This is a genomic window from Kocuria sp. (assembly GCF_030538595.1).
In the GTDB taxonomy this organism is placed as follows: Bacteria; Actinomycetota; Actinomycetes; order Actinomycetales; family Micrococcaceae; genus Kocuria.
In genome coordinates, this window is the sequence record NZ_JAUNTS010000008.1 from 1 (window position 1) to 57,671 (window position 57,671).

A 57,671-nucleotide genomic window follows, 5' to 3' on the forward strand; every position below is an offset into this window, starting at 1 on the left:
CCCCCGGTGCATCGACGAGGACAACACCAAGGGCGGGTAATCAACCAAACAACAACAAATTATTTGGTATCAACAAACATGAAACACTATTGAGTTCTCAAACAACAAACCAGTAGAACCAACCACCCACCAACACGGCAGACAACCAGAACCCCGGGGCTGTGTGCTGCGATTTTTCTCATCGCTGCGGCCCGCAACATTACTCATCCTTCACATCTTGTGCAACTCACCGTTGAGGCAAGTTCTGCACATGTCAGATCACACCCGATTGAGGTGACGTGGTTGCTGAGATGAACAGTGGTCTTGGACCGAAGCGCCGGGTGCTGGTGGGCCTCTTGGCCCTGCCAGCTCCTCGCGGCAACAGATGAAAACACTACACCTGCCGCAGCACCCCCGCAACCGCCAAGTACCCCGGGGCCGGGTGCCCTCTGTCACAATGGCCTGGCACCAGTACTGGTGCCAGGCCATTGCCTGCTGTGGGCCAAGCACCTGGTGAGGGTGCCCCAAGAATCAGTGCGCCATCATGGAGTGACGGTCACGATCGCCATGTTCTTCTTGCCGCGTTTGACCAGCGCGTACTTGCCGTGGAGTAGCTGATCTGGCAGCAAAACGGCATCGGCACCGGAGACCTTGACATTGTTGACGGAGACCCCGCCGTCGTTGAGAGTCCGCCGCGCCTCAGACTTGGAGGCGGACAGTCCGGTGGCCACCAGTACATCTACCAAGGACAATTGGTCCCTGGTCACTGCAGCGGAGGGCAATTCACGCACCAGATCAGCCAGCGTTGCCTCATCCAACTGCGCAAAGTCGCCCTTGCCGAACACGGCCTCGGATGCGGCAATGGCCTGACGGGTTGCGGACTCACCGTGGACCAGGGTGTTCACCTCAGTTGCCAAGAGCTTCTGGGCTTCGCGGCGGAACGGTTCCTCCGCCACCTTGCGCTCCAGCTCGGCGATCTCCTCCCGGGTGCGGAACGTGAAGACCTTGAGGCGGTCAATCACGTCAGCATCTGCGGTGTTCAACCAGAACTGGTAGAAGGCGTAGGGGGAAGTCATCTCCGGGTTCAGCCAAATGGCGTTGCCTTCTGACTTGCCAAACTTGGTGCCGTCCGAGTTGGTGATCAGCGGCGTGCCGATGGCGTGGACGTTCACACCTTCGGTTTTGCGGATCAGCTCGGTTCCTGCAGTGAGGTTGCCCCACTGGTCCGATCCACCCGTTTGCAGCACGCAGTTGTAGTCCCGGTACAGGTTCAGAAAGTCGTTGCCCTGCAACACTTGGTAGCTGAACTCTGCGTAGGAGATGCCTTCCTCCGAGCTCAGCCGCTTGGCCACAATCTCCTTCTTGATCATGGTGCCCACGCGGAAGTTCTTGCCCACCTCACGCAGCAGATCAATGGCGGAGAGCTGAGATGTCCAGTCCAGGTTGTTCACCATGCGCGCGGCATTGACGCCATCGAAAGACAAGAAACGTTCGATTTGTTCGCGCAGCTTGTCCACCCACTCGGCCACCACTTCACGGGAGTTCAACACCCGTTCCGTGGTTTGCCGGGGATCGCCGATCAGCCCGGTGGAGCCGCCCACCAACCCCAGGGGGATGTGCCCGGCCAGTTGCAAGCGCCGCAGCGTCAACAGCTGCACCAGATGGCCCAGGTGCAGGGAGGCTGCGGTGGGATCAAATCCGCAGTAATAGGTGACCGGATCGCCTGCGAGCACTTCCTCCAACGCAGCTTCATCGGTAGAGACGTAGACCAAGCCCCGCCACTTCAGTTCCTGCCAAACGTTGGGGAAGGAGGGATCGTTGTGCTGTTGCTCAAAGTTGATACGTTCCGTCACCCTCGCAAATTTACCAGCCGCCCCCAGACCAGTTCACCGGTGCCGTACCGCAGAAAGCAGCACCGAAGACTACGACGCCAGCAGTCCCGCCGGCAGGTCACCGGAACCGATGACCCGCAACCGCTGAGTGGGGCGAGTCATGGCCACGTACAGCGAGCCAACGCCGTCGTATTCCCGGATGATCTCCGTGGGCTCCACCAGAATCACGGAATCGAATTCCAAACCCTTGGCCTCCCAGGTGGAGAGCACCACCACGTGATGATCTATCCGCCGCATCCCCGCCCCCACCTGCCCGGGCATCCGGTCAGACAGCACGGCACCCAGCTGTTGCACACGATCTTCGGGAGCAATCACAGCCACCAGTCCCCCGGCCACAGCGGCAACCTCAGCCTCAGTCTGATCGGCCACCACTTGCGCCAGGCGCTCCGCATCCGTGTCCGCAGGCAACTGTGTGACCACGGGAGGTTCACCCTCCCTAACTGCCTGTGGGGTGGAGATCTCCAAGCCGGCTGCGCGGGCCACCGCCACTGCGGCTTCAGAAATGGCAGCCGGGGTGCGGTAGTTGACCGTGAGTTCATCCAGCACAAAGCGGTCCCCCACAAAAGGTTGCAAGGCTGCTTCCCAGGAGGTTGCTGCCGTTGCGGACCCACCCTGGGCAATGTCTCCCACCACGGTAAAAGACTTCATGGGACAGCGGCGCATGAGTACCCGCCACTGCATGGGCGTGAGCTCCTGCGCCTCATCCACCACCACGTGGCCGTAAGCCCAGGTCCGATCCGCATGAGCTGCTTCAGCAGCAGTCATCCGGTACTCAGATTCCGCATTGAAAGCAGTCAGGTCCGCCGCGGTGACCACACCGTCCACGCCAACATCCTCCAAGGACTGGTGCATGTTGTAGAGCGCCTTTTCAGCGTTCTCCGTGGCTTTGGCGCGTTCGGCCTCCGAAGTCCGGAAACGCACCCCGGCTTCCTCCAGATCACCCAGCAGCTCGGCCGCCTCATCCAGCAGAGGCACATCTGCCACGGTCAGATCAGCCTCTGCATCGCGGGCCAGGAGGTCGCGCTGACGCTGTGAATAGTGCCTGAAAGCCGAATCCAGGTAGTGCCGCTTGGCGAACAGCTGCCGCACCAAGGTCTCCGGGGACAGCGGCAGCCAGCACAGATTCAGCGCCTTGCGCACCTCCGGAGCCTGGCGCAGATCCTCCATCAAGTAGGAACGATCCATCACATTGCCCGAACGTTTGTTCAGATCCTGACCCAGCTTCTCCGCCAGTTCCCGCAGAACGATCTTCACGAATGTGGTGCGCGCCTGATTATGCGGTTTGCCGGTGGCACGGGCCTTGTCCCGTGCGCGACGCACCAGTTTGCGCGGAAGCACTACATCGTAAGAATCGGCGCGCAGCACCTGATCCTTGGCGGGAACCTTTTGCCGATCCCTGACCGCCTGCCGGATCACCTCCGTCATGTCCAGGCTGGCCTTGATCCGAGCCACCTCACGGTCGCGCTCGGGCGCACCGTGAATCCCCGGGTACAGGTCCGCCAAGGAGGACATGACCACACCCGTCTCCCCCAGGGACGGCAGCACCCGGTCGATGTACCACAGGAACGACGACGACGGACCGACAATCAGTACCCCCGACTTACGCAGCCGCTCACGGTGTTCATAAAGCAAATACGCCGCACGGTGCAGTGCCACGGCGGTCTTACCAGTCCCGGGGCCGCCCTGAACCACGTGCACGCCCGGCAGCGGTGCACGAATGATGCGGTCTTGTTCGGCCTGGATGGTGGAGACAATGTCCGTCATCCGTCCCGTGCGTTTGGAGTTCAGTGCCGCCAACAACGCCCCTTCACCCTGCAGCACGCCCTCTTCCCCCAGCATGGTGGGGTCCAGTACGTCATCCTCGATGGCGGTGACATCGCGGCCATCCAGGATCAGATGCCTGCGGCGTCGCACTCCCATGGGATGCCGCGCGGTGGCCTGGTAGAACGCGGCGGCTTCCCGAGCGCGCCAGTCCACCATCAATCGCTGATGGTCCTCCGTGGCCAACCCGATGCGTCCGATGTAACGGGGGTGATCGCCGTCGTCATCCGTGGCATCCAGGCGCCCGAAGACCAGCCGATGATCCACGGAGTTCAGCTGCGCCAAGCGGTCTTCATAATGCGTGGCAAAGGCGTCCCGCTCGGAACGGCTCTGGTGATTGCTGCCGGTCTCGGTGCGGCGCACCTTGGCCAGCTCCTCAGACTTTTCGGTCCGCAAAGCGTCCAGGCGGGCGTAGAGCACCCGCACATACTCGCGTTCCAACTCCAGTTGGCGTTCCACCGCCTGGGATGCCTGCGTGGTGGTGACCTCGGTCATGGGAATGTTCTCCTCCGCTGAATACCGGCCCACCATATTAGTCAGCTACCGGGCAACTCACACCCGGTAGAGCGCACGCACCCGGTGTCCACCCAGTTTGGCCCGCCCGCGCAGCTCAGTCAGTTCCATCACCAAACCAAAGCCCGCAATGTGAAGCCCAGCGCGATGCAACAGGTGACCGGTGGCCTCCAGCGTGCCACCCGTGGCCAGCAAGTCATCCACCACCAGGACTCGGGAACCCCGCGGGAGATCGTCCGTGTGCACCTCCAGGGTGGCCGAACCGTACTCCAGCTGGTAGCTCTGCTGGTAGGTCTCCCGGGGCAGCTTGCCCTCCTTGCGCACCGGCAGCACACCGCAACCAGCGGTGTTGGCAATGGCACCGGCCAGCAAAAATCCACGGGCCTCGACCCCGGCCACGCAGTCAAATTGACCGTCGAAAGCATCCGCGAGCGCATCCACCGTGCGCTTGAATCCAGCGCCGTCTGCAAACAACGGAGTGAGGTCTCGGAAAAGCACCCCCGGTTCCGGATAGTCGGGGATCTTGGCACACAAGCGGTCGATCATCTGCTCAACGGATTCGGAAGGCTGTGCGGTCTGCTGCTGATTCACACGCGCCATGGTAGCGGCTTGTGGGCCTGTCAGGCTCAGCTCAGGACTGTGCCGACCGCCGACGTACTGCCGCAGCCCGGTACGGGGACACGGTTTTGTCCCCGACGGCGGCAAAACGCCACGGAAACTGTTGCCCGTCACCGCCCGGACCGGACACCCCAGTGCGCGCTGTGACCACCGCGTCCACGGGTTTCTGCGCCAACTCCAGGTGCACGCCGGGAAGGTGAGGGTCGGAGGTGAGCGGAGCGCCGTCGTCGGCCAGGGTCAGGCCCAGCGCTTGGGCCACGTTGCCCGGACCGCGGGCCAGCGCCGCGTCCGGCACGGGGGTACGACGGCGAGCCGAACGACGACGTCGCGCCAACTCCACACCCTCCACCACCTCACCGGCGCGGATCAGGCAGCCGCCAGCCGTTCCCTCCGGGCGGCACACCAGGTTCACGGCGTGGTGCATCCCATACGTGAAGTACACGTAAATGTGCCCAGCCGCTCCAAACATGGAGGAGTTGCGGGCGGTACGGCCGCGGTAGGTGTGTGCGCCGGGATCTGGCAGGTCGGAGTCCTGTGGCCCACCGTAGGCTTCAACCTCGGTGAGGCGCAGCGCCACGGTGCCCTCAGCGGTGGTGTGACGCAGAATGGCGCCCAGGAGTTGGGGCGCCACCTGCGGTGCGGGTTCCTGCAGCAGGGCCAGCAGAGCGGGGTCCACGTCAGGAGGCAATGACCGGCTGACGATTCTCGAAGCTCTCCAGGGCTGCCACACGCTGTTTGAGCGCTGCCAGCTGGTGGGCCACGGCCTCCGGGCCCGTTCCCCCTTGGGATGAGCGGCTGTTCAGGGAGCCCTCCAGGGTCAAGACTTCCCGCACGTCCGGGGTGAGGCGCGGATCAATGGCGGCAAAATCTTCATCGCTGAGATCCCACAGTTCAATCTCGCGCTGTTCGCACACGCGCACGGCGTCACCGGAAATTTCGTGGGCGTCCCGGAAGGGCACCCCCTGGCGCACCAACCATTCGGCAATATCTGTGGCCAGCGCAAAGCCCTGCGGCGCCAGATCAGCCATCCGCTCGGTGTTGAAGGTCAGGGTGGCCACCATGCCGGAGACAGCCGGGAGCAGGACTTCCAGCTGGTCAATGGCATCAAAGACCGGTTCTTTGTCCTCCTGCAGATCCCTGTTGTACGCCAGTGGTAGGGCTTTGAGGGTGGCCAGCAACCCCGTCAAGTCGCCGATCAGCCGCCCGGCCTTACCGCGGGCCAGCTCTGCCACATCAGGGTTTTTCTTCTGCGGCATGATCGAGGATCCCGTGGAGAAGGAGTCATGCAGCGTGGCAAAGGAGAACTCCTTGGTGGCCCAGGTGGTGATCTCCTCCGAAATCCGGGAGACATCCACGGAGAGCATGGCGCAGACCCACGCGAACTCGGCGTACACGTCACGGGAGGCCGTGCCGTCAATGGAGTTGAACACCGCGGAGTCAAAGCCCAGTTCATCGGCCACGGCGTTGGGGTCCAGTCCCAGCGTGGAACCCGCCAACGCCCCGGAGCCATAGGGAGACACCGCAGCGCGGGCATCCCAGTCCACAAAACGTTCGACGTCGCGCACCATGGCCCAGGCGTGCGCCAGCAGGTGGTGGGAGAGCAGAATCGGCTGGGCGTGCTGCATGTGGGTACGCCCCGGCATGGGCGCATACGGGTGAGCTTCCGACTGGGCGATCAACGCACGAACAACGTCCAGGAGGTTCTTGGCAATGATGGAGGCGTGATCGCGCAGATACATCCGCCCCAGGGTGGCGATCTGGTCATTGCGTGAGCGTCCCGCCCGCAGCTTCCCACCCAGTTCCGGTCCCGCACGCTCGATCAAACCGCGCTCCAAACAACCGTGCACGTCCTCATCAGATTCCGCTGGGGCATAGGCACCAGAACGAACATCCGTTTCCAAGCGGTCCAGGGCGTCGATCATGCCTGCCAGTTCAGAATCATCCAGCAGCCCCGCCCGGTGCAGCACCCGAGCGTGCGCACGAGAGCCTGCGATGTCGTACGGAGCCAACCGCCAATCGAACTGCGTGGACTTGGACAGTGCCGCGAGCGCCTGATCCGGCCCACCGGCAAAACGCCCACCCCACAGCGCACCCTCATTGGTCCCGTGCTTGACGTGCTCGGTCATGCTTCCCCTCGTGTTGCGTCCAGAAATACTGGAACCAGAATACGTGCCTTCACCCGCGTGCTAACGCTCACCCTCCTTAGCCTGCTTCCCGAAAGCTCTCACCGCTGCGGCGGGCGAATTGGTGGGGGCTTCCTTGACCTGCTTCGCTTGACGGTCTACGGAAGCCCCCACCAACCCGCCCTCGGAGGTAGTCCAGGATTTCCTATGGGCAGAAGACGACGACGGGCGCCCTCCGTAGGCCGTCAAGCGAAGCAGGCCAAGGAGGGCGCCCGTCGTCGTCAGTGTGAAACGGGAGGTGGCAGAGGTCCCGCGGACCGTCAAGCGAAGCAGGTCAAGGGGCCTGTGCCACAGCCGGTGTACGAACGATCAGAGACCGTCGGCGGCCAGGCGCTGGTCGCGGGCGGAGGCCACCTTGGAGGACATGCCGAAAAGTTCGATGAACCCGCGGGCCTGGGACTGATCGAACGAGTCGCCTTCGTCGTAGGTGGCCAGGTTGAAGTCGTACAGGGAGGTGTCCGAACGGCGCCCGGTCACAGTGGCTTTGCCTGCGTGCAGGGTCATGCGGATGTCGCCGTTGACGTAGCGCTGGGTGTCGTCCAGGAACACGTCCAGGGACTTCTTCAGCGGGGAGAACCACTGGCCGTCGTAGACCAGTTCGGTCCAGCGCTGACCCACGGTCTTCTTGAAGCGGGCCTGTTCGCGTTCGATGGTGACGTTTTCCAGCTCCTGGTGAGCGGCGATCAGGGCCATGGCACCGGGGGCTTCGTAGATTTCACGGGATTTGATGCCCACCAGACGGTCTTCAACAATGTCGATCCGGCCAACACCCTGTGCACCGGCGCGGCGGTTCATCTCCTGGATGGCTTCCAGGGGGGTCACGGGGCGGCCGTCGATGGCTACGGGGATGCCCTGGGAGAAGGTCAGCACCACTTCATCGGGTGCCGGGGCAAAGGCGGGGTCATCCGTGTAGTCGTAGACGTCCTTGGTGGGGGCGTTCCAGATGTCCTCCAGGAAGCCGGTTTCAATGGCGCGGCCCCACACGTTCTGGTCAATGGAGAACGGGTTTTTCTTGGTGGTGGCAATCGGTAAATCGTTGCGCTCGGCGTAGTCGATGGCCTTTTCGCGGGTCAGAGCCAGGTCACGAACGGGTGCAATGCACTTGAGGTCCGGGCCCAAGGTCTGAATGCCCACCTCAAAACGGACCTGATCATTGCCCTTGCCGGTGCAGCCGTGGGCCACGGTGGTGGCACCGAACTTCTTGGCGGCATCCACCAGGTGCTTGACGATCACCGGTCGGGACACTGCGGAGACCAACGGGTAGGAATCCATGTAGAGGCCGTTGGCTTTCAACGCCGGCATGCAGTATTCGTTGGCGAACTCGTCACGGGCATCTGCCACCACGGCCTCCACGGCACCACAGTCCAGGGCTCGCTGGCGGATGGACTCCAGATCCTCGCCGCCCTGTCCAACGTCCACGGCACAGGCAATGACCTCCGCTCCGGTGGCTTCACCGATCCAGCCGATGGCCACGGAAGTGTCCAGACCGCCTGAGTAGGCGAGTACAACGCGCTCGGTCACGAAAATTCTCCTTGATGTCAGTTCGCTCGACGTTTGTGCATGACTATACACACCACAGTGTATTTATGCACTGCTGCCGGTTCGCACGGCTCCGCGGTCCACTTCAATACTGCGTTTGAGGATTTTGCCGGTGGGTCCCTTGGGCAGGGATTCCACAATCTGCCACACCCGCGGCACTTTGTAGTTGGCCAATTGCGCCCGCACGTGCTCATCCAATGCTGCCACCACAGCTTCCACGTCCTCCGGCTGCTCCACAAAGGCGACGACGGCGGCCACCTCCTGCCCCAGTCGCTCGTCCTCCACGCCGATCACGGCGCATTCGGAGACACCGTCAAACTCAAAGATGACTTCTTCAACTTCACGCGGATACACGTTGTAGCCACCGCGGATGATCATGTCCTTCATACGATCCACAATGTAGAACAGGCCGTCCTGGTCCTTACGGCCCAGATCTCCGGAGTGGAACCACCCGTCCCGGATGGCCTCCGCCGTGGCTTCTTCTTTTCGCCAGTATCCGGCCATGACGTACTGGCCAGAAATGGCGATCTCTCCCACCTCCCCCACGGGTACTTCATCCCCCAGTGCGTCCACCACACGCAGTTCGGCACCGCGCACCGGAGTTCCTATGGAACCGGCTGCGCGGGGTCCGTCGAACTGGTTGAAGCACACCACGGGTGAGGTTTCGGAGAGCCCGTAGCCCTCCAACACGGGAGCGCCAAACATCTTTTCCGCCCGGCGCAACACCTCCACCGGCAGCGGCGAGCCCCCGGAAATCAGCCCGCGGATGTGCGGGAACTCCTCAACCTTGCGCTTCACAGCCTCCTGGACCATGGCGATGTGCATGGAGGGCACCGCAGCCACCAATGTCACGGCGTCGCGTTCCAGAACGTCCACGGCTTTGACGGGTTCAAATCTGGGGAGCAAGGTCACGGAGGCCCCAGCTGCAGCCACGGCATTCATGGCCACGGTCTGACCAAACACATGGAAGAACGGCAGCCCGCCAAACATCACATCCCCGGGTGTGATGTTGAACAGCTCCACCACCAGCTCCGCATTGGTGCGCATGTTGCGGTGGGTCAGCATGGCTCCCTTGGGGCGTCCCGTGGTCCCGGAGGTGTAGAGCAGCACAGCGACGTCGTCCTCGTCTTTCGGTGCAATCTCACCGTGAGGTTGCTCTGCGGCAATCTCAGCCAAGCTGCCCGGCAGCACGGTGATCACGGTGCGATCCCCGGCGGCCTCCGCGGCGGTCTGCGCCATGGTTTCCCAGACCACCACCGCCACCGCTTGCGAATCTTCCAGGTGATAGGCAACTTCACGCTGAGTCAGCAGCGGGTTCAGGGGAACCACAATCGCCCCGAGTTTGAGGATGGCGTTGTAGATCACCGGCACATGGGGAACGTTGGGCAGGATGATGGCCACGCGGTCGCCTTCGTTCACGCCTGCGCGCGCCAACTGGCCGGCAAAGCAGGCGCTGAGCTGATTCACCTGAGCAAAGGTCAGCTGGGAGTCGTCAAGTTTGACCATGACCCGGTCTGGATGTTCAGCAGCGGTGATGGTCAACAAGGTGGCCAAATTGGTCATGGAATCCTCCCGAAAACTGATCGTGACGTGCGCCACAGTCTAAGGGTGTCGGCGGGACGGAACACAATGGAGGCATGAGCCACCACAATTCCCACACCGCCTCACAGGACGCAGGAGGCACCCCGGAGCTGACCCCCGCTGAGTTGGAACTGCTGCAGTCCATGTTCGATGCCGCACGCGAAGGCAGAACGGAGTACCTGGCTTCCGCCGTGGAGCAGGGGGTGCCCGTGAATCTGACCAACGGCAAGGGTGACACTTTGCTGAACCTGGCGGCCTACCACGAGCACCCGCAGACAGTGGCCATGCTCCTGGAACACGGTGCGGACACGGAACGCGTGTCAGACATGGGCTTCACGGCCTTGATCTGCGCGGTGTTTCGCGGCAACCAGTCCATCACCCGGATGTTGCTGGAGGCTGGTGCCCGCCAGGACACCGGGTACCAGCACGCGCAGGACGTGGCCCGTGAATTCGGGCGCGCCGAGGTGTTGGAGTTGTTGATCCAGTATGGGTGACATGCGCCAAGGTCACTCATTCAGGGGGCAAAGACGAGCATCACCGCAAACAAAACAGCTATTACAGCTATGGAAATAGCCATGGCAACGTAGCGATGCGACAGTCCCGCCGTAATGGCACCGCCGAGCGCCACAGGGGTGGACAGCATCCACCATGTGCTTTGGAAGTACAGACCGATGACCAGGACAAGCACCGCGATCACCGTCAGGGGCCACGCCAGAACTCCACACGTTTCACGCATAAGTCCTAGTCTTTCATGCTTTTTGCCTATTCCACTGTGATCTCACGCTTGAGGATTTTGCCCGTGGGGCCCTTGGGCAGGGCCTCCATCACCCGGTAGTGCTTGGGGCGCTTGTAGACGGCAAGACCCTCCCGGGCCGCGTGGCGCAGTTCGGTCACCACGGTGTCAGCATCGGCGTCGTCGGTGAGGACAATGCAGGCCACCACGTCCTGCCCCACGGTGATGTCTCCCTGGCCCACCACCGCAGCCTCATGGACCGCGGGGTGTTCGTAGAGGATTTCCTCGATTTCGCGGGGATACACGTTGTAGCCGTTGTGCAGGATCATGTCTTTCTTGCGGTCCACAATGAAGAACCGGTCGGTTTCATCCTGCCTGCCCACGTCCCCGGTACGGAAGAACTCACCGGTGAAGGACTTTGCGGTGATCTCCGGCTGTTTCCAATACCCGGCCATCACAAACTGTCCGCGGACCGCCAGTTCACCGATCTCACCGCGCGGGACCTCCCGGCCGGAATCGTCAAGGATCCGCACCTCCGCGCCTTCACACGCTGTGCCGATGGACCCGGGCACACGCTCATTCACGGGATGGTTGAAGCACACCACGGGTGAAGTTTCGGACAGCCCGTAGCCTTCGTACAGGGTCACTCCGAACAGAGTTTCAAACTCTTTGAGCACCTCCACCGGAATGGAGGCCCCGCCGGAGATGGCATTGACCAACGCTGGGTACTGCTCACGATCAGCGCGCTGGAGGCTGTTGACGGCCACGAACATGGACGGCACACCCACAAATCGTGTGATCCCGTGCGCCTTGACCTGTTTGAGAACCGACCGCGGTTGGAAGGCGGCCACGGCACTCACGCTGGCTCCCACCGCAATGACGGCATTGAGGACCACGGTCTGACCGAACACGTGGAAAAACGGCAGCGCTCCCAGGAACACGTCCTCCGGACGGTAGTCGAACATCCGGGTGGTCATCCACGCGTTTGAGCTCAAATTGTGGTGCGTCAGCATGGCGCCCTTGGGAGTACCTGTGGTCCCGGAGGTGTAGAGCAGCACTGCCAGGTCATCGTCACCGCGCTGCACCATTTTCGGGCCAGCACCGGTGGAGGATTCGGCGGGAAGGTGGCCATCGGCGTCGCGGGTAGTTCCTGCGGCCGCATCCAGGGTGAGCACTGCAATCTCTTCCCGCATTCCATCCACCACAGCGCGCACCTGCTCCGCCATCACCTGGAAGACCAGGACGGCGCTGACCTCAGCGTCCCGGAACAGCCCCTCCAGTTCGCGTCCGGTCAGCAGCGGGTTCAGTGGGACCACCACGGCTCCGGCTTTGAGGATGCCGTAATAGGCAATGGGCATGGCCGCCACATTGGGGGCGATCACCGCCACCCGGTCCCCCGGTTGCACACCCAGGTCTTGCAACTGCCGGTGCATGGCGTCCGTGAGCTGATCCAACTGCCGGTAACTGATGGACTGCGTCTCACTGCGAAAAGCAGTGTTGTGCGGATGACGCTGAGCTGAATTGGTCAGGAGTGTGGCCAGGTTAGTCACAGAAAATCCTCGGGTTGCGGATCAGTACGGGGTCAATCACGAGTGGTCAGCGCTAGGAAGTGCGCGGCCAGTTCTTGCCCGCCATCCGGGTCGCGGGTGACCACCATGATGGTGTCATCTCCGGCAATGGTGCCCAACACGGGATGCAGAGTTGATTGATCAATCACGGAGGCAAAATACTGGGCCGCCCCCGGCGGGGTGCGCAGCATGACCAGGTTGGCAGATGCCTCCGCGGTCACCAGGAGTTCCTTGCACAAACTGGCCAACCGTGCGTCCAGGGCTTCAGAAATCTTCTCCCCACCCACAACGACGTCGCCGGAGCCCGGTTGCGGGACCGCGTACACCAGAGTGCCGGAGGTGTCCCGAACCCGTACCGCTCCCAGTTCCACCAGGTCGCGGGAAAGCGTGGCTTGGGTGACCTGCAACCCGTCCTTGCCCAACAGTTCCGCCAGCTCGGCCTGGGAATGCACGGACCCAGCTGTCACGAGCGCCACGATGCGAGCCTGGCGAGCCGTTTTGGTGGCTGGAATGCTCACGACTGCACCGCTGCATTGCCCAGGTTGTAACGCCCTGACTGGGCCAGCAACCAAATCATCAGAGCCTTCTGCGCGTGCAACCGGTTCTCAGCTTCATCAAAAACCACCGACTGCGGGCCGTCGATCACCTCAGCCGTCACCTCCGAACCCCGGTAGGCCGGAAGGCAGTGGAGGAAAATGGCCCCTGCCGCCGCCTGATCCATGGCGGCCTGATCCACGGTGTAGGGCCGGAACACCTCAGCCCGGTCGGCCGTCTCCGACTCCTGCCCCATGGAAATCCAGGTGTCCGTACAGACCACATCCGCCCCGGCCAGAGCCTCGGCCGGATCAGTGGTGACCAACACCTCCGCTCCCGTCTCCTGCGCCCGTTCCCGTGCCGCCTCAACAACGGCGGGATCAGGCAAATACCCTTCCGGACCGGCAATGCGAACGTTCATTCCAGCGGTGGCCATCCCCAACGCATAGGAATTGGCCATGTTGTTGGCAGCGTCCCCCACGTAAGCAAAGTTGAGCCCCTGAGTTGCCCCCTTGTGCTCCCGGATGGTCTGCAAATCCGCCAAGATCTGGCAGGGGTGGTACTCATCCGACAGTGCATTGATCACGGGCACCGTGGCGTGCTCAGCCATCTGGTCAACACCGGCCTGAGAAAAGGTCCGCCACACGATCAGCGAAACCATGCGCGAAAGCACCCGGGCGGTGTCAGAGATGGACTCCTTCACCCCCAGCTGAGCCTCGCCCGGGTTCACGATCAACGGTTGTCCGCCCAGGTCTGCAATGCCCGCAGCAAAGGAGAAACGGGTCCGGGTGGAGGTCTTGTCAAAAATCACGGTGGCGGTCTGCGGACCGGCCAGGGGTTGATGCCGCCAGCGCTCAGCCTTGACCTGGTCTGCCAGATCAAGAACCTCCGCTTGTTCGGCTGGAGTCAGGTCGGTGTCCCGCAGGAAATGCCGCAGCATGGTGATGCTCCTGGTGTTGTGATGTTCGTAAGGGTCGGTTTGGTGATGATCCGGGCCAGGCCTCAAGCCTGTTCGGCTGCCTGCCGGGCCTGCGTGATGATCCCGGGCAACGCGTTGACAAAGGCCTCGGCCTGATCCTGGCTCAGGTTCAGGGCCGGGGCCAACCGGAGGGTGGCAGCCCCCGTGCTGTTGATGATGAAGCCCTGCGAGCGCGCAGCGGCCACCACGGCTGCACCCAGCGGTGATCTGGCTTGCTCACTTTCAGGGCGTTGATCGCTGAGGTCCGCGCCGATGAGGAACCCGTGGTCACGGACCTCCTGGACGTCCTCCAGACCGTTCAAGCCGTCAGCCAGCACCTTGGAAACAGAACGAACGTTTGTCATCAGATCTTCATCCTGGATGACGTTGAGTGTGGCAAGACCAGCTGCTGTGGCCAGCGGGTTGCCACCGAACGTGGTGCCGTGCTGTCCGGGGGTGAGCAAGTCGGAGACCTCTTGGCCCACGGTGATCATGGCACCGATGGGGAAGCCGCCACCGAGTCCCTTGGCCAAGGTGATCGCATCCGGCAGTTCACCGGGGTTCAGTTGCGCAGGTGCGGCCAACCACTCGCCAGTCCGCCCGATTCCGGTTTGCACCTCATCCACGATCAACAACGCTGCGTGTTCGCGGGTCAGCTCCCGGGCCCGCTGCAACCATCCTTCCGGAAGGACGTGCACGCCTTGCTCCCCGCGAATGGGCTCCACAATGACTGCGGAAACCGTTGCGTCCATGACCGCTTCCAGGGCTTCAAGAGTGGGATCAATGTGGATCACGCCTCCGGGCAGGGGTTCAAAAGGTTCGCGGTAGGCCTTCTTGGCGGTCAGTGCCAAAGCTCCCATGGTCCGCCCGTGGAATGACCCGTTGACGGCCACCACCTTGGTGCGCGGGCCATCCGGTCCCGGGTTGTGCCGGCCGTTGCGGCGGGCCAGTTTGAAAGCCGCCTCATTGGCCTCCGCCCCGGAGTTGGCAAAGAACACATGTGAACCATGAGGCGCGCCGGCGATTCCCAGAAGACGATCTGCCAGTTCGATCTGCTGCGGGGACGTGAAGAAATTGGAGACATGGCTCAAGGTCTGAGCCTGCTCGCTGACTGCCCGCGACCACGCAGGATGAGCGTGCCCCAGGACGTTGACGGCAATCCCGCCCAGGAGATCCAGTAGTTCTTCACCATCTGCATCCCAGACTCGGGAGCCTTCACCACGAACCAGAACAGCTTGCGGGGTACCAAAAACGTTGAGCAGGTGGGACTTGTACCGATCCAGAAGTTGCTCTTGCGTGAGCGCAGGTGCGGTGTTGGCTGGGACGGCACTCATGATGTCTTTCCTTGCGAGTCTGGGACAATGACCTGAAGTGCGGCCGTGTCCGCCACGGGTGTTTCCAAGGTGGGGGCAAGCACGGATGGGGGCACGGCCGGGGCGGTGCCGTCCGCGCGAACTTCAGTGCCAATGCCTCGGTCGGTGAAGATCTCCAGGAGAACCGAATGGGCCTCCCGCCCATCCACAATGGTGGCTCGCCCCACGCCACCGTCCACGGCTGCCAGAGCAGCTTCCATCTTGGGGATCATTCCCGATTGCAGGGACGGCAAGAGCTCACGCAGTTCACCTGCGGTGAGGGAGGCAATCAAAGAGTCGCGGTCTGGCCAGTGGGCGTAGAGCCCTTCCACATCGGTCAGGGCCACAAACTTCTCAGCCTGCAGTGCCACCGCCACGGCAGCCGCTGCCGTGTCCGCGTTGATGTTGAGCACTTCCCCGGTCACATTGCCGTGTGCATCCACCTCCGGGGCAATGGAGGAGATCACCGGGATGTTGCCGTTGGCAATGAGGCGGCGCAGAGGTTCCGGATTCACAGAGACCACTTCACCCACATGGCCCAGGTCCACTTCCTCCCCGTCCACCACGGTTCCCCGCCGCACCGCGTTGAACAGGGAGGCATCCTCCCCGGAGAGTCCGACGGCGTACGGCCCGGTTGAATTGATCAGGTACACCAATTCACGCTGCACCTGTCCCGTGAGCACCATGCGGATGGCATCAATGGCTTCCCGTGAGGTCACCCGCAATCCACCACGGAACTCGGATTCAATGCCCAACCGATCCAGCATGGCGTTGATCTGCGGTCCGCCGCCGTGAACGACCACGGGCTGGATGCCCACCGAGCGCAAAAACACCATGTCTGCGGCAAAGGCTCGGCGCAGTTGGTCGGAGACCATGGCATTGCCACCGTATTTGAACACCATGGTGCTGCCGGAGAAACGTGTGATCCACGGCAGGGCCTCCATCAGCACACCGGCCTTGAGCTTGGCGGAGGCGAATCGGTCCATGGGGGTTGTCATGGGAATCTCCAGGGTTTGTGGCGGGAGAGGTGGGTGCACGGCTGAGCATGCAGCTCAGGTGGAGTAGGCGCTGTTTTCTTCCACGTAATCGTGGGTGAGGTCGTTGGTCCAGATGGTGGCCTCATGGGCGCCGACTTTGAGGTCAATGAGAACTTCCACCTGGCGCTGTGCCGCCAGGTCAACGCCATCACGTGAGTCACCGATCATGCCGTCACGGCACACGGTGACGCCGTTGATGGTCACGTCCAACTCATCGGGGTCAAAAACGGCCGCCGTGGTACCCACCGCTGAGAGCACCCGTCCCCAGTTGGGATCATTGCCGTAGATCGCGGTCTTGAACAGGTTGGAGCGCGCCACAGCTCGGGAGACTTCCTCCGCATCAGCTTCTGTCACCGCGTTGTACGTGGTGATCAGGATGTCGTGGCTGGCACCTTCGGCATCCCGGATCAGCTGTGAAGCCAGGCTGTGACACACAGCGGTCAACGCCTGTAAGAACTCGGACTCATCCACAGCCGCACGGCTGGCCCCCGAACCCATGAGCACCACCGTGTCATTGGTGGACATGCACCCGTCTGAATCCGTCCGGTCAAAGGTCTGAGCGCAGGCTTCTTCCAGGCACCGTTGCAACACAGATGACTCCAAGGCTACGTCCGTTGTGATCACCACCAACATGGTGGCCAACCCCGGAGCCAGCATGCCCGCACCCTTGGCCATTCCGCCCACGCTCCAGCCTTCACTGCTGTGACAGGCCGCCTGCTTGGGCACGGTGTCCGTGGTCATGATGGCTGTGGCGGCGGCCAGTCCGGCGTCGTCGTCCTGCGCCAATGCTGCCACCACCGGAGGCACACCGCCCCGAATGGTCTCCAGGTCAAGTTGCTCGCCGATCAGGCCCGTGGAGCAGACCACCACATCCCCTGCACCGACCTCCAGGGCTTCCCCCACCAACTCGGCGGTGGTGTGGGACGTTTGGAAGCCTTGCGGTCCGGTGCACGCATTGGCACCCCCGGAGTTGAGCACCACGGCGCGGGCAGCACCGTCCGCCACCACTTGACGGGACCAGTGAACGGGAGCCGCCGCCACCCTGTTGCTGGTGAACACCGCGCCCACGCTGGCCCGGGGGCCGTCGTTGACCACCAGGGTAAAATCCGGCTTGCCGGAGGTCTTGAAGCCGGCTGTCACCCCGGCGGCCCGGAAGCCTGTGGCTGCGGTCACCCCGCGGTCCGTGGCAACGGGCATTCCAGCGCCCGGGTTCTGAGACGGGTGTTGGTGGGTGTTCACGGCGCCACTCCCTGCTGTGTCAAACCGGTCTGCTCAGGCAGACCCAAGGCAATGTTCATGGATTGAATGGCACCACCGGCGGTGCCCTTGGTCAGGTTGTCCAGAGCTGCCACCACGATCACACGCCCGGCGCGTTGATCCGTGACCACCTGGAGCTGTACGTGGTTGGAACCCAGGACAGCTTGTGTGGTGGGCATCTGTCCCTCCGGCAGAACGTGCACAAAGGGCTCCTCCCGGTAGGTGTCCAGATAGAACTGGCGTAACTGCTCACCGGAAAAGACATCGGTGAGGCGGGCGGTCGCCGTCGTGAGAATGCCACGCGGCATGGGCGCCAAGGTGGGGGTGAAGGAGATGGTGACCTCCCGGCCACCGGCCGCCCAGCTGAGCCCCTGCTCGATTTCCGGTGTGTGCCGGTGCACTCCGCCCACGCCGTAGGCGGTCATGTTTCCCATGACCTCCGCCCCCAGCAAATGTGGTTTGAGGGCTTTCCCCGCCCCGGAGGTTCCGGAGGCCGCCACAATCACGATGTCCGTGGTCTCCACCGCCCCAGCTGCCACCGCGGGAGCCAGCGCCAGCTGTGAGCCGGTGGGATAACAGCCCGGGACGGCAATGCGCGACTGCCCCTCCAGCCGCTCCCGCTGCCGCGTTCCGTGGGGGTCCACAATCATCTCCGGAAGCCCGTACGGCCAGGTGCCGGCATGCTCCGAGCCGTAGAACTCCTGCCAAGCGGCAGCAGATTCCAAGCGATGGTCCGCAGCCGCATCAATCACAACAGTGCCCTCCGGCAACTGTGCAGCAATCTCCCCCGAACGGCCGTGCGGAAGGGCCAGAAAAACGACGTCGTGCCCCGCCAACGTCTGCACCGTGGACTCCACAAGAATCCGGTCTGCAAAAGCCTGCAAATGGGGTTGCAGATCGCCCAGGCGTTGCCCGGCGTTGGAGTGCGCGGCAACGGCACCCACCTGCACGTCAGGGTGGTTGGCCAGCAGGCGCAGAACTTCCCCGCCTGCATAGCCGGTGGCTCCGGAAACAGCTACCGAAATGGTCATGCCCACCACCATACGCAAAGTTATGCAGTCGTGTCGATATTTATACAAGTGCGGTGCGGTGGTGACAGCGATAGGCTCGGAGTTCAGGCCACGCGACCGTTGCGGTCACGCGGCGCAGCCACATGAACGGTGAGGAGCGGCAATCCCATGCGAGCAGTCCGAATTCACGAACACGGCGGCCCCGGTGTCCTAACGCTCGACGAAATCCAAGACCCCACACCGCAACCCGGCCAAGTCCTGGTGAACACCGTGCGCACCGGCGTCAACTTCATTGAGACCTATCAGCGTGAGGGTGTCTACGACGTCGAGCTCCCCTTCCTCCTGGGCTCCGAAGGCAGCGGCGTGGTAGAGGCTGTGGGCGAAGGCGTCACCCAACTTTCCGTGGGTCAGCGCGTGATGACCTCTCAGGGGTCAGGCACCTACGCCCAGAAGTTCCTGGTCAATGCCGAACAGGCCGTTGCCGTGCCTGATCACATCAGCGACGACGACGCCGGCGCGCTCCCCCTGCAAGGCTTCACCGCGCATTACCTCACCCGTTCCACCTACCCCGTGGGTCCTGAAACCACCGCCGTGATCACGGCCGCAGCCGGTGGGGTGGGCGGGCTGGCCATCCAGTACATGAAGCAGCTGGGGGCAACGGTCATTGGGCTCACCTCCAGCCAGGACAAGGCGGACACCGCACGCTCACTGGGCGCTGACCATGTGTTGCCCTATGACGGTTTTGCCGACGCCGTCATGGACCTCACCCAGGGCCAGGGTGCAGACGTGGTGTATGACTCCGTGGGCAGAACAACATTTGACGAGTCTCTGGCTGCAACCACAACACGCGGCACCGTGGTGCTCTTTGGTGGCGCTTCCGGGCAGGTTCCACCCTTTGATCTCCAACGACTCAATGCCATGGGATCGCTGTACGTCACTCGACCGTCACTCAATGCCTACTTGCGTTCCCCGGAGGAACTGCAGTGGCGCGCGAATGACCTGTTCCAAGCCATCCAGAACGGGTTGACCGTGCGAGTGGGCGGCAGCTATCCGCTGGAGGATGCAGCCTCCGCGCACACAGACCTGGAATCACGGGGCACGCAGGGCAAGTTGCTGCTCACGCCCTGAGACGTGGTGCCGCCCAGGCCCTAACCGCGGTCCCGGCGGCGCAACCACACGGCGCCCCCAATGCCTGCTGCCAAGACCACCAGCGCGGCGCCGGCCAGCAACCAGCCCTTGACCTGCTGCTGGCTCACGCTGCGGTCCGTCACGGCTCCGTCCAGGCTGCCCTGCTTCTCCGTGGCCAGCACCTGAAGGGTGCTGTCTTCCACGCCCAGCACAATGTCTGCGCTCTGTTCAAAGTCATTGGTGACTTCACCCACGTCCGTGCCGCGCACCTCAACGGCCTGGCCCGGGCGCGGGAAGATGGGATCGGCCATCCCGGAGTCGAATCGCTGGTTGGCGATCTCGGCATCGTCCGGGAGGGCAATCTGGTACACCGGGTTGAAGCCCGATCCTTCCAGGGCATTGGTCATGTTGGTGTAGTGCCCGCTGACCACCCAGGTGTCGTTGGCCCACCCGCGCAGTTGATCAGCACGCTGGAACGCGTTGTAGGAGAAAGCCACCAACAGTACGGCCAGCAGCAGCCCCAGGATGGCAACACCCACCGATGACCAGGTCACGGAGGAATCGCTCACGGTCTCGGAATCCAGGCGGTTGAACCCCTGGAGCGGGTCATCTCCGCCAGCACCCGAGCCTTCCGCGGCGGCATCCAAGGGGGAATCAATCTCCTGGTCCTCGCGTTCGGGCACGGCGTCCCCGCCGAGCACGTCGGACTGCTCGTTGCCATCGTCAAAGAGGTTCTGTTTGTCCATGTTTTACTCCTACCGGACCCGTGATCCCAGCTGTGGCGGGTTTGAACCCATCAACACTGCGATCCACGGACTGGGGTTGGTTACGTGCACCGTGCCGTGGGCTCCACGCTATCGCGCGGAGCCCATTCTGCACCGCTCAGCCGCGCAGTACCGCACCGTGACGTTGGGCGGCCAAATCCACGGCGGCTTGGCGTGATGCGGAGGCTTCATCGGCGGTCAGCGTGCGATCCGGCGCCCGGAATCGCATGGCAAGGGCCACAGACTTCTGACCCGCAGGCAGCCGCTCTCCCTGGTAGACGTCAAAAACCCGGACGTCCTCCAATAGCTCACCGGCACCTTCTCTCAGGGTTCGTAGCAACTCACCGGCCGGTAGAGCTTGGTCCACCAGCAACGCCACATCCTGCGTGGCCGCGGTCTGCACCGAAAGCTCTTGGGCCTGCACACCGGCGGGACGTGCCGCCACAATGGCGCTGAGATCCAGTTCCACCGCGCAGGTGCGTTCGGGCAGATTGCCCGCAGCAACCACCTGGGGATGCAACTCCCCGGCCCACCCCACGGGCTGGCCGTCCGGTGTGCTGATCTGCGCGGTGCGTCCCGGGTGGAAGGCCTGGTGGGCGCCCTGGGCAATATCCAGCTCCACGCCCACGGCCGCCCCGATCATGACCGCGTAATCCAGTGCGTCCCGCCAGTCCAGGGCATCTGGGCTCACCCCCGGCGACGGCGCAGCAGCCTGGCCCGCCAGCACCACAGCCACTCGCCACGGCTGGTCAGGGATACCGGCATTGAGATCTTCCAGGACCTCTTGATCCAGCTTGACGGCACCAGCCGGTACATGGGCCGAACCCAGCTGTTGGCCCGGCAGGAAAACCACACCGGCCTGGAACAGCGCCAAGTCACGGAAGCCCCGGGAGTGATTACGCCGCAGTGTCTCCAGCATGGCCGGCAGAAGGGAAACTCGCAGGTGGCCCTTGGTCTCTGCCATCGGATTGAACAGTTTGACGCTGGGCACCTGGGCCCCGGCCTGGGCGGTACCCCACAGCTGGTTCTCCGTTTGGGACACGAATGGATAATCCAGCACCTCGGTCAAGCCCGCCGCAGCCAGTGTGTTGAGCACACGACGTCGCCCCGTCTGGTCCTCCGTCAGACCCCGACCGGGCGGTGCCACCGGCAGGCGCGAAGGAATCTTGTGGTAGCCATCCAAGCGGGCCACTTCCTCCGCCAAGTCCTCTTGATCCACCAAGTCGGAGCGCCAGGAAGGGGGTGTGACCAGCCAGGCGTCGTCGTCGTTGGAATCTGCCTCCAGAGTGCAGCCGATCTGAGTCAGTAGCTGCTGGATGCGCTCGGGACTGTAGTCCACACCCACGCGCCGCGCGGGGTAGGTGGCGCTGAGACGAACCTGCTGCGGCTGCGGGCGCTGCTCAGTGCGGACGTCCCCCGCGTCGTTCCGTGCGGTGCCGCCGGCCAACTGGACCAACAATTCCACCGCGCGTTGTGCGGCAGCTGCCTGAATGGTGGGGTCCACACCGCGTTCAAAACGCTTGGAGGCCTCCGACGGCAGGCGGTGGCGCCGGGCCGAACGGGCAATGGTGATGGGATCAAAGTGAGCTGCCTCCACCAGAACATCCGCGGTCTGGCCGCCCACCTCCGTGCTGGCTCCGCCCATGACGCCTGCAACGCCGATGGGTCCGGAGGCATCCGCGATCAGTAGATCCTCCGGGTCCAGGGTCCGCTGTTTGTCATCCAAGGTGGTCAGCGTTTCCCCGGGCTGGGCACGGCGCACCGTGATCTTTTCCCGGACCTGCGCCAGATCGTAAAAGTGCAGTGGCTGGCCGTATTCGAGCATCACGTAATTGGAGATGTCCACGGGCAGGCTCAGGGAACGGATACCCGCCAGGCGCAGGCGGGATGCCATCCACGGCGGAGTGGGTGCCTGCGGGTCAATGCCGGTCACCACGCGGGTGACAAAACGGTCGCAGCCGGGAACTCCGTTGATGGGGTTCTGATCAGCCAGTTCCACGGGGAATCCGGCGTTGTCGTCGTCGTTGGTGTGCGGTGCGCGGTCGGCGGCGTCCAAGACAAAGTCGTGAAACGGTTGGTTCACCGCGTGGCTGTATTCGCGGGCCACGCCGCGGATCGAAAAGCCGTAACCGCGGTCCGGAGTCACGTTGATCTCAGCGGCCTGATCGTAGAGTCCCAACAGATCCAGGGCATCCGAACCCACCTCCGGATCCAAGCCGATCCGGGAGAGCACCAGGATGCCGTCATGATCCTCACCGATCCCAAGCTCCCGCACGGAGGCAATCATCCCGGCGGAGGTGTGGCCGTAAGTCTTGCGCGGGGTGATGCGGAAGTCTCCGTGCAGCACGGCACCGGGCAGGGTGACCACCACCTTGTCACCCACCTCAAAGTTGTGCGCGCCGCACACAATGCCCTGAACACCGGAAGGGTCAATACCCTTGCCGGTCAGGGGCTGTTCCTGGCCTTCCGGAACCACACGAACCTGGCACCAGTTCACGGTCTTGCCGTTGGAATGTTCCTCCGGCTCGCGCGAAAGCACCTGTCCCACCACCACCGGACCCTGAATCTGATCCGAGGGGCGGTGGACCTCCTCTTCCTCAAAGCCCACCGAAACCATGGTTTCCATAACCTGCTCGGCAGTGGCGTCTTCCGGGACGGGCGCGTACTCACGCAGCCATGACAACGGAACTCGCATTTCAGACCTCCATCCCAAAGTGCTGTGTGAAGCGAATATCGCCTTCAACCATGTCGTGCATGTCCGGCACGTTGTTGCGGAACATCAACGTGCGATCAATTCCCATACCGAAGGCAAATCCCGAATAGACATCAGGGTCCACACCGGCCGAGCGCAGGACGTTGGGGTGGACCATCCCGCAGCCTCCCCACTCGATCCAACGGTGGCCACCCTTGGCATTCGGGTGCCACACGTCCATTTCGGCAGACGGCTCGGTGAACGGGAAAAAGTTGGGCCGCAGGCGAATCTTGGCTTCAGCGCCGAGCATCTGCCGGGCAAAATGCTCCAGCGTGCCCTTCAGATCTGCCATGGACAGCCCCTTGTCCACCGCCAAACCCTCAATCTGGTGGAACACGGGGGTGTGCGTGGCATCCAGTTCATCCGTGCGGAACACCCGCCCGGGTGCCACCACGTACAGGGGCAGCTCGCGGGTCAACAGCGAGCGCATTTGGACCGGTGACGTATGAGTGCGCAGCACCAAATGCGATTCCAGCGGATCCACAAAGAAGGTGTCCACCAGCTGTCGTGCGGGGTGATCGGGCTTGAAGTTCAGGGAATCAAAGTTGTACCACTCGGATTCAATCTCCGGGCCTTCGGCAACCTCCCAGCCCATGCCCACAAAGATGTCGGCGGACCGCTCCATGAGCGTGCTGATGGGGTGGCGTCCGCCGATCCTCCGGCGACGCCCCGCCGACGTGACGTCCACGGCCTCTTCCACCAGAATGCGCTCGGCGTGCTCGGCTTCCAGCACTTCCTGGCGCGCAGCGATGGCTTTGTTGACCCGGCCACGGGCTTGCCCCATGAGCTTGCCGGCCACGGCCTTCTGGTCCTTGGGCAGCTTGCCGATCTTGCGGTTGCCCAGCGCCAGCGGAGACTTCTCCCCGGTGTGCGCCAACCGGACACCCTTCAGCTGGTCCAAGTCGGCAGCTGCCTCAATCGCAGCCAGCGCAGTTTCCACGGCGGTGGTCACTGCGGCCTCATCCGTGGGCTCGACCGCCAGGTCCGGTTGACCATCCATCACGGGGTCGGTTTGCGGCGCAATACCTTGCTGCTCCCCCGGCGTCGTTTCTGGTGTGCTCTGGGACATGCGGCGTGTAGACCTCTGCTCTCGTCTGACCTGGCCCCGCAACCGCCCCGAACGACGTCGTGGTGATAACGGGCGGCGCCCAGTCTAGCGAGTTCTCACCGGCCACCGCTCATCTGCGACGCCCTGGTGACTGCCCTCCATCCGCCGAGGTCACCGGTTGTTGTTGAGACCACCGGCTACAGGCGGTGTTCTCAACAACAACCGGTGCTCTCAGTGACGGACCGCCAGTGCCTCTTGCACCAGGTCGATCAGCGCCTGCGGATTGCGGGTGAGCATGGCCCAATTCACGCGAATCACGCGCCACCCCGCGTTGGTCAGAGCCTTTTCACGACGACGCTCGGCCTGGATCACCTGGGATGGATCACCAAAGCGGCCGGAATACTTGATGTCCCCATCAAACTCCAAGATCAGCTTTTCCTCCGCCCACGCAAAATCAACACGGAACGTCTCCCCCTGAGCTGTGACCTGATATTGCGGCACAAATCCTGAGAGGTTGTTCTGCACCAGGATTAGCCGCGTGAGCGTTTCTGCCACGGACTCGCTGCTGCCATCCGCCAAGGCGAACACCTGCCGAGCTCGCCGAACACCACGTCGAGTGGTTGCCTGTTCCAGCTGTGCCATGAGCAAATCGGGACCATGGTGTCCCTGAGTGCGGCGCAGATAACCGTCCACAACCACCAGCGCCTCACGCAGCGGCAACTCACGGGCACAGTCCACCGCGGTGCGGGTGAGTGAGGTGAGCTGATAGCCGTCAAAGGCGGTCACTTCAGGTTCTCTGAGCGGCCAGGCTTTGCCGTCCACCGGGCGACCGGAACGCCGTGTCCCACCCAGCGCGCCGGTAATGACCATTGGACGCCGCGGAACCACCAACAGCGGAAGGTGCCACAGCAGCGCTGCCGATCCGGCACAGAAGGTGGGATCGTGAGGCATGGTGCGGATGACGGCATAGTGCAACGCCAGGGCTCGGCCCCACGGTGGAAGTTCATCCCACAGCGTTTTGTCCAGCCAAGCACCCCGAGCCACCCGGACCAGCCCCGTGCCGGGGTCATGACCATTGCTGTTCGCACGCGGTTCCCGTGCGGTACGCGCGCGAACCTCCGCCGTCGTCATGATGGATTCAGGCTGAAGCCTTTGTTCCCACGCACTGGTCTGTGCGCTGGACCGGCTGGTTGGCTGGGTGTGGATGTGGCGTGTCATGAGGTGAGCATCCACTGTCAGGATTGAGCCGCGCTGACGGTCAGGGTCAAAATGTGGATAATCACGCGCCGGTCCAGAATTCCGCATACCCCGGGGAGGTGGCAACGCGCGCCAAGGTGCCCTACGCCGTCGTCGCCCCGCCTGCCGGGAAGCGAGAGCACCGGTTGTTGTTGAGACCACCGGCTTTAGGGGGTGTTCTCAACAACAACCGGTGCTCTCACGCGCGAGGTTAGCTCAGCTGCGCGAGGAGGGCTTCCACGATCGGGCGGTCAGCCGGTATCCATTCGAGTTCGCGGGCGGCAGCACCGTGATCGTCCAGGGGGATCCAGCGCAACTCCAGGTGGTCGGCGCCGTCGTACTGCGGCCCGAGCATGAGATCACCGTCCACCACGGTGGCGGTCCACACACGCATGGCGGATGAGCTCTTCAGCGGCCACCCTTGCGCATGAGGCCCCGGGATTTCATGGTGAACCTGCAAGTCAACATCGAGCTCTTCGGAGCATTCACGGATCAGCGCGGCCTCACAGGAAGCGTCATCCGGGTCCGCTTTGCCTCCCGGGAACTCCCACATACCGCGCAGAGTTTCCGGGTAGGCCCGCTGCGCGGCCAAAAACTTGGTGGGATGCTCGGCGTCATCCAGGACGGCGGCGCCCACAACTTGGGTACGGAACACGTGGTCCTGCGGGTATGGCTCGGAACTGTCACTTTCGGCGGTCACCCACCCAGAATAACCAAAACTGTCAGCCATGGCCTGTTGACGACGACGTCGCACTCCCCCTGCGCTGGACCCTTGCCGAGGCATACAGACACAGGGTGGCTGCGGTACCCACGTTCAAAGACTCAGCCTGCCCGTACAGAGGCACTGCAATGCGGAACGCCGCCGCCTGTTTCTCCTGCGCGGAGAGCCCCTGGGATTCATTGCCCAGGAGCCACACAGTTGGTGCTGCAAGATCGCAATCCACCTCTGCGCCGACTACGGCGGCATCTTGCAGCTCATCCAGGTTCAAGGCCGCGTAGCCGTCAGCGGCCAGGATTTGGTGGCCCTCCGCAGTGGCAGTCTCCACCAGATCCGTGAACTCCAGATTTGGTAACACCGGAAGGTGAAACAGCGAGCCCGCTGTGGAACGCACGGTCTTGGGGTTGTAGAGATCAACCGAACCGGAGGTCAGGACCACGGCATCAGCACCGGCCGCATCCGCAGCACGAATGATGGTCCCCGCGTTTCCGGGATCCTGCACTCGGCACAGGGCCGGAACCAGAGCAGCTGATGGGCTCAGTACATCGGAAAGACTCAGTGTTGGAATCTTGCACACTGCCACAGCGCCCTGCGGAGTCTGGGCATCCGCGATCACCGCCAGAACTTCCTCCGTGACCAACCGGATGAACACACGGTGGTTGCCCGCACCGTCCAGAACCTCCGTCACCAACTGGGCGATGTCCGGGTGACGCTCCAAGCAGGTTTCAGTCACGTAGAGCGCATCCAGGCTGGGGAGCAGCGCGGAGGGGTGGGGCGGCGTCGTCGTTGTTCGGTCTGTGTCAGGGGCAGGGTCAAGAGCAAGGGCAGGGGAGCCCGAACGCACGTGCGCGACCAGGGCTTCCCTGACGTTCTGCGGCCCTTCGGCCAGGAACAAACCTTGCTTGGAACGTGCAGAACGCCTCGCCAAACCCGCGACCGTCCGGACCCGATCAGCTCGGGGATTGGACAGCAAGGATTCGGCGAGGCGTTCTGGGATGCTCACGTTGGTGCGCGTCTGATCCGAAAATCAGGCAGCTTCGCGCGGGGCGGAGGTGTCGGCGGGTAGCGCGTTCTTGGCCACCTCGACCAGTGCCACAAAGGCGGCGTTGTCGTTGACGGCCAACTCGGCCAGCATGCGACGGTCAACCTCAACCTCGGCCAGCTTCAGGCCCTGGATGAAGCGGTTGTAGGTCAGGCCCTCAGCGCGAGCAGCAGCGTTGATGCGCTGGATCCACAGGCGACGGAAGTCACCCTTGCGGGCGCGGCGGTGGTCGTAGTTGTAAACGTACGAGTGGATGACCTGTTCCTTGGCCTTGCGGTACAGGCGTGAACGCTGTCCGCGGTAGCCGGAGGCGGCTTCCAGAGTGGTCCGACGCTTCTTGTGGGCGTTTACCGCCCGCTTCACACGTGCCACGTGTGTACTCCTTACGGTTCTGTCCCCGGGGGAATCGGGTGACGGCTTACAAGTTTGTGGGGTGCAGGCGCCAATGGCCTGCGGAAAAGCTCAGTGAGCCGGGGTCACTTGCCCAGCATCTTCTTGACAACCTTGGCCTCACCGGGGGTGACAATCTTGTCACCGGCCAGGCGGCGGGTCAGTCGAGAGGACTTGTGCTCCAGGTAGTGGCGGCGGTTGGCCTGCTGACGCTTGACCTTGCCCGAACCCGTGATCTTGAAGCGCTTTTTGGCACCCGAGTGGGTCTTCATCTTCGGCATGTCGGCCGTCTCCTTGTTCTCTCACCGCATCTGCGGTGCGTCACCGATTCGGTGACCTGGTCTGGGCTGTGCTGCACGGGGTGGGCGCAGCACAGCGTTGTGGTGCTCGATCCGCTGCCCGCAGTCAAAGGGCAGCAGTGAGTCTGGTTCAGCCTTGGCTCGGCCCCGGTTTGGGAGCGGGCTTGGGCGTTGCACCGGGCTTCGGTGCGGGCTTGGCGGCTGCTCCCGGCTTGGGTGCAGTTCCGGGCTTGGGGGCCGCAGCGGGTGCGGCCGGGCGTGCTGCAGGACGTGGTCCAGCAGCACCTGCGGGACGGGGCGCAGCGGTACGCGGAGCCGACGACGACGCCGGACGCGGTCCACCTGAGCGCGCCGGTGCACCGGTACGCGGGCCAGAAGATGCCGGTCGGCCACCTTCCGGACGTCCGGCACCAGCTGGGCGACCTGCCGGACGCCCTCCACGATCGGATGCCCCACGCTCCGGACGGTCTCCCCGTTCGGGGCGCTCACCACGGTCGGCTCCACGGGAGCCACCACGTTCGGCGGGGCGGCCGCGGCCACCACCGGCACGTTCACGGCGTTCTTCCTTGGGTGCCATGACCGGGGGCTGGTCCTCGGAGACCTTGAGGGGCGGAGCACCTTCCGGAACCTCGAACTTCTGCTCTGCCATTTTGCGCAGCTCTTCGGGGATGGCTTCCCCAATGCTGTTGCCGCCCACGGGCAGAGCGGATTCGGTGTCGATCATCCCGGCTGCGCGAGCTTCACGCTCACGGTCGCGGCGCGATGACTTGGTCTTCTGCGGAAGACGGTCTTCGGTGACGTCGTTTTCCTTGGCGCGGCGTGCAGCGGCACGAGCCTCGGACTTGTTCTTGAGCGGGCCCAAGACCATGACCATGTTGCGGCCGTCCTGGCGGGGGCTGGACTCCACCTGACCGAACTCGCCCAGGTCCTCAGCCAGCTTCTGCAGCAGGCGCACACCCATTTCCGGGCGGGACTGCTCGCGGCCGCGGAACTGGATCATGGCCTTGACCTTGTCGCCGTCGCTGAGGAAGCGGCGGGCATGGCCAACCTTGGTGTCGTAATCGTGGTCATCAATCTTCAGACGGAAACGAACCTCTTTGAGGTTGGTGTTCGTCTGGTTCTTGCGGGACTCACGGGCCTTGACGGCAGCCTCGTACTTGTACTTGCCGAAGTCCATGAGCTTGGCCACAGGCGGCTTAGCGTTGGGAGCCACCTCGACCAGATCCAGGTCCGATTCGCGGGCAAGTCGCATGGCATCCTCAACTCGGACAATGCCAACCTGCTCGCCACCGGGGCCCACAAGACGGACCTCGGGGACACGGATTCTGTCGTTAATGCGTGGATCGCTGATGCTTGACTCCTGATCTAGAGCCGGGTTCCACCCCGGCTACATGGTGCTCTTTGAGTGCTTGTGGCAACAAAAAACCTCCGCTGCCACATGGGGCAAGCGGAGGTGATGTGATCGTTTCTACTCGGAACAATGTTGCTCCCACCGCATTGACATGCAGTGACGGCCCAATCCTGAACCGTGGCGGACGATCACCGTCTCTGACCCGGAGACCGTCCCAGCTGATCCCTCAGCGTGGCGTCAACGCGGGTGGGAGTTACCTCCACTTGCGCACTGTCCACCAGTATACACGTGAACCGCGATCTGGAAGCGTCTCGTGGCGCGATTCACGTTCTTGATGCGCGTCAGACGCGGTCCCACACCTGCAGCAGCACCGCATAGGCTTGGGGCCATGACTTCCGAGAACACATTTCGCTTTGGGGCAGCTGATTCCGACGACGACATGACCCACCCCGCCGGAGAAAACACCTCCACCGTTGGGGGCTCTAGCCCCTCGGGGCTGGATGCCGACACCAAGGCGGCCGTTGACGAGCAGATGCGTGACATTGCAGAGGTTCCCGCCATCGAGGTCATCACCACCTCCGCTGTGCACCTGATGTCAGCGGCGGCCGTGAAATGTGGCCTGGCGGAGGGACCGGATGCTGCGGAGTTGAAGGACTTGGATGAGGCCCGGAAGCTGATCACAGCGTTGGCTGGATTTGTGACTGCTGCAGCCCCGGAAATTGGCTCACAGCACGCAGCCCCTCTGCGCGATGGACTGCGGACCTTGCAGCTGGCCTTCCGTGAAGCCTCACCGTTCCCGGACCAACCCGGTCAGGGCCCCGGCGAAAAGTTCACCGGCCCGGTCTACGCCTGAGCACCGGAGGCTCACCATCTAAAACACGCTGTAGGCCACTGCGGCCACCACATGAGCCCAAGCACCCGAAAAGTGGCTCACAGCGTGTCTCCAACGGCTCAGAGGTCAGATCCGGGCGGTTTCCAAAGAAATCTCCAGGGAGTCAACCTTCTCAGCCACAACGCGTTCCGTGGCCAACCGGTTTTGGAACGCGGCCACCACGTGGTTGAGGCGTTCCCGGTTCATCCCCGGCAGCAGTTGAAGCACCACCGTGAGTTCGGGGCCTGATCCCCCACCACGCAAAGCACCTGCAAACTCACCTACCGCCACGGCCTGCGAGTCTGAACGCACAGCATCCACACCGCGCCCGGGGCGCACATAGGCTCCCGCCACACCATCCAAACCCAACGCAGATTGCAGCACAGCCTGCGAAACCTCACCAGAGGTATACGACGGCGCCCATCCCTCCCCCTTGGCCACAGCCCACAGAGCTGGACGGCGAACCACAAACGGTGCATCAGAACCAGGGTTGAGCACCAACAACTCGGTGCCGTCCTTGACGGCGGCAATCGCAATTTTTCGCACCTGGGCTGCCACGGGCCGGGCAGAGGCGTGCCACTGGGTGATCAGACGGTCAGAGGTGAACACCGGTTGCGCCTTCCGACCGTCAGCGGCCTGCAGGGTCACCAGCGACATGTCCGCTTCTTTGTCCGCCACCAAGCCGTCCTCAGTGATCTCCGAGTGGCTGACCTCAGCCATCACAGGAACGAACAACCGGGTGTCAGCCAGTGCTGCCACCACATCCGTTTCCGCGACGGATCCGGATTGCCACTCAACCAGGGTTCGCGCCAGGGCCGCGTCAGCGGCGCCGTCGTCGTCAACGAACTGGTGATGGTGACCGTGGGCCAGGTCGCGGCCGGCCCACGGCTGACCGCCGGTGTCCGTTTCACCGCCGGCACTGCGCAGCTGGGCGGCGATGTGTGGGGGCAGCGGCCGTGATCCCGGTGCAGCGGGGTCAGACATCAGGAACCCGGGCGGCCAGCGACGTCGAGCGCCTGCTCCAGCGTGAAGCGGCCAGCGTAGAGGGCTTTGCCCATGATCGCGCCCTCCACACCGGCGCCCACCAGCTGACGCAGCGCGGCAATGTCCTCCAGCGTTGCGATGCCTCCGGAGGCCACCACGGGCTTATGGGTGCGCTCGGCCACCTGCTGCAGCAACTCCACGTTGGGGCCCTTCAGGGTGCCGTCCTTGGTGACGTCCGTGACCACATAGCGTGAGCAGCCGTCCGCCTCCAAGCGGTCCAGCACTTCCCAGAGATCGCCGCCCTCCTTGGTCCAGCCGCGGGCAGCCAGCGTGGTGCCGCGAACATCCAGGCCCACGGCGATCTTCTCCCCGTACTGGCTGATCACCTTGCGGGTCCACTCCGGGTTTTCCAAAGCGGCGGTGCCCAAGTTCACCCGGGCCGGGTTCAGGGACAGTGCGCGCTCCAGGGATTCGTCGTCCCGGATGCCGCCGGACATCTCCACTTTCAATTCCAGGGACTGGGCCACCCGGGTCAGCACCTCAATGTTGTCCCCGGTGCCGAAAGCGGCGTCCAGATCCACCAGATGCAGCCATTCAGCACCGGCGTTCTGCCAGGCCAAAGCTGCCTCCAAGGGATCCCCGTACCCGGTTTCCGAACCCGACTCCCCCTGAACCAGACGCACGGCCTGCCCATCCCGGACATCGACGGCGGGCAGCAGTTCCAGGGGCGGCAGCCCTTGGCCTTGGGCAGCCAAATCTGCCACGTGCTGCTCAGAGTTGTGGGCTTCTGCGATGTTCTCAGACATGGGTTCCTTTTGCGGTTGGGACGTTGAAGAGGACGGGGACGTTGGAATGGTGCGTTCGGTTGTATGGCAAGGATTCCATGGGCGGAGCATCCCGGCGCGACGCCGGATCGCTCACGGTGCCGATTCCCTTGCGGTGCTGGTTCCCTTACGGTGCGGGATCGTTTGCGGAACCGGGAGTGCTCAGGAGTTGAGACCCACGATCCACGACCACGCACCGTAAAGGATCAGCGCACCGGAGGCCACCGCCAACAGGCCCACCACCCAGGTGGGAAACCCCTGTTGGCGGAAGGAAATCACGCCTCCGGCCAAAAATGCACCCAGGACTAGCAGGATCACGGACCAGGTCATGCCGTGGCCTGCTCTCCGTGGGCCTGGGGGGTCTGCTCACCGGCACGTTCCGCGGAAGGCGCCGGCAGAGCGTCGTCGCCATGGAGGCTGGTCAGTAGCGGGTCAAGGCGACCGGTGACGGGCAGCGTGCTGATCCAGTTGCGCAGCAACTGCAGACCCACTTCCCCAGATTTTTCCGGGTGAAACTGTGTGGCGGACAGCGGCCCGTTCTCCACAGCGGCAATGAACTTACTACCGTGCTCGGCCCACGTCACAGCGGGGGGAACCATGTGTTCACTTCCCACCGGAAAGTCCCAGTCCTGGACGCCGTAGGAGTGCACAAAGTAGAAACGTTCATTTTCAATGCCCTGGAACAGAACGGTCTCCTGCGGCGGCTCCACCGTGTTCCATCCCATGTGGGGCACCACAGGTGCCTCCAGACGCTCGACCACTCCGGGCCACTGCCCCAGCCCTTCGGTACGCTCACCGTGCTCCACACCGTACTCAAAGAGCACCTGCAGACCCACGCAAATCCCCAGAACCGGGCGGCCACCCATGAGACGACGCTCGATCAGCGCCACCGCGCCCGCCTGCTTGAGGCCATCCACAACGGCCTTGAAAGCACCCACACCGGGCACCACAAGGCCGTCGGCATCCAGCGCAGCTTGCTTGTTGTTGGTCAGCAGCACCCGAGCTCCGGCAGCCTCCAGAGCACGAACCGCCGAGCGAACATTGCCGGCGCCATAGTCCAGAACGACGACGACCGGGCTCACCTCACCGGACTGATGCACAGGCTCGCCCACGGTCTCCGGGGCAGGAATGGTTTTGCCTTCCGGGGTGACTCCTTCTTCCGGTGAACGCATCACAGGGCTCCCTTGGTGGATGGAATTCCGGTCACGCGCGGATCAGGTTCCACGGCCGAGCGCAAAGCCCGCGCCAAGGCTTTGAATTGTGCTTCCGCAATATGGTGCGCGTCCCGTCCACGGATCAGTTCCATGTGGAGGCAGATCTCGGCGTGAAAGCTCAGGGACTCAAAAACGTGTTGGACCATGGACCCCGTGAAGTGTCCACCGATCAGGTGGTACTGCTGCCCTTCCGGCTCACCCACGTGAACGCAGTAAGGCCGCCCGGAAACATCAACCACCGCATGTGCCAGGGCCTCATCCAGAGGAATGGAAGCCTCTCCGAACCGGCGGATGCCACGCTTGTCCCCCAGGGCTTGTTTGATGGCCTCACCAATCACAATGGCGGTGTCCTCCACCACGTGGTGAACGTCAATGTGAGTGTCCCCGGTGGCCTGCACCGTCAGGTCGATCAGGGAGTGTTTGGAGAGCGCTGTCAGCATGTGGTCATAAAACGGCACGGTGGTGGAGATGTTGTTCTCCCCCGTTCCATCAAGGTTGAGTTCCACCACAATCTGGGATTCGCTGGTGGCACGCTCAACTCTGGCGCGCCGCCCAGCTGGATCGGTCTGCGGGGGCTGATTGGGGTTATTCATGGTTTCTCCGGAGTGGGGCTGGGTGGCGGTGCGCCTGGCTGTGGCCACGCTGGGTCGTGGTGAAGCTGGACTGTGGTGAAGCTGCTGCCGTGGCGAGATTAGGTGATGGCAAGGTCAGGCGGTGGTGAGCCGGACAGATTGGGGTTGTGACGCAACGCAGTACTCACGCACTGGCGCTGAGGTGGGACTCCACGCCTTCCAGAAAGGCAGTGGTCTCTTCCTCAGTGCCGGCCGTGACACGCAGGTGGCCTTGAATTCCAACATCTCGGATCAAGATTCCACGGCTCAGCAGTTCTTGCCACAACGCTGGGGCATCAAAGTCACCACCAAAGAACACAAAGTTGGAATCAGATTCAGATGGGCTCAACCCCATTCGCTTGAGTTCATCCACTATTCGATCCCGCTGCATCTTGATGTCCTCAACATCGGCCAACAGCGTGGTCCGATTGCGCAGCGCTGCCAGCGCAGTTGCCTGGGACACTGCAGACAAGTGGTAGGGCAACCGGACCAGTCGAATGGCATCTGAGATTTCCGGGGCAGCGGCAAAATATCCGATCCGAGCTCCAGCCAGCGCAAATGCTTTGGACATGGTGCGGGTGACCACCAAGCGAGAGCGCCCAGGCAGCATGGTCAAAGCGGTGGCAGCCGGATTACGGGAAAACTCCGCGTAGGCCTCGTCCACAATCACAATCGTGTTGGAGTCGGCGCCTGCTTGATACACGGCCTCCACCACATCGTCTTCCAACGCGGTGCCCGTGGGGTTGTTCGGCGAGCACAGAATCACAATGGACGGGCGATGTTCGGCAACCTGCGCTGCTGCCGATTCAGCGCTGAGGGTGAAGTCAGCGGCCCGCTGCCCCGCGATGAACTCCGTATTGGTACCTGCGGACAGGATGGGGTACATGGAATAGGTGGGCACAAAGGACAATACGCTGCGCCCGGGACCACCGAAGGCTTGCATGATCTGCTGAAGGATCTCATTGGACCCGTTGGCTGCCCACACGTTGTCCGTGTGCAAGCCGTGCCCCAAATAGGCGGCGAGTTCCTGGCGCAACTCGGTGAATTCACGGTCCGGGTATCGGTTCAGGCCCAGCGCAGCTTTGGAGACTTCTTCCACAATGGCACGCTGCACATCCGCCGGCACAGGATGGGTGTTTTCATTGGTGTTGAGAGTGACCGGAACTTCCAGCTGGGGCGCACCGTAAGGGCTCTTGCCCCGTAGATCATCGCGCAGCGGGAGGGCGTTGAGGAGGTCGGTACGTTCAGCACTGTCAGTCACCCCACCAGTCTACGAGCCAGAGCCGCCGCCCGCAGGTCGAGCGTCAGGCATCAGGCGACAGGCGTCAGGCGTCAGGCGTCACACCATCTCACTCGGCAGGCTCAGTTGCTCACTTGGCAGGGACCAGAAGCTGCTGCCCCGCCGCGACCGACTGGCTGCGCAGATCATTGAGTTCCATGATTTCCGCAATGACCACGCGGGTGTCACGGTCAGCGTCCGCAGTCCGGGCCACCTCCCACAGGCTCTCACCGGAAGCGACGGTGACCACTTCAGTCCCCGGACCCTGCACCGGTTCCGTGCTGGCTGTCACCGTGGCGGGAGCAACCAAGATCAGCAGAGCCATTGCCACCGCAGCCGTGGCCAGCATGACGGGCAGACCCACGAACAGGAGCCGACCACGCCGGGTCAAGTGCACACTCTGCTTGCTCTGTGCCTTCTGCTTGGCCTCTGCCTTCTGCAGGGTCTTCTGCACGCCAGCGCTTTGCGCACCAGCACGCTGCAATGCAGGTACCGCAGCGACCACTTCAGCACCGAAGGCACGGCAGCCCGAACGTACACCGCGCAGCAGCGGCGCCGAGGGGGCTGACCGATGGGTAATACGTGGCAACAAGCTGATGGCTGACATTGGAATGCACTCCTTCTTGCAGGCCGTCTGACACCTTCACGGTGTTGGACCTGCCTTCCTGGGGCTCGAACAGGTGTTCGATTCCGTTGGGAACATTTCTAGCACGTGTGTACGAATGATGTCGACACGCGTTAGAACATTTGTTTGGTTACGCCCATCACCTCCCCTATGCTGGAGGGAGCTGATCAGCTGATTCACAAGCCGATCAATCGCAGGACGTGGTCTCCAACGTCATCGGCTTGTTCCTCTGGAACCAGTCAACAGAGGGGGTCAGACAACACAAGGATTTGAACCTCGGGCAGGGTGAAGGACGGTCATGGCACGCAAGGAATCCACCCCAACCAATCTTCACGGGGAGCATCACGCAGAACCCCAAAAGCCCTTGTCCGCGCGCCAGCAGAAGATCCTTGAGGTCATCCAGTCCTCCATTGCGGAGCACGGCTACCCACCGTCCATGCGGGAGATCGGAGACCTGGCAGGGTTGGCTTCCCTCTCCAGCGTGACCCACCAGTTGAACCAGCTGGAGCGGTTGGGCCACATCCGCCGGGACCCCAAACGCCCGCGTGCCATGGAGGTGCTGAATCTGAAGCACACCGCAGCTGGAAAAGACTCGAACACAGCTGCGAATCAAACCCGGGCCTCCGCTGCGCGCCAAAGTCCTGGACCCCACCGTGAGAGCACTGAACGCTCCTCCACCTCCGAGGTGGTCACACCCCTGCACCCATACGCTGCGGAGGCAACACCCACGCGCGGTGTGGAGTCGAATGACATCACGCTGGTGCCGCTGGTGGGCCACATTGCGGCCGGTGTGCCCATCACCGCGGATCAGCAGGTGGAGGACACCGTGGCTCTCCCGCGGCAACTCACGGGCCAGGGCGAACTGTTCATGCTGAAAGTCCGCGGGGACTCCATGATTGATGCAGCCATCTGCGATGGCGACTGGGTTGTGGTCCGGCAGCAGAACACCGCCGACAACGGCGATATTGTGGCAGCACTGCTAGATGATGAGGCCACCGTCAAAACTTTCCGGCAACGCGATGGCCACACCTGGCTGTTGCCGCAGAACACCATGTACGAACCCATCCTGGGTGACCATGCCACGGTGATGGGGAAAGTGGTCTCCGTGCTCCGCAGCTTGTGAGCTGTTAATCGTCGGCAGCCGCTTCACCGTAGGTCGTGAAGGTAGCCACGCACCTCTCGGATGGCGTTCAGAGCCAGAGGAAGTCCCATGTAAGGGAATCCCTGAACCAGGGCAGCAAGGATTGTCTCCACCGAGTTTCCGGACCGGACCGCCCCGGCCACATGAGCCTTGAGCTGCGGATGCAACCCGGCAGCGGCGAGCGCCACCAGGATCAACAGCTCCCGGGTGGCAATGTCCAAGCCATCGCGTGTCCAAAAGTCACCGAAACAAAAGTCGGTCAGGAAATTCGGCACTGCTTGGCCATATTCGCCGGGAAGATCAGCCAGCAGATCAGCGATTTCATCACCGTAGAGCTCACTTTGGATGTGCTGGCCACGCGCATGCCGGTCAGTCTCCGTGACAGTTCCCTGCGCCGGCAACGGTAAGTGCACGCCGCGCTCGGTGAACACCTCAGAGATGGTTCCCAATGCGTTCAAGGTGCGTGGGAACCCCAGGAAGGGTGCCAACTGATAGACGGACTCTTGGAGTTGAACCGGGGTGACTCCCACCTTCAAGGCAGCTGCAGTGTGCACTTTGAGCTGTGGCAACGTCTGCAGCGTGCTGAGCACGGTCACAGTGATCAATTCCCGGGTGCGAAAATCCAGCGTGCCGGTGGCGAATACATCGCCAAAGACCACTGACCGCAAAATCTGCATGAACTCGGGATGTGGCTCAACATCCGTGGTGTTCCGGGTACCGAACAAGCGGGAGTACACCTCTTCTGAGGCAGCCACCCGGTCAAAATCCTGCTGGTGGGCAGAAGGTGTCTGATTCAACGTTGCTCCACGTCTCCCATGGCAGCGATCACGGCACGTTGGTATTCGGCGTCGTCCACGGGCTCCAACCACTGAGTGGGGTCACCCTGCCCCGTGGACTCCAGCATGGCAACGTGGGCCATGAAACGAGAGTCCAGGGCACCGTGCCAGTGCTCTTCACCCTCCGCGGCCCACACCGTGTCTCCTGGCCGAAGCACGTACACGGTGCCTTCACGATTGACCACCACTCCCAAGCCATCCGTGCAGTACAGGGTTTGGCCGAGTTCATGGCTGTGCCAATTGGTCCGGGCCCCCGGTGCGAATCGAACGTGGGCTGCCGTGAGTTTGGAGGCTCCGGGTTCCGCCACGATCCCGTTGACATAAACATCACCCGTGAAGCGATCGTGCGGGCCTTTGGCCGTGGCAGATGCAGGGTAATTGTGCATGATGACCTCCTTGAGAGTCAGTGAGAATGCTTGTGGGATCACTCGGTGCAACTGCCCGGTCTGCGCGGCCTCCCTCAGTAGAGCCTGGGCAGCGCAGACCGAGCGGTCACGGCCAGATCAAAGCCTTGATGGCTCGGCGTTCGTCCATGGCCTTGTAGCCTTCAGCGATTTCCTCCAAAGGCAGTTCAAGGTCAAAGACCTTTCCGGGGTCGATCTTGCGATCCCAGATGAGCTGGATCAGTTCCGGCAGGAAACGCCGCACAGGTGCAGGACCGCCCAGCAGGCTGACTTCCGCCCCGAACAGGGTTTCTCCGGGTAGTGAGACATCATGGGAGACACCCACAAAACCCACGTGACCGCCTGGCCTGGCCGAATGAATTGCCTGCAGCATGGATTGCTGAGTGCCCACGGCCTCCACCACGCTGTGCGCGCCGTAGCCGCCGGTCATCTCCTTGATCTTGGCCACACCGTCATCACCGCGTTCTTCCACAATGTCTGTGGCACCGAATTCACGAGCCAGCTTTTGCCGGGACTCGTGTCTGCTCATGGCAATGATCCGCTCCGCACCCAGTTGCTTGGCAGCCAAAACGGCCAACAGGCCCACGGCGCCGTCGCCAACCACCACCACGGTCTTGCCCGGCCCTGCCTGTGCTGCCACGGCGCCGAACCAGCCCGTGCCCAAAACGTCAGAAGCCGCCAGAAGAGATGGAATGAGCTCTGGATCTGGCTGGCCGGGGGTGGCCACCAGGGTGCCATCCGCCAGCGGGATGCGGACAAGTTCCGATTGTGCGCCGCCCGGGGTGGCGAATTCGCCCTGGATGCACCGAGATTGGAAACCGGACTGACAGATTTCGCAGGTGTTGTCCGAAGCCATGAAGGAGCCCACCACAAAGTCCCCCACGGACACGTTGCGGACGTCGGCACCTACCTGTTCCACCACACCCACGTATTCGTGGCCCATGGGACGTGGGTCCGCGATCTCATCAATCCCCCGCCAAGGCCACATGTCCGAACCGCACACGCAAGCAGCGGTGACCCGAATGATGGCATCGGTGGGCTTTTGGATCACGGGATCCTCCCGGTCCTCAACCCGGACGTCTCCAGAGCCGTAAATGATGGTTCCGCGCATGACACTTCTCCTGGGGATGTGGTCCTTGGTTCCGGTCAGAAACCCTGTACTTCTTCCACCCTAGTCCCGCTCATGACTCTTGAGGAGGGACGGATGCACCCACCATCCGGGCACCCATGATCAGGTTTTTGGGTTCAGGCGGTGGAGGGCGCCCAGGACCACGGAGCGGTCCGCAGTGGTCCACAACGGGGGCAGACTGGCCCGCAGGAAGCCTCCGTATCGAGCGGTGGCGATCCGGGAATCCAGAATGGCAACCACACCGCGGTCTGAGCCCGAGCGGATCAGCCGACCGGCCCCCTGCGCCAGCCGTACCGCTGCATGCGTTGCAGAGACTGCCATGAACCCGTTGCCTCCGGCATCAGCTGTGGCTCGGGTGCGGGCGGTGGACAGCGGATCATCCGGGCGAGGGAAAGGAATTCGGTCAATCAAGACCAATCGGCAGGAATCCCCCGGGACATCCACGCCCTGCCACAGGCTCATGGTGCCGAACAGGCAGGTTTCTGGGTCCTCCGCAAATTCCTGGACCAAGGAGTTCAGGGAGGCATCCCCTTGACACAGAATGGGAATCTCGGTTCGTTCCCGCAGGTGTTCGGCGGCTTCCTCCGCGGCCCGTCGGGAGGAGAACAACCCCAGCGCGGCTCCCCCGGATGCCTCAATGAGTTCCAGGATTTCCTCCAACATGGCTGGGGACAACTGGCGCCCGGGCTTCTCCAGGTGCTTGGCCAGGTACAGAATGCCTTGACGTGCGTAATCGAAAGGGCTGCCAACATCCACACCGTCCCAGCGCGGGGCGCCTGCACCTTGCAAACCCAAATCCCCGGCCACGGAGTCAAAGGACTCCCCCACGGACAGTGTTGCTGAGGTCATGATCACGGTGCGGCCGTCAAAGAGTCCATCCCGCAACTGGCCTGCAACAGATAGCGGAGCCACGTGCAGGGTGGCGGGGTCATCATCCTGGGCCGGAACATAGCCCCGTCCGGGTTCCCAACCACCGGCACGGGAAATCCACAGAACCTCCCGGTGTTCATCGGCCTCCAGCATCCGCTGGCACAAGTCCAGAATTTCGGTGACCCGCGAGCGCGCCATTTGCCGCCCGCCGTCGGCCTCTGCCTCCTGACCTGAACCACCCTTCTCCGGTTTTGAATCGGTCATGGCCTGGCGAGCGGCATCTCGGATTCGACCCACGGCACCCACCATGGCTTCGTTCAAACCGCGGGGCAGCAACTCGGCCGGAACGCCGGTCAGGCAACGTTCAAGATCGTCAGCCCCTGCTTGCAGGTCATCGGAGGAGGCGGCGGTGTGCTTGCGGATGGAGGTGGCCGCAGCGCGCACAGCCGCAGCAGACAACGCCCCGGTGACTGCGCCAGTGACTCGGTCACGTAGTTCATGGGCCTCGTCAATGATCACAACATCGTGTTCCGGAAGCACCTGCACATCTTCAAACGCGTTGATGGCCAGGAGCGCATGGTTGGTGATCACCACGTCCGATTCAGCAGCCCGTGCCTTGGCCAGCTCCGCAAAGCACTCCTCCACGAACGGACAGGAACGGCCCAGGCACTCCCGGGCGGTCACGGAGACTTGACGCCAGGCCGCATCGGTGACGCCCGGCAGTACTTCGTCCCGATCTCCCGTGTCCGTTTTCTGTGCCCAGTCGCGCAGACGTTGCACCTCTTGGCCGAGCGCGGAGACGGGAGCGGATGAGGGATGGGAGCCTTCCCCGGGGGTGGCGAACAGGGCGCCGTCGTCGTCTTCCGGATAGCCGCCCTCCAGTTTGTGGAGGCAAGCGTAGTTACTGCGGCCTTTGAGCAGCGCCACCTCCATGCCTTCAGGCAGTTCACCCTCCAGCGCCGCCAGAAGCCTGGGGACGTCGCGGCCCACCACCTGGGATTGCAGGGCGAGCGTTGCCGTGGCGATCACCACGGGTTTGGAAGCCGCCCCGCGATGGGCTGCGGCATGGTGCAAGGCCGGAGTCAGGTAGGCCAGGGACTTACCCGTGCCGGTTCCGGCCTGCACCAACAGGTGCCGGTTCAGTTCCAACGCCTCTGCCACCTTGGCCGCCATGAACCGTTGGCCGTCGCGGCGCTGCCCGCCCAGCGCGCTGACAGCTGTGTCCAGGAGGTGAAGAGCATCCGCTGCTCCGGGCAGAGTTTCGGGACGTTCGGTCACGGCCCGGCCCTTGCCGTCCCGGATGCCTGCGGACGGGGAAACCGTGGTGCTCATAGGGGAATGTTTCTCCAGGAGTGTTCAGCCCGGTGGCGCTATGGACGATCTGCTGCGGGTTCACCGGCGGGAACCGCCGCTTCAGCCGCACCGTCCGCCACGGAAAACTCAAGGGGCTGTTCCGGCACGTACCGGGCCAGCTCCCCCGCCAGATCCTCCCGTACTTTGACCAGCAGGTGAGTGCCTTCTGCAAGGTATTCGGTCCGCAGGATCTCGGCATCCCAGCTGTGCAGTCGGGAGACCACATCTCCGTCACTGTAGGGCACCATCAGGTCCAACACGTGATCCGGGCGCGGAATGGAGCTGGCGATCAGGTCTTTGAGTTCTTCGATCCCGGCACCGGTGTGGGCCGAAACCACAGCTACGTTCTTGTAGGTGTTGCGCAGGCGCTCGATCACGAACGGATCAGCGGCATCAGCCTTGTTGACCACAATGATTTCCGGCAGCGTGGTGGCCTGAATGTCCGCCAGCACCTCACGTACCGCGCGAATCTGGCCTTCCGGATCCGGGTGGGCACCATCCACCACATGCAGGATCAGGTCCGCATCGGCCACTTCCTCCAGGGTGGATCGGAAAGCCTCCACCAGCTGGGTGGGCAGTGAGCGCACGAATCCCACGGTGTCGGAGAGTGTGTAGCCGATCCCGTCCGGAGTGGTGGCCTTGCGCACGGTGGGGTCCAGCGTGGCGAACAGCGCGTTCTCCACCAGCACACCGGCGTCCGTGAGCCGGTTCAGCAGGGAGGACTTACCGGCGTTGGTGTACCCCGCGATGGCCACGGAAGGCACGGAATGACGACGGCGATTCAACCGCTTGGCCTCACGGGCCGGCTTCATGGCCGCAATCTCCCGCTTCAACTTGGCCATGCGGGCTCGGATACGACGCCGATCCAGCTCGATCTTGGTTTCACCGGGACCGCGCGAACCAATCCCTTCACCAGCTGCGGCACGGCCACCGGCCTGACGGGACAGGTTGCCACCCCAACCGCGCAGACGCGGCAGCATGTATTCCAGCTGAGCCAACTCCACTTGGGCCTTGCCCTCTTTGGACTTGGCGTGCTGGGCAAAGATGTCCAGGATCAAACCGGTCCGGTCAATCACCTTGACCTTGACCACATCCTCCAGTGCACGGCGCTGGGACGGGGCAAGCTCCTCATCCACCACCACGGTGTCCGCACCGGTGGCAGCCACAATCTCCTTGAGTTCCAGTGCCTTGCCGGAGCCCAGGTAGGTTGCGGGATCGGGTGTGCTGCGGCGTTGGATCACGCCATCCAGGACTTCCGAGCCCGCAGTTTCGGCCAGCGCGGCCAGTTCCCGCAGGGAGTTTTCGGCGTCCTCGGCCCGCCCGGAGGTCCACAGTCCGGCCAGGACCACCTTCTCCAGACGCAGTTCGCGGTACTCGACCTCGGTGATGTCTTCCAGTTCCGTGGACAGGTTGGCCACGCGGCGCAGCGATTGCCGCTCGGCAAGATCAAACTGCTCGCCGTCAGAACCGGTGTGGACGGTTTCGCCCGCCAGTTCGCGTGCCCGGCCGCCCAACACGTGACCGGCCTCAGCACCGCGATCCTGTGTTGCCCGCGCCCGGGAGAGCACCCGCTCCACCACATCTTCCAATTCGGATGGGGTGGGCTGATGACCGCGTTCGGAGAGCTCGGCGGAACCTGACGAGGGGTTGTGGGAGCCGTTATGGGTGTTGGTCATGAATCCTTTTCATGGTTTGGGTGGGCCGCATCTGTGAGCCACGGCCAGGTCTTCTTGATGTTCAACGGCACCGGCACCGGCCTTGTTCCCGCTCCCTGGATTCGTCCTCACCCGGGCCCTGGGAGGCTGCGTCTAGGCTGGCTCGTATGACTGCGCATTACTTCCTCACCCCCGATGGTCCTGAACAGCGGATGGAATTGGAAGTCCAGCTGCGCGGTCAGCAACTCCGGGTGGTCACCGCAGACGGCGTGTTCTCTCCCAAAGCCTTGGACAAAGGCACCGCCGTGCTGCTGGAGGAGGTTCCAGACCCCGTGGGCCGCGAGTTCTTGGACCTGGGCTGCGGTTGGGGGCCGATCACTTTGGCCATGGGGCTGGGGTCCACAGCGCACGACGACTCCCGGGTGACCGCCGTCGACGTCAATGAACGGTCCTTGGCACTGACCCGGGACAACGCGGCTGCCCACGGCGTGCGTGTAGAGGTTTGTCTCCCGGATGAGGTGCCGCCGGAGAGGCAGTTCGATGTCCTGTGGTCCAACCCGCCCATCCGGATTGGCAAGGAGGCGCTGCACAAGTTGCTGCTGCGCTGGTTACCCCGCCTGAGCCCCACCGGTGAGGCATGGTTGGTGGTGCAGAAGAATCTTGGCGCAGACTCTCTGCAGAAGTGGATGCTGACCGCCCTCCCGGAAGCCACCGGGACCGCGTGGGACGTGGAGCGGGTCAGCACCTCCAAGGGGTTCCGGGTGTTGCGGGTCAGCCGAAGCGCCCGTTAGCCACCACCACGGCTGGTCCCGCCAACACCACGTGTTCGGCGCCGTGCGGGCCCTCCACAAAAGTTGCTGAGACCACTCCACCGGGGACTTCGATCAGCCATTCATCCGGTGCGCTGTCTCCCGCCCAGAAACGAGTGGCTGCAGCCGCAGCGCAAGCCCCCGTGCCACAGGACTGTGTTTCCCCTACGCCGCGTTCGTGCACGCGCATCCGGATGCGGCCGATTTCCTCAGCTCCGGTTCCGTCCTCCTCAATGGGCACCACAAACTCCACATTGGTGCCATCCGGTGGGGTGGGACGCACCGTGGGCTCGGTGAACAACTGCAGCGAATCCAACTTTTCGCCCTCGGCCAGAGCCACCACGGTGTGGGGGTTGCCCATAGTGATGGACACCGCCGGACGGGGAACACGCAGCCCAGCGCCGGTCACCACGGAGTCGGAGCCACGTGAGCGGGCGGTATCGCCGTCGATGAACCCCCAGGGGCCCATGTCCACGGCGTAACCATCCTCCGTACGGGCCACAGCCTTGACCCCGGCCCGGGTGCCGATCCGCACCACGGCACCTTCGGCCAGCTCAATGAGCCCGTGGCCCACCAGCGTGTGTACAAAAACTCGAACCCCGTTGCCGCACATCTCCGCAATGGAACCGTCCCCGTTGCGATAGTCCATGAACCATTCCGCTTCCGGAGCCTGCTCCAAGAGCTGGCGGCCTTCCTCCAGGTGCTCAGAACGGGCAATTCGGATGAACCCGTCACCGCCAATGCCCGCGTGGCGGTCACAGGCCAGACGGACCGTTTCGTCACTGAGCAACAGCTCCGCCTTGGGGTCCACCACCACCACAAAGTCATTGCCCGTCCCGTGCGCCTTGACGAACGGCCAGCCGGTCAACTCGCCAAACACCTGTTCGGTGCGGCATGCGGGGCTGTGCTCTTGGGGCATGGTTGGGGTGTGGTCCTGGGATTCTTGCGGCTGGGGTTCTTCGGTGCTCACGCGCCCATGCTAGTCCGCCGGGCTGGTTGCCCTGATCAGCTCCACGGCTCGATTCACCAGCAGCGGATCATGGGCGGGGAGCCACTGCACGCGAGGATCGGCGCGGAACCAGGTCAGCTGCCGCTTGGCGAACTGACGAGTGGCCACCACGGTGGATTCCACGGCTTGTTGTCTGCTCATGGTGCCGTCCACGACGTTCAAGAACTGTCCGTAGCCCAAGGCACGAGAGGCTGTTTTTCCTTCGCGCAATCCTTGCGGGATCAGGGCACGGACCTCCGCCTCCAAACCCACTTCCACCATGTGCGCCACACGGTCAGTCAACCGGTTGTAGAGCACATCCCTCTCCAGATCCAGAGCGATCTGCACGGTGGGTTGCACGTAGCTGCGTTGCGGCATGAAGGAGGTGAACGGACGGCCCGTGACGTGATGGACCTCCAGTGCGCGGACCAGGCGGCGATCATCCTTGATGCGCGACGCCGATTCCGGGTCCACTTCCTGCAGACGCGCCCGCAGAGCACCCGGGCCATGCTGATGCAGTTCAGCTTCCAAGCCCGCGCGAATCTCCGGGTCCGTTCCGGGAAATTCCATGTGATCCAAGGCCGCCCGGACGTAGAGCCCGGAACCGCCCACCAGGATGGGTAATTTGCCGCGGGCTCGGATCTGGGCAAAGCACTGCCGCGCCTGCTCCTGGAACACGGCCACAGATGCTTCCTGCGTGACATCCATGATGTCCAAGAGGTGGTGGGCCACGCCGTCGCGCTCCTGCACGGTGGCCTTGGCCGTGCCAATGTCCATGCCCCGGTAGAACTGCATGGCGTCCGCATTGACCACCTCGCCGTTGAGTTCCCGAGCCAGGCGCACGCTCAGCGCGGTTTTGCCAGTCCCGGTGGGACCCACCAGGGCGACGACGGGCAGCTCAGGAGGCTCCGGTCCGGTCACCTCAGCGACCGCTGACCGGGGACGGCACCACCGGGAGGGAAGGCATCCCCAGGCTGACCTGGCCGGGTGCGGCATTGGCACCCGCGCCAGTGCCGCAGGACTCGGCTTGCTCCCGCTCCCATGCGTCCCCGCCGCGGGAACGCCGCACGCTGTACTGCGCCCCCGTGGGGTCGGAGATCAGGTGGTAAGCAGCAGCCTGGGTGATCGGAACTGTCACAAAATCTCCCGGGCGGGGAGGCTGGGCACCGTCAGGGACGGAAAAGTGCACCAGCCGCTGGTCTTGAGCACGGCCGGACAGCCTGCGGGTCTCCCCGCTCTTCTTGCCGGCATTGGCGGTGACCAAAAGTTCCACGGTGCGGCCCAACATGGCAGCGTTCTCCTCCGCCGCAATACGATCCTGCAGCGCCACCAACCGTTCAAAGCGCTCCTGAACCACAGCCTTGGGCAGTTGATCCTCACGTTCACCTGCGGGGGTTCCCGGCCGCACCGAATACTGGAAGGTGAAGGCCGAGGCGAAGCGGGACTCCTCCACCACCCGCATGGTGTCCTGGAAGTCCTCTTCCGTCTCTCCCGGGAAGCCAACGATGATGTCCGTGGTGATCGCGGCATCCGGAATCTGCGCCCGGACCTTCTCCAGAATGCCCAAGAACTTCTTGGACCGGTAAGAGCGCCGCATCTCCCGCAGCACACGGTCGCTGCCCGACTGCAAAGGCATGTGCAGCTGCGGCATCACATTGGGGGTCTCAGCCATGGCATCAATCACGTCATCCGTGAAGGCCGCCGGGTGCGGAGAGGTGAAGCGCACACGCTCCAAACCCTCGATCTCACCGCAGGCGCGCAGCAGCTTGGAAAATGCCTGCCGGTCACCAAAGGACACACCGTAGGAGTTCACGTTCTGCCCCAGCAGGGTGATCTCCACCGCCCCCTGGTCCACCAACGCTTGAACCTCGGCAAGAATGTCCCCGGGACGCCGGTCTTCTTCCTTGCCACGCAGGGAAGGCACAATGCAGAAGGTGCACGTGTTGTTGCACCCCACAGAGATGGAGACCCAACCGGCGTAGGCCTGGTCCCGCTTGGTGGGCAAGGCCGACGGAAAAGTCTCCAGGGACTCCAGAATCTCGATCTCGGCTTGTTCATTGTGCCGGGCCCGCTCCAACAGCACGGGCAGGGACCCAATGTTGTGTGTTCCAAAGACCACATCCACCACCGGGGATTTCTTCAGAATGGTGTCCTGGTCTTTTTGAGCCAGGCAACCGCCCACGGCCACCTGGAAGTTCTGATTCTTCTGCTTGTGTTCCACCAATTGGGAGAGGTGACCGTAGAGCTTGTTGTCTGCGTTCTCCCGCACCGCGCAGGTGTTGAAGACCACTAGATCGGGGTCCTGTCCATCCCGCACCGGGGTGTAGCCGGCCGTCTCCAAGAGCCCGTTGATACGTTCGGAATCGTGCACGTTCATCTGGCACCCGAAAGTACGCACCTCAAAGGAACGCGGAGAGTCCAAGACGGGGATCTCCGGGGCTGTGGTGGACGGGCCGGTCCGGGCCGGTTGTGCCGTGCTGGGGGTCTGGGTGTGGGCGCTCGCAGCAGTTACCTGGGCGTCAACGTTGGTCATACTCACCCGACAAGGATAGTGGCCACGTCAAACCCCCTCCTCCGCCGAGATCATGGTTTGTGGAGGATTCCGGGCGAAAAATTGAGAGGAACCATGATCTCGGCGGAGTTAGGTGGGTGGGGATTCGGCCAGGACCTCTTTGACGACGTCGAAGGCCATGCCCGGGGCGTATCCCTTACGCGCCAGCATGGAGACCAGACGGCGGGTGAGCTTGTCCCGTGAGGCTCGATCCGCCAGCTGCTCGGTCAGTTGCTCGCCGGACGGTGCCTTGCGGCGGACCAACTCCAAGGCGTCAGCGCGTTCGTCGTGGTCGGTGCGCTGCTCCAAAGCTTCTTCCACCAGCTCGGGGTCAATCCCTTTGGCTTGTAGGTCTCGGCGTAATGCCGGCCGCGCAAGTTTCCTGGTTTCCGCCCGCGACCGCACAAAAGCCTGGGCGAAGGCAGCATCATCCACCAATCCCACGTCCTCGAAACGGTCCAGCACCGCCATGGCAACGTTTTCGGGCACTCCGCGATCCGCCAGCTTGTCCTCCAGCTGACGACGAGACTTGGCCGATGCCGTCAACTGACGCAGCACAATGTTGCGAGCCGCTTCATACACGTCCGCGTCGGTCTGGGCGGCTGTCTCCGGTGCGCTGGGCTGCTGGGCTCGCCCGGAACGTTGGTATCGCTCTTGGGCGCGGCGACGGCGCTGTTCGTACATATTCTCAGTCATGGCCTGCTGTCTCAGTCATGCTCTGCTTTCGGATACTCCACGACCCCGAAAGGCAACGTCACTTTCGGGGTCGGGACTTCTAGTGGGTCTGCGCAGTGTCAGAGGACCTCAGAACGCAGCCTTGGCGGAAGAATCGGTGGCACCGAAATCAGCCACCACACCATCCTCATCAACTTCCGGAGCATCATCCTCCAAGATCCCCAACTTGGTCAGGATCTTGTGTTCAATCTCCATGGCCATTTCCGGGTTGTCCCGCAGGAATCGACGGGCGTTCTCCTTGCCCTGGCCCAGCTGGTCACCCTCATAGGTGAACCAGGCACCGGACTTCTTCACAATGCCCTGCTCCACACCGAGGTCGATCAACCCGCCCTCCGTGGAGATGCCCTGACCGTAGAGGATGTCGAACTCCGCCTGCTTGAAGGGCGGTGCCATCTTGTTCTTCACAATCTTGGCGCGGGTTCGGTTGCCCACGGGGTTGGCGCCGTCCTTCAGGGTCTCAATGCGGCGGACATCCACCCGCACGGAGGCGTAGAACTTCAAGGCCTTACCACCGGTGGTGGTTTCCGGGGAGCCAAAGAAGACACCGATCTTTTCACGCAGCTGGTTGATGAAAATGGCGGTGGTCTTGGAGTGGGACAACCGGCCGGTGATCTTACGCAGAGCCTGAGACATCAGACGGGCTTGTAGACCCACGTGGGAGTCGCCCATTTCACCTTCGATTTCAGCCTTGGGCACCAGGGCAGCCACGGAGTCGATCACCACGATGTCAATGGAGCCAGAGCCCACCAACATGTCCATGATCTCCAGCGCCTGCTCACCCGTATCAGGCTGGGAGACCAGGAGGTTGTCAATGTCCACCCCGAGCTTCTGGGCGTAGACCGGGTCCAAGGCGTGTTCGGCGTCAATGAAAGCGGCAATCCCGCCTGCCTTCTGCACGTTGGCTACGGCGTGCAAGGCCACGGTGGTCTTACCGGAAGATTCCGGTCCGTAGATCTCCACCACGCGACCGCGCGGGAAACCACCCGTGCCCAGAGCCACATCCAGCGCGATGGAACCGGTGGGAATGACCTCCACCTTCTGTGCCGGCCGCTCCCCCAGACGCATGACGGAGCCCTTGCCGTAGTTTTTGTCGATCTGAGCCAGGACGGTCTCTAGCGCCTTTTCACGGTTGGCATCCGCATTTACTGCGCTGGTCTTGGGGGCCATGATTCACCTCGTGTGTGTTCGTGGTGCGGCCACTGCGGCCGCCGGGGTGGGCGGAAAAGTTATGGGGTGCTTGCACTGGGCCACCACCTCCACCCGGAGCTGTCAGAAACAACGCTAAAGCGGGGGTCAGACAACACAAGGCCCGAGCCCAAAACCGAGGGGGAAGTACTCGGCGTCGAACCCAAAAAGCGCCCTGTGGAGTCATGAGGGCTTGCCTCAAGCACGACCGCTACCTTACACAATTTATCGAACACATGTTCGGATGGATGGTGCGGGCGTGTCACGCTGTGAAGAGTTCTCCCACGTGACGGTTACTTCTTGGGCTCCATGTCAGGGCCCCACCACCGACCCTCCGGAACGTCCTGATCCTTGCACAGCGCAAACCACACCGTCTTGGGGTCCACGCCATCGCGCAGTGCCTGCTCGGCGGTGCGGTGGTTCAGTTCCCCCAGCACCGTGTCCTGGGCCAACATCCGCCCCTGGGCGGCACCGAATTCGTGCGAGAGCATCTGGTAAAACCGGCTCAGCCTCAATTTTCACCCTCCATCACACATCACATCACTGAAACAAAAACACTCCCACCGCAAAACAGCAGGACCCACCCGCCACAATGGCCGATGGGTCCCAATGCCGTTCGGGGACGCTGGTCTCAACTCAGCGTGCCCCCGCACGTTGCGAGTTCAAACCTCAGTGGGCGCGAACGCCAAATTCGTGCTGGTACTGCTCGCGCAGTTCCGCGGGCACAGTGTCCGGTGCCAGGTTGCCCTCAACCTCAGCAACACGATCTGCCACCTCACGCAGCATGGCGGAGACGGGCACGTCCAGTGCAGCGCAGATGGAGGCCAGCAGTTCCGAGGAAGCTTCCTTCTGCCCGCGCTCCACTTCACTGAGGTACCCCAGCGAAACTCGGGCGGAGTGCGAAACCTCACGCAGGGTGCGTCCCTGCCGCTGGCGGACTGAACGTAGGACCTCACCGATTTCCTGGCGCAGGACAACGGGCTTGGGTTCCGCGTGAGCGGAATCGTTGATGGAAGTGGTTTCGACGTCCTTCCAGCGGATGACGCCGTTGACTGACACGGGGGTCTTGGTCGTCGTAATGATTGGCTCCTCAATCGTGCGGAAAAATCTCCGCGTGGCCCGGTGCTCTGCCGATCAGCTCGGCACCGGATGGCCCTTCCCTGGGCCGTTCGACGGGTACAACCGCCGAACAGGTCACCATTGTTCCCGATAGTTTCCCAGATTTACTGGGAGCTTTCTGAGAGCTGACAGTGCACCGCGAGTTCGGTCAGTGCCACTTCCACACAAGCCTGCCGGATCTGAGGTCGCGTACCGTCCAGGTGCAACTCCAGGCTGCGGGTTCCGCCGAGGCCGGCCAGCCCCACGTACACGGTGCCCACGGGTTTGCCGTCATGCGGTTCCGGACCTGCCACGCCCGTGGTGGCCACGGCGACGTCGACCCCCAGCACCTCACGCGCACCCCGCGCCATGTCCTCTGCCACCTGGGCATCTACCGCGCCAACTCGGTCCAGAAGCTCAGCGGAAACCCCCAGTACCCGGGTTTTCACGGCGTGCGAATAGGACACGACTGCACCTTCAAAAACCGCAGATGCGCCCGGGACGGACACCAGTGCGGCGGCCACGGACCCTCCGGTCAATGATTCCGCAGTGCCCACCGTCAGGTGACACTGCGCTGCCACCGCCACCGCGCGTCGGGCTGCTTCCAGAGCGGCTTCTTCATGACTCCCCATGACGCTGCTCCGGTGAATCAGCTGTTGTCCACGGGACGCCCCGCAGCCAAGGCGTCACGGCGCAATTGCCACGCCTTGATCACGTAATCAATGCCCGTCACCACGGTGGAGATCAACGCCAGCGCCATGAAGAACCAACCCAGCCAAGCCCACCAGGCACCCACCACGGGCACCAGCGGCAGAATCATGACCAGCAGGGCAATGGTCTGCAGCACGGTCTTGAGCTTGCCACCCTTGCCCGCAGCCATCACGCCGTAGCGGATCACCACAAAGCGCATGAGCGTGATGCCCCATTCGCGCACCAGGATCACAATGGTGACCCACCACCACAGTTCTCCCAGGATGGAGAGCACCACGAACGCAGCCCCCGTGAGGAGCTTGTCCGCAATGGGGTCAGCAATTTTGCCGAATGAGGTGATCAGCCCGCGGGCCCGTGCAATGTCCCCATCCAACTTGTCCGTGAACATGGCCAGGGCGAACACACCGAAGGCAGCCCACCGCATGGCCTGGGAGTCATGCCCGAAAGGACCGCCTGCCACCAGGAACCACACAAACAACGGGACCAACAGAATCCGCAGGGTGGTCAGTGCGTTTGGCAGATTCCAGTTGGAGGCGTTGGGTGCTTGCGCGTCAGTGGTTGTCATCGGTTCATCGTCCCGTCAGCTGCCAGGCGTCGTCAGATGCGGACTCCTCGGCGTCGTCGTAGTAATCAGTGACAGCCGGACCCGTGGGCTCGGCCAAGGGGTCCACACCGGAGTCCCCGCTGGATCCCCCCGTGCCCGCGTGCTCCTGGGCACCCACGACGACGGCGGTCGGCGGTTCCTCCCCGCGGATCACCGCCAGCGTGGCGGCAAGATCGTCCGGGCGGACCAGCACGTCGCGGGCCTTGGAGCCCTCGGAGGGGCCCACCACCCCGCGGGATTCCATGAGGTCCATCAGACGGCCCGCTTTGGCAAAACCCACACGCAGCTTGCGCTGCAGCATGGAGGTGGAGCCGAACTGCGTGGTGACCACCAGCTCAACCGCCTGCAGCAGAACGTCGAGGTCGTCCCCGATGTCCTCGTCAATCTCCTTCTTGGGGGCCTCCTGCACCACGTCCTCACGGTAGTTGGCCTTCATCTGAGACTTGACGTGCTCCACAACCTGGTGAATCTCAGATTCCGCAACCCAGGCACCCTGCACACGCATGGGCTTGGAGGCACCCATGGGCAGGAACAGGGCGTCACCTTGACCGATCAGTTTCTCCGCGCCCGGCTGATCCAGCACCACGCGGGAGTCGGTCACGGAGGAGGTGGCAAAGGCCATGCGGGAAGGCACGTTGGCCTTGATCAGACCGGTCACCACGTCCACGGAGGGGCGCTGGGTGGCCAACACCAGGTGGATACCGGCCGCACGGGCCAGCTGGGTGATGCGCACAATGGCATCTTCCACATCGCGGGGGGCCACCATCATCAGATCGGCAAGCTCATCCACGATCACCAGCAGGTACGGGTACGGCTTGATCTTGCGCTTGGAGCCGGGTTCCGGCTGAACCTTGCCGTTGCGCACACCCTTGTTGAAGTCATCAATGTGTTTGTAGCCGTAGTGCGAAAGATCGTCATAGCGGGCATCCATTTCCCGCACCACCCACTGCAGGGCTTCAGCAGCCTTCTTGGGGTTGGTGATGATCGGGGTGATCAGATGCGGCACGCCTTCATAGGCGGTGAGTTCCACGCGCTTGGGGTCCACCATGACCATGCGCACCTCATCCGGGGTGGCGCGCATGAGCAGGGAAACGATCATGGAGTTCACGAAGGAGGACTTACCGGCACCGGTGGCACCGGCCACCAGCATGTGCGGCATCTTGGCCAGGTTGGCCACCACAAAGCCGCCCTCAACGTCCTTGCCCACGCCCATGACCATGGGGTGGTCGTTCTTCCGGGCCGCTTGCGAACGCAGAACGTCACCCAACACCACGGTTTCGCGGTCCGTGTTGGGAATCTCAATACCGATGGCGGATTTGCCCGGGATGGGAGAGAGGATGCGGACATCCGAGGACGCCACGGCGTAGGAGATGTTCTTGGACAGCGCGGTGACCTTCTCCACCTTGGTCCCCGGGGCCAGCTCAATTTCATAGCGGGTGACCGTGGGGCCACGGGAGAAACCGGTGACCTCCGCGTCCACCTTGAACTGCTGCATGGTCTCCGTCAACGCCCGCACCACGGCGTCGTTGGCTTCCGAACGCTCCTTGGCGGGCGCCCCCTGGATCAACGACGACGACGACGGCAGCGAGTACGCCACGTCCCCATCCAGCTGCAGCTGTTCCGTACGTTCGGGGATCGGAGTGGCCTGCGCAGAAGGAGTATGGCCAGCAGGGACCGGTGCGGGGATCACGGTGGTGTCCCCGTCCGTGCCGTCGGCGTCAATCAGTGCGGCTGCTCCGGAACCGGCAGCGGTGTCTGCCGCTCCCGTTCCTGCTGCCTCAAGACCCTGTTCACGGCGCAGTTCCTGGGCGGCCAGTTGATCGCGGGTGAGGCGTTTCTGTCCCGGACGCAAGCCGGGTCCGGACGAGCCGGCTGCGGACCGGGCAGCGGCGTCGTCGTGATCCGCCGCGCCCTCAAGGGGTGAACCTGCTTGATTTGCGGACTCGACGTTGAACACTGAGGCCGCTGCGCTGCGGCGGGCGGAGGGCCCAGTCTGCTCCACCACGGGCACCTGATCCGTGGCTTCCCCGATCACCGCGGTCTCAAAAGCCTCATCCCCGTGGTAGGCGTCCAACCGCTCGCGCTCAGCGTTTTTGCGGTCCTGTTTGGCCTTCTTCCGGGCCGCCCGCCGTGCCGCACGGTCATGGGTGGGGGCGGGGTCGCGGTCGTTGAGGTAGGAGCGGTCGTGGTCATCGGCACTGAGATCAGCAGTGGAATCCCCCCGAGTACGGCCGGGATCAGCCCCGAGCACGGCGTCCCAGGCATGGGCAAGTCGCGGACCGATCTGGGCAAGAGGTGTGCCCGTGATGATCAGAATGGACAGAGCCAGAACGACCCCGCACAGCACCGCTGCCCCCACGGGAGTCACCACGGAACCCAACGGGCCGGCCACCAGGTAGCCAAAGGCGCCACCGGCCGTGAGGCGAGCGTCAAAACTCTCCGTGACCCCTGGCGAACCACCGATCACGTGGGCCACGCCTGCACCGGCCAGGATGGCGACCGTCAGGCCCACAGCAATCCGATTGTTGGTGGAGGTGGGAATCGGGCGCCGGAAAACTCGCACGGCAAAGCCAATCAGGGCCAGGGGCAAGGCCAGCGCGGCCCAGCCGATCAGCCCTGCCACCAACCAGTGCACACCGTATGCGGCTGGCGAAACCACGGGGACGCCCGCCCCGTACAGGGCCCACCACTCAACCACCGCCACCACCAGACCAGTGGTGAGCAGCACCAAAGCACCGCCGTCCCGGCGGTCTTGGGGTTCAAGGTCAGTTCGGAGTGTGCCGATGCGTCGGACTGCGCCACCGATCAGGTGCGCAAACCAGAGCCAAGTGCCTACAAGGGCCTCCACCGCGCGCTCACCAAAACCGGGCTGTGGGTTGTTTGAAGAACCCTTTTTTGCCTTCGAGTTGGTGGAACCGCGCGACGTCGATGCACCCTTGCGGGCGGGGGAAGTACGAGTCGCCATACAACCAGGGTAAACGACGCCGACGGTGAGGTGCGATCAGTCGCCGTTGCGCCGGTCCCGCTCAGCGTCTTCCCGGGCCCAACGCCGCCGGTTGACGTCATCACGCAGGATCAGGAACCAGATCACGCTGAAAACCATCAGCACGGCGCCGATCAAAAAACCTGCGGAGGCCAAGCCCATGGTCAGGATCTCCGGATCTGTTGCCACGCACTCCCGTGACATGTCTCCGGCCGGGCAGTCTGACCATGGGCGGATCATGACCAGCACCCCGGCAACCAAGCTGGCCGCCGAAATCACGGCGCCCAGCACCAGCATGATGATGCGGGGTTTGCCGAAGCTGCTCATGGTGAAGACCTCACCTTCAGTTCTTGGCGTCCGATTCGACCACCACGGGCACAATCATGGGCTTGCGGCGCAGCTTGCGTCCCACCCACGGGCCGATGGTCCGGCGGACAATCTGCTGGAGTTGATGCGTGGTGTACTGCTTGGGTTCATGCAGCGCATCCTCCAGGGCACCCGTGATCTTGGGGATGATGTCGTCAAAGACACGGTCATCCTCGGCCACGCCACGTGCGTGGACATCCGGGCCGTTGACCACCCGTTTCTGTTTGCGATCAATCACGGCCACCACGGAGACAAAGCCCTCTTCACCCAGGACAATACGGTCCTTGAGGTCCTCTTCGGTGATCTCACCCACGGAGGAACCGTCCACGTAGACAAACTTGATCTCATGACCGCCCACAATTCGGGCTTTGTGATCCTTCATGTCCACGCAGGTGCCGTTTTCGGTCAGCAGCACGTTCTCCGGGGGCACACCCGTGGCCTCGGCCAGTTCACCGTTGGCCATCAGGTGGCGGATCTCACCGTGTACGGGCATCACGTATTCGGGTTCCACAATGTTGTAGCAGTACAGCAGCTCACCCGCTGAGGCGTGGCCGGACACGTGCACCTTGGCATTGGACTTGTGCACCACGTGAGCACCCAAGCGCATCAGCCCGTTGATGATCCTGAACACGGAGTTTTCGTTGCCCGGGATCAAGGAGGAGGCCAGGATCACGGTGTCACCTTCACGGACCTGCACGCGGTGGTCACCGCGCGCCATCCGGGACAGCGCTGCCATGGGTTCCCCCTGGGAGCCGGTGCACATGATGACCAGTTCGTCATCCCGGAACTGCTCCACCTTGCGCTGATCCACCAGCACGCCTTCGGGCACATCCAGGTAGCCCAGCTCTGCGGCGATCCCCATGTTGCGTTCCATGGAACGCCCCATCAGAGCCACCTTGCGCCCGGAGGCCACGGCGGCGTCGAGCACCTGCTGCACGCGGTGCACGTGCGAGGAGAAGGAGGCCACCACCACCTTCTGATTGGACTTCTGGATCACATCAGCCAGCACTCCCCCAATGTCTTTTTCCGTGGGGGTGAAGCCTGGGACTTCTGCGTTGGTGGAGTCGGTCAGGAACAGATCCACGCCTTCCTCACCCAGGCGGGCAAAGTGGCGCAGGTCCGTGATCCGGCCGTCCAGTGGCAGCTGGTCCATCTTGAAGTCGCCGGTGTGCAGCACGGTTCCCGCTTTGGTGCGCATGAACACGGCCAGGGCGTCCGGAATCGAGTGGTTCACGGCCACGAACTCGCATTCAAATTCGCCCAGTTTCTCCACCTGACCCTCGCGTACGGTCAGCGTGTAGGGCTTGATGCGGTGTTCACGCAGCTTGGCTTCCACCAGAGCCAAAGTCAGCTGGGAACCAAGGATCGGAATGTCCGCGCGGCGCTTCAACAAATACGGCACAGCGCCAATGTGATCCTCATGCCCGTGGGTGAGCACAATGGCCACAATGTCATCCAGGCGGTCCTCGATGTGGGAGATGTCCGGGAGGATCAGGTCCACGCCGGGCTGATTCTCCTCTGGGAAGAGCACACCGCAGTCCACGATGAGCAACTGACCGTTGATCTCGAACACGGTCATGTTGCGCCCCACCTCACCCAGGCCACCCAGCGGGGTCACCCGCAAGGTGTCTTTGCCCAGGGCAGGCGGTGCGCTCAAGTTTTCCATCCAATGGGTCATGCGACCCCTTTCTCATGGTTGCTGCTCTCAAGGGAGAGCGTTGATCAAATCTTCAAAGTGTTGGCGATGACGGACCCGTTGAGATCGGCCGTCATGGCAGCCAGTTCAGCTTCCGTGGCATCCACGTAAGGCAGGCGAACGCGGTGGTTGGGCAGCACGGACTGCCAGTTCAAAATCTGCTTGGCCGCAACTGCACCTGGCACATGGGTCATGGTGGCCCGCACCACGGGCTCCAGGTCATGGGCGATCTGCAGTGCTTCCTGCAAGTTGTCCGCGTTGACCGCATCAATCAACCGGCGGAACCGGGGGGTGTCCACGTGGGTGGTGACCCCCACCAGGCCCACGGCCCCCACGGACATCCAGGGCAGTACCAGGCCGTCATCCCCGGAGTAGAACAGCAGGTCGGTTTCTGCGATCACACGCATACCGGCCACCAGGTCCGCCTTGGCGTCCTTGACGGCCACGATCTTGGGGTGCTCGGCCAACCGCAGCAGCGTGTCCACGGACAGCGGGATGCCTGTACGGCCGGGAATGTCATAGAGCATGATCGGGAGGTCCACGGCATCTGCCACGGTTTCAAAATGAGCCACCACACCGGCTTGGGTGGGCTTGTTGTAGTACGGGGTGACAATCAGCAGACCGTCCATGCCTGCCTTCTGGGCCTGGGCGGAGAGGTGCAGCGTGTGGTGGGTGTCATTGGACCCGGCACCGGCCACCAGGGCCACCTTGTCCCCCACGGCATCCCGCACGGTGCTGAACACGGCAAAGTGCTCATCATCCGTCATGGTGGAGTATTCACCGGTGGTGCCACCCACCACCAGACCGTCACAGCCTTGCTCCACCAGGCGGATGGCCAGAGCTTCC

Annotated in this window: 54 protein-coding genes (1 of these 54 running past the window's edge); 5 read left to right on the forward strand and 49 right to left on the reverse strand. The window is 63.2% G+C overall.

Annotation, left to right across the window (positions count from 1 at the left end; genetic code table 11):
- Positions 1-521: 521 nt before the first annotated feature.
- From tyrS to Q4G32_RS08030, 7 genes are all read right to left on the reverse strand, one after another.
- Complete coding sequence (gene tyrS / locus Q4G32_RS08000; protein WP_303350587.1) at positions 522-1,832, reverse strand: tyrosine--tRNA ligase; 1,311 nt, start codon at positions 1,830-1,832, stop codon at positions 522-524.
- Between the two features lie 69 nt (positions 1,833-1,901).
- Complete coding sequence (locus Q4G32_RS08005; protein WP_303350588.1) at positions 1,902-4,187, reverse strand: HelD family protein; 2,286 nt, start codon at positions 4,185-4,187, stop codon at positions 1,902-1,904.
- Between the two features lie 57 nt (positions 4,188-4,244).
- Positions 4,245-4,751 (reverse strand): adenine phosphoribosyltransferase, encoded by a 507-nt coding sequence (locus Q4G32_RS08010; RefSeq protein ID WP_303350710.1) that lies wholly within the window; start codon positions 4,749-4,751, stop codon positions 4,245-4,247.
- An 85-nt stretch (positions 4,752-4,836) separates the two neighbouring features.
- Positions 4,837-5,499, reverse strand: a complete 663-nt coding sequence (locus Q4G32_RS08015) for a DNA-3-methyladenine glycosylase (protein WP_303350589.1) — start codon at positions 5,497-5,499, stop codon at positions 4,837-4,839.
- Between the two features lies 1 nt (position 5,500).
- Entirely contained in the window at positions 5,501-6,949 is a 1,449-nt protein-coding gene (argH, locus tag Q4G32_RS08020) for an argininosuccinate lyase (protein WP_303350590.1), read from the reverse strand.
- A gap of 366 nt (positions 6,950-7,315) precedes the next feature.
- Positions 7,316-8,527 carry an argininosuccinate synthase gene (locus tag Q4G32_RS08025; protein WP_303350591.1) on the reverse strand — a complete coding sequence of 404 codons (1,212 nt, stop codon included), beginning with the start codon at positions 8,525-8,527 and terminating at the stop codon, positions 7,316-7,318.
- A 63-nt stretch (positions 8,528-8,590) separates the two neighbouring features.
- Positions 8,591-10,108: a long-chain-fatty-acid--CoA ligase gene (locus tag Q4G32_RS08030; protein ID WP_303350592.1), complete on the reverse strand. Its 1,518-nt coding sequence runs from the start codon at positions 10,106-10,108 to the stop codon at positions 8,591-8,593.
- 74 nt (positions 10,109-10,182) lie between these two features.
- On the opposite strand from Q4G32_RS08030, the gene Q4G32_RS08035 reads away from it, so the two are divergent.
- On the forward strand, positions 10,183-10,620 hold the full coding sequence (locus tag Q4G32_RS08035; RefSeq protein ID WP_303350593.1) for an ankyrin repeat domain-containing protein: 438 nt from the start codon (positions 10,183-10,185) through the stop codon (positions 10,618-10,620).
- Positions 10,621-10,640: 20 nt separating this feature from the next.
- Here the strand turns inward: Q4G32_RS08035 and Q4G32_RS08040 are convergent, their stop codons facing one another.
- From Q4G32_RS08040 to argC, 8 genes are all read right to left on the reverse strand, one after another.
- Positions 10,641-10,862 carry a hypothetical protein gene (locus Q4G32_RS08040; RefSeq protein ID WP_303350594.1) on the reverse strand — a complete coding sequence of 74 codons (222 nt, stop codon included), beginning with the start codon at positions 10,860-10,862 and terminating at the stop codon, positions 10,641-10,643.
- Positions 10,863-10,888: 26 nt separating this feature from the next.
- Positions 10,889-12,409: a long-chain-fatty-acid--CoA ligase gene (locus Q4G32_RS08045; protein ID WP_303350595.1), complete on the reverse strand. Its 1,521-nt coding sequence runs from the start codon at positions 12,407-12,409 to the stop codon at positions 10,889-10,891.
- Between the two features lie 32 nt (positions 12,410-12,441).
- Entirely contained in the window at positions 12,442-12,945 is a 504-nt protein-coding gene (locus Q4G32_RS08050) for an arginine repressor (protein WP_303350596.1), read from the reverse strand.
- On the reverse strand, positions 12,942-13,901 hold the full coding sequence (argF, locus tag Q4G32_RS08055) for an ornithine carbamoyltransferase (protein ID WP_303350597.1): 960 nt from the start codon (positions 13,899-13,901) through the stop codon (positions 12,942-12,944). The genes Q4G32_RS08050 and argF overlap by 4 nt, the downstream gene beginning before the upstream one ends.
- 62 nt (positions 13,902-13,963) lie before the next feature.
- Positions 13,964-15,253: an acetylornithine transaminase gene (locus Q4G32_RS08060; RefSeq protein ID WP_303350598.1), complete on the reverse strand. Its 1,290-nt coding sequence runs from the start codon at positions 15,251-15,253 to the stop codon at positions 13,964-13,966.
- On the reverse strand, positions 15,250-16,269 hold the full coding sequence (gene argB / locus Q4G32_RS08065) for an acetylglutamate kinase (RefSeq protein WP_303350599.1): 1,020 nt from the start codon (positions 16,267-16,269) through the stop codon (positions 15,250-15,252). The genes Q4G32_RS08060 and argB overlap by 4 nt, the downstream gene beginning before the upstream one ends.
- Positions 16,270-16,323: 54 nt before the next feature.
- Entirely contained in the window at positions 16,324-17,505 is a 1,182-nt protein-coding gene (gene argJ / locus Q4G32_RS08070) for a bifunctional glutamate N-acetyltransferase/amino-acid acetyltransferase ArgJ (RefSeq protein WP_303350711.1), read from the reverse strand.
- A gap of 38 nt (positions 17,506-17,543) precedes the next feature.
- A complete protein-coding gene (gene argC, locus Q4G32_RS08075; RefSeq protein WP_303350600.1) occupies positions 17,544-18,596 on the reverse strand; it encodes an N-acetyl-gamma-glutamyl-phosphate reductase in 1,053 nt (350 codons plus the stop codon).
- Positions 18,597-18,743: 147 nt separating this feature from the next.
- On the opposite strand from argC, the gene Q4G32_RS08080 reads away from it, so the two are divergent.
- Entirely contained in the window at positions 18,744-19,703 is a 960-nt protein-coding gene (locus tag Q4G32_RS08080; protein WP_303350601.1) for a quinone oxidoreductase family protein, read from the forward strand.
- Between the two features lie 20 nt (positions 19,704-19,723).
- On the opposite strand, the gene Q4G32_RS08085 is transcribed toward Q4G32_RS08080, so the two are convergent.
- The 9 genes from Q4G32_RS08085 to infC all read right to left on the reverse strand — a co-directional run bounded on the left by Q4G32_RS08085 (position 19,724) and on the right by infC (position 29,303).
- A complete protein-coding gene (locus tag Q4G32_RS08085) occupies positions 19,724-20,449 on the reverse strand; it encodes a hypothetical protein (RefSeq protein ID WP_303350602.1) in 726 nt (241 codons plus the stop codon).
- A gap of 136 nt (positions 20,450-20,585) precedes the next feature.
- Complete coding sequence (gene pheT, locus Q4G32_RS08090; RefSeq protein ID WP_303350603.1) at positions 20,586-23,162, reverse strand: phenylalanine--tRNA ligase subunit beta; 2,577 nt, start codon at positions 23,160-23,162, stop codon at positions 20,586-20,588.
- Position 23,163: 1 nt separating this feature from the next.
- The gene (pheS, locus tag Q4G32_RS08095) at positions 23,164-24,219 is read right to left on the reverse strand and encodes a phenylalanine--tRNA ligase subunit alpha (RefSeq protein WP_303350712.1); all 1,056 of its coding nucleotides are present in this window, start codon (positions 24,217-24,219) and stop codon (positions 23,164-23,166) included.
- Between the two features lie 279 nt (positions 24,220-24,498).
- Positions 24,499-25,485 (reverse strand): endonuclease domain-containing protein, encoded by a 987-nt coding sequence (locus tag Q4G32_RS08100; protein WP_303350604.1) that lies wholly within the window; start codon positions 25,483-25,485, stop codon positions 24,499-24,501.
- Between the two features lie 229 nt (positions 25,486-25,714).
- Positions 25,715-26,203, reverse strand: a complete 489-nt coding sequence (locus Q4G32_RS08105) for a (deoxy)nucleoside triphosphate pyrophosphohydrolase (protein ID WP_303350605.1) — start codon at positions 26,201-26,203, stop codon at positions 25,715-25,717.
- Positions 26,204-26,225: 22 nt separating this feature from the next.
- Entirely contained in the window at positions 26,226-27,224 is a 999-nt protein-coding gene (locus Q4G32_RS08110; protein ID WP_303350606.1) for a TrmH family RNA methyltransferase, read from the reverse strand.
- Positions 27,225-27,248: 24 nt separating this feature from the next.
- Positions 27,249-27,635 carry a 50S ribosomal protein L20 gene (gene rplT, locus Q4G32_RS08115; protein WP_303350607.1) on the reverse strand — a complete coding sequence of 129 codons (387 nt, stop codon included), beginning with the start codon at positions 27,633-27,635 and terminating at the stop codon, positions 27,249-27,251.
- A gap of 104 nt (positions 27,636-27,739) precedes the next feature.
- The gene (gene rpmI, locus Q4G32_RS08120; RefSeq protein WP_047692783.1) at positions 27,740-27,934 is read right to left on the reverse strand and encodes a 50S ribosomal protein L35; all 195 of its coding nucleotides are present in this window, start codon (positions 27,932-27,934) and stop codon (positions 27,740-27,742) included.
- Between the two features lie 148 nt (positions 27,935-28,082).
- Positions 28,083-29,303: a translation initiation factor IF-3 gene (gene infC / locus Q4G32_RS08125; protein WP_303350713.1), complete on the reverse strand. Its 1,221-nt coding sequence runs from the start codon at positions 29,301-29,303 to the stop codon at positions 28,083-28,085.
- Positions 29,304-29,691: 388 nt separating this feature from the next.
- On the opposite strand from infC, the gene Q4G32_RS08130 reads away from it, so the two are divergent.
- Positions 29,692-30,156, forward strand: a complete 465-nt coding sequence (locus Q4G32_RS08130; protein ID WP_368660377.1) for a DUF1844 domain-containing protein — start codon at positions 29,692-29,694, stop codon at positions 30,154-30,156.
- Positions 30,157-30,261: 105 nt separating this feature from the next.
- Here Q4G32_RS08130 and Q4G32_RS08135 read toward each other — a convergent pair whose 3' ends face one another.
- The 7 genes from Q4G32_RS08135 to Q4G32_RS08165 form a co-directional block, all read right to left on the reverse strand.
- Positions 30,262-31,158, reverse strand: a complete 897-nt coding sequence (locus tag Q4G32_RS08135; RefSeq protein ID WP_303350608.1) for an SseB family protein — start codon at positions 31,156-31,158, stop codon at positions 30,262-30,264.
- Positions 31,158-31,964, reverse strand: coding sequence for a bifunctional 1-(5-phosphoribosyl)-5-((5-phosphoribosylamino)methylideneamino)imidazole-4-carboxamide isomerase/phosphoribosylanthranilate isomerase PriA (gene priA, locus Q4G32_RS08140; protein ID WP_303350609.1), 807 nt, complete (start codon positions 31,962-31,964; stop codon positions 31,158-31,160). The genes Q4G32_RS08135 and priA overlap by 1 nt, the downstream gene beginning before the upstream one ends.
- 180 nt (positions 31,965-32,144) lie before the next feature.
- The gene (locus Q4G32_RS08145; protein ID WP_303350610.1) at positions 32,145-32,312 is read right to left on the reverse strand and encodes a hypothetical protein; all 168 of its coding nucleotides are present in this window, start codon (positions 32,310-32,312) and stop codon (positions 32,145-32,147) included.
- Entirely contained in the window at positions 32,309-33,154 is an 846-nt protein-coding gene (gene hisH / locus Q4G32_RS08150) for an imidazole glycerol phosphate synthase subunit HisH (protein WP_303350611.1), read from the reverse strand. The genes Q4G32_RS08145 and hisH overlap by 4 nt, the downstream gene beginning before the upstream one ends.
- Positions 33,154-33,789 carry an imidazoleglycerol-phosphate dehydratase HisB gene (gene hisB, locus Q4G32_RS08155; protein ID WP_303350612.1) on the reverse strand — a complete coding sequence of 212 codons (636 nt, stop codon included), beginning with the start codon at positions 33,787-33,789 and terminating at the stop codon, positions 33,154-33,156. Before hisB ends, hisH begins: the two co-directional genes overlap by 1 nt.
- A 163-nt stretch (positions 33,790-33,952) precedes the next feature.
- Positions 33,953-35,068, reverse strand: coding sequence for a histidinol-phosphate transaminase (locus Q4G32_RS08160; RefSeq protein ID WP_303350613.1), 1,116 nt, complete (start codon positions 35,066-35,068; stop codon positions 33,953-33,955).
- A 109-nt stretch (positions 35,069-35,177) separates the two neighbouring features.
- The gene (locus Q4G32_RS08165; RefSeq protein ID WP_303350614.1) at positions 35,178-35,693 is read right to left on the reverse strand and encodes a LysM peptidoglycan-binding domain-containing protein; all 516 of its coding nucleotides are present in this window, start codon (positions 35,691-35,693) and stop codon (positions 35,178-35,180) included.
- Between the two features lie 316 nt (positions 35,694-36,009).
- Here Q4G32_RS08165 and lexA point away from each other — a divergent pair, with 316 nt between their 5' ends.
- The gene (lexA, locus tag Q4G32_RS08170) at positions 36,010-36,834 is read left to right on the forward strand and encodes a transcriptional repressor LexA (protein ID WP_303350615.1); all 825 of its coding nucleotides are present in this window, start codon (positions 36,010-36,012) and stop codon (positions 36,832-36,834) included.
- Positions 36,835-36,857: 23 nt separating this feature from the next.
- On the opposite strand, the gene Q4G32_RS08175 is transcribed toward lexA, so the two are convergent.
- The 5 genes from Q4G32_RS08175 to hflX form a co-directional block, all read right to left on the reverse strand.
- Positions 36,858-37,649: a carboxymuconolactone decarboxylase family protein gene (locus tag Q4G32_RS08175; RefSeq protein ID WP_303350616.1), complete on the reverse strand. Its 792-nt coding sequence runs from the start codon at positions 37,647-37,649 to the stop codon at positions 36,858-36,860.
- Entirely contained in the window at positions 37,646-38,074 is a 429-nt protein-coding gene (locus tag Q4G32_RS08180; protein ID WP_303350617.1) for a (R)-mandelonitrile lyase, read from the reverse strand. The genes Q4G32_RS08175 and Q4G32_RS08180 overlap by 4 nt, the downstream gene beginning before the upstream one ends.
- Before the next feature lie 106 nt (positions 38,075-38,180).
- On the reverse strand, positions 38,181-39,203 hold the full coding sequence (locus Q4G32_RS08185; protein ID WP_303350618.1) for a zinc-dependent alcohol dehydrogenase family protein: 1,023 nt from the start codon (positions 39,201-39,203) through the stop codon (positions 38,181-38,183).
- A 120-nt stretch (positions 39,204-39,323) separates the two neighbouring features.
- The gene (locus Q4G32_RS08190; RefSeq protein WP_303350619.1) at positions 39,324-41,423 is read right to left on the reverse strand and encodes an ATP-dependent DNA helicase; all 2,100 of its coding nucleotides are present in this window, start codon (positions 41,421-41,423) and stop codon (positions 39,324-39,326) included.
- A 38-nt stretch (positions 41,424-41,461) separates the two neighbouring features.
- Positions 41,462-43,120 (reverse strand): GTPase HflX, encoded by a 1,659-nt coding sequence (gene hflX / locus Q4G32_RS08195; protein ID WP_303350620.1) that lies wholly within the window; start codon positions 43,118-43,120, stop codon positions 41,462-41,464.
- A 146-nt stretch (positions 43,121-43,266) separates the two neighbouring features.
- On the opposite strand from hflX, the gene Q4G32_RS08200 reads away from it, so the two are divergent.
- On the forward strand, positions 43,267-43,890 hold the full coding sequence (locus Q4G32_RS08200) for a class I SAM-dependent methyltransferase (protein WP_303350621.1): 624 nt from the start codon (positions 43,267-43,269) through the stop codon (positions 43,888-43,890).
- On the opposite strand, the gene dapF is transcribed toward Q4G32_RS08200, so the two are convergent.
- The 13 genes from dapF to dapA all read right to left on the reverse strand — a co-directional run.
- Positions 43,871-44,827 carry a diaminopimelate epimerase gene (gene dapF / locus Q4G32_RS08205; protein WP_303350715.1) on the reverse strand — a complete coding sequence of 319 codons (957 nt, stop codon included), beginning with the start codon at positions 44,825-44,827 and terminating at the stop codon, positions 43,871-43,873. The genes Q4G32_RS08200 and dapF overlap by 20 nt on opposite strands.
- 60 nt (positions 44,828-44,887) lie before the next feature.
- Positions 44,888-45,817 carry a tRNA (adenosine(37)-N6)-dimethylallyltransferase MiaA gene (gene miaA, locus Q4G32_RS08210; protein WP_303350622.1) on the reverse strand — a complete coding sequence of 310 codons (930 nt, stop codon included), beginning with the start codon at positions 45,815-45,817 and terminating at the stop codon, positions 44,888-44,890.
- A gap of 1 nt (position 45,818) precedes the next feature.
- Positions 45,819-47,429 (reverse strand): tRNA (N6-isopentenyl adenosine(37)-C2)-methylthiotransferase MiaB, encoded by a 1,611-nt coding sequence (gene miaB / locus Q4G32_RS08215; RefSeq protein ID WP_303350716.1) that lies wholly within the window; start codon positions 47,427-47,429, stop codon positions 45,819-45,821.
- Between the two features lie 108 nt (positions 47,430-47,537).
- Positions 47,538-48,143 (reverse strand): regulatory protein RecX, encoded by a 606-nt coding sequence (locus tag Q4G32_RS08220; protein WP_303350623.1) that lies wholly within the window; start codon positions 48,141-48,143, stop codon positions 47,538-47,540.
- A gap of 108 nt (positions 48,144-48,251) precedes the next feature.
- A complete protein-coding gene (gene recA, locus Q4G32_RS08225) occupies positions 48,252-49,349 on the reverse strand; it encodes a recombinase RecA (protein ID WP_303350624.1) in 1,098 nt (365 codons plus the stop codon).
- A 311-nt stretch (positions 49,350-49,660) separates the two neighbouring features.
- Positions 49,661-49,882 carry a DUF3046 domain-containing protein gene (locus Q4G32_RS08230; RefSeq protein WP_303350625.1) on the reverse strand — a complete coding sequence of 74 codons (222 nt, stop codon included), beginning with the start codon at positions 49,880-49,882 and terminating at the stop codon, positions 49,661-49,663.
- A 154-nt stretch (positions 49,883-50,036) separates the two neighbouring features.
- On the reverse strand, positions 50,037-50,426 hold the full coding sequence (locus Q4G32_RS08235; RefSeq protein WP_303350626.1) for a helix-turn-helix domain-containing protein: 390 nt from the start codon (positions 50,424-50,426) through the stop codon (positions 50,037-50,039).
- A gap of 164 nt (positions 50,427-50,590) precedes the next feature.
- The gene (locus Q4G32_RS08240; RefSeq protein WP_303350627.1) at positions 50,591-51,097 is read right to left on the reverse strand and encodes a CinA family protein; all 507 of its coding nucleotides are present in this window, start codon (positions 51,095-51,097) and stop codon (positions 50,591-50,593) included.
- 17 nt (positions 51,098-51,114) lie between these two features.
- On the reverse strand, positions 51,115-51,741 hold the full coding sequence (pgsA, locus tag Q4G32_RS08245) for a CDP-diacylglycerol--glycerol-3-phosphate 3-phosphatidyltransferase (protein ID WP_303350628.1): 627 nt from the start codon (positions 51,739-51,741) through the stop codon (positions 51,115-51,117).
- Positions 51,742-51,745: 4 nt separating this feature from the next.
- Positions 51,746-54,745, reverse strand: a complete 3,000-nt coding sequence (locus tag Q4G32_RS08250; protein WP_303350629.1) for an FtsK/SpoIIIE family DNA translocase — start codon at positions 54,743-54,745, stop codon at positions 51,746-51,748.
- A gap of 36 nt (positions 54,746-54,781) precedes the next feature.
- Positions 54,782-55,090, reverse strand: coding sequence for a hypothetical protein (locus tag Q4G32_RS08255; protein WP_303350630.1), 309 nt, complete (start codon positions 55,088-55,090; stop codon positions 54,782-54,784).
- A gap of 16 nt (positions 55,091-55,106) precedes the next feature.
- Positions 55,107-56,807 (reverse strand): ribonuclease J, encoded by a 1,701-nt coding sequence (locus Q4G32_RS08260; protein ID WP_303350631.1) that lies wholly within the window; start codon positions 56,805-56,807, stop codon positions 55,107-55,109.
- 44 nt (positions 56,808-56,851) lie between these two features.
- On the reverse strand, positions 56,852-57,671 hold the 3' portion of the coding sequence (gene dapA / locus Q4G32_RS08265; RefSeq protein ID WP_303350632.1) for a 4-hydroxy-tetrahydrodipicolinate synthase. Its footprint extends 95 nt past the window's final position; 820 of the gene's 915 nt are visible here — the last part of the coding sequence; the start codon falls outside the window, past its right edge; the stop codon is at positions 56,852-56,854.

Coding starts and splice junctions, on each gene's coding strand:
- Q4G32_RS08190 (WP_303350619.1), bottom strand. CDS start 41,423: ATGAGCACCACGGTTTCCCCGTCCGCAGGCATCCGGGACGGCAAGGGC.
- Q4G32_RS08060 (WP_303350598.1), bottom strand. CDS start 15,253: ATGAGTGCCGTCCCAGCCAACACCGCACCTGCGCTCACGCAAGAGCAA.
- Q4G32_RS08200 (WP_303350621.1), top strand. CDS start 43,267: ATGACTGCGCATTACTTCCTCACCCCCGATGGTCCTGAACAGCGGATG.
- miaB (WP_303350716.1), bottom strand. CDS start 47,429: ATGACCAACGTTGACGCCCAGGTAACTGCTGCGAGCGCCCACACCCAG.
- hisH (WP_303350611.1), bottom strand. CDS start 33,154: ATGCGTTCACCGGAAGAAGGAGTCACCCCGGAAGGCAAAACCATTCCT.
- argC (WP_303350600.1), bottom strand. CDS start 18,596: ATGACCATTTCGGTAGCTGTTTCCGGAGCCACCGGCTATGCAGGCGGG.
- argJ (WP_303350711.1), bottom strand. CDS start 17,505: ATGCCCGTTGCCACGGACCGCGGGGTGACCGCAGCCACAGGCTTCCGG.
- Q4G32_RS08180 (WP_303350617.1), bottom strand. CDS start 38,074: ATGCACAATTACCCTGCATCTGCCACGGCCAAAGGCCCGCACGATCGC.
- Q4G32_RS08260 (WP_303350631.1), bottom strand. CDS start 56,807: ATGACCCATTGGATGGAAAACTTGAGCGCACCGCCTGCCCTGGGCAAA.
- rpmI (WP_047692783.1), bottom strand. CDS start 27,934: ATGCCGAAGATGAAGACCCACTCGGGTGCCAAAAAGCGCTTCAAGATC.
- Q4G32_RS08100 (WP_303350604.1), bottom strand. CDS start 25,485: ATGACACGCCACATCCACACCCAGCCAACCAGCCGGTCCAGCGCACAG.
- Q4G32_RS08030 (WP_303350592.1), bottom strand. CDS start 10,108: ATGACCAATTTGGCCACCTTGTTGACCATCACCGCTGCTGAACATCCA.
- hflX (WP_303350620.1), bottom strand. CDS start 43,120: ATGACCAACACCCATAACGGCTCCCACAACCCCTCGTCAGGTTCCGCC.
- Q4G32_RS08085 (WP_303350602.1), bottom strand. CDS start 20,449: ATGGACAAACAGAACCTCTTTGACGATGGCAACGAGCAGTCCGACGTG.
- Q4G32_RS08250 (WP_303350629.1), bottom strand. CDS start 54,745: ATGGCGACTCGTACTTCCCCCGCCCGCAAGGGTGCATCGACGTCGCGC.
- pheT (WP_303350603.1), bottom strand. CDS start 23,162: ATGCGAGTTCCGTTGTCATGGCTGCGTGAGTACGCGCCCGTCCCGGAA.
- lexA (WP_303350615.1), top strand. CDS start 36,010: ATGGCACGCAAGGAATCCACCCCAACCAATCTTCACGGGGAGCATCAC.
- Q4G32_RS08010 (WP_303350710.1), bottom strand. CDS start 4,751: ATGATCGACCGCTTGTGTGCCAAGATCCCCGACTATCCGGAACCGGGG.
- Q4G32_RS08135 (WP_303350608.1), bottom strand. CDS start 31,158: ATGTCTGACCCCGCTGCACCGGGATCACGGCCGCTGCCCCCACACATC.
- argB (WP_303350599.1), bottom strand. CDS start 16,269: ATGACAACCCCCATGGACCGATTCGCCTCCGCCAAGCTCAAGGCCGGT.
- Q4G32_RS08080 (WP_303350601.1), top strand. CDS start 18,744: ATGCGAGCAGTCCGAATTCACGAACACGGCGGCCCCGGTGTCCTAACG.
- argH (WP_303350590.1), bottom strand. CDS start 6,949: ATGACCGAGCACGTCAAGCACGGGACCAATGAGGGTGCGCTGTGGGGT.
- Q4G32_RS08240 (WP_303350627.1), bottom strand. CDS start 51,097: ATGGGGAGTCATGAAGAAGCCGCTCTGGAAGCAGCCCGACGCGCGGTG.
- pheS (WP_303350712.1), bottom strand. CDS start 24,219: ATGGATGGTCAACCGGACCTGGCGGTCGAGCCCACGGATGAGGCCGCA.
- pgsA (WP_303350628.1), bottom strand. CDS start 51,741: ATGACAACCACTGACGCGCAAGCACCCAACGCCTCCAACTGGAATCTG.
- Q4G32_RS08255 (WP_303350630.1), bottom strand. CDS start 55,090: ATGAGCAGCTTCGGCAAACCCCGCATCATCATGCTGGTGCTGGGCGCC.
- dapF (WP_303350715.1), bottom strand. CDS start 44,827: ATGCCCCAAGAGCACAGCCCCGCATGCCGCACCGAACAGGTGTTTGGC.
- hisB (WP_303350612.1), bottom strand. CDS start 33,789: ATGAATAACCCCAATCAGCCCCCGCAGACCGATCCAGCTGGGCGGCGC.
- Q4G32_RS08005 (WP_303350588.1), bottom strand. CDS start 4,187: ATGACCGAGGTCACCACCACGCAGGCATCCCAGGCGGTGGAACGCCAA.
- Q4G32_RS08145 (WP_303350610.1), bottom strand. CDS start 32,312: ATGACCTGGTCCGTGATCCTGCTAGTCCTGGGTGCATTTTTGGCCGGA.
- recA (WP_303350624.1), bottom strand. CDS start 49,349: ATGGCCCCCAAGACCAGCGCAGTAAATGCGGATGCCAACCGTGAAAAG.
- Q4G32_RS08035 (WP_303350593.1), top strand. CDS start 10,183: ATGAGCCACCACAATTCCCACACCGCCTCACAGGACGCAGGAGGCACC.
- Q4G32_RS08185 (WP_303350618.1), bottom strand. CDS start 39,203: ATGCGCGGAACCATCATTTACGGCTCTGGAGACGTCCGGGTTGAGGAC.
- Q4G32_RS08040 (WP_303350594.1), bottom strand. CDS start 10,862: ATGCGTGAAACGTGTGGAGTTCTGGCGTGGCCCCTGACGGTGATCGCG.
- priA (WP_303350609.1), bottom strand. CDS start 31,964: ATGTCTGAGAACATCGCAGAAGCCCACAACTCTGAGCAGCACGTGGCA.
- argF (WP_303350597.1), bottom strand. CDS start 13,901: ATGCTGCGGCATTTCCTGCGGGACACCGACCTGACTCCAGCCGAACAA.
- Q4G32_RS08165 (WP_303350614.1), bottom strand. CDS start 35,693: ATGTCAGCCATCAGCTTGTTGCCACGTATTACCCATCGGTCAGCCCCC.
- Q4G32_RS08220 (WP_303350623.1), bottom strand. CDS start 48,143: ATGACTGAGAATATGTACGAACAGCGCCGTCGCCGCGCCCAAGAGCGA.
- Q4G32_RS08130 (WP_368660377.1), top strand. CDS start 29,692: ATGACTTCCGAGAACACATTTCGCTTTGGGGCAGCTGATTCCGACGAC.